At 51.5% G+C, this 57,671-nt stretch carries 41 protein-coding genes (2 of these 41 only partly in view); 24 read left to right on the top strand and 17 right to left on the bottom strand.

Annotated elements, in window-relative coordinates; genetic code table 11:
- The 4 genes in view from lacZ to P2W70_RS19940 are tightly spaced (at most 24 nt apart) and all read left to right on the top strand, a layout consistent with a single transcriptional unit that may run on beyond the window.
- Positions 1-2,299: the 3' portion of a beta-galactosidase, LacZ type gene (lacZ, locus tag P2W70_RS19955; protein WP_276483279.1), read on the top strand. 857 nt of this gene lie to the left of the window's left edge; only the last 2,299 of its 3,156 coding nucleotides appear in the window; the start codon falls outside the window, past its left edge; the stop codon is at positions 2,297-2,299.
- Positions 2,296-3,633, top strand: coding sequence for a DUF3472 domain-containing protein (locus P2W70_RS19950; RefSeq protein WP_276483278.1), 1,338 nt, complete (start codon positions 2,296-2,298; stop codon positions 3,631-3,633). The genes lacZ and P2W70_RS19950 overlap by 4 nt, the downstream gene beginning before the upstream one ends.
- A 17-nt stretch (positions 3,634-3,650) precedes the next feature.
- Entirely contained in the window at positions 3,651-4,289 is a 639-nt protein-coding gene (locus P2W70_RS19945; RefSeq protein WP_276483277.1) for a carbohydrate-binding family 9-like protein, read from the top strand.
- A gap of 24 nt (positions 4,290-4,313) precedes the next feature.
- Positions 4,314-5,363 (top strand): LacI family DNA-binding transcriptional regulator, encoded by a 1,050-nt coding sequence (locus P2W70_RS19940; RefSeq protein WP_276483276.1) that lies wholly within the window; start codon positions 4,314-4,316, stop codon positions 5,361-5,363.
- Between the two features lie 201 nt (positions 5,364-5,564).
- Here P2W70_RS19940 and P2W70_RS19935 read toward each other — a convergent pair whose 3' ends face one another.
- Positions 5,565-6,422, bottom strand: a complete 858-nt coding sequence (locus P2W70_RS19935) for an NAD(P)-dependent oxidoreductase (protein ID WP_276483275.1) — start codon at positions 6,420-6,422, stop codon at positions 5,565-5,567.
- A 300-nt stretch (positions 6,423-6,722) separates the two neighbouring features.
- Between P2W70_RS19935 and P2W70_RS19930 the strand changes: the two genes are divergently transcribed.
- The 10 genes from P2W70_RS19930 (at position 6,723) to P2W70_RS19885 (ending at position 21,052) form a co-directional block, all read left to right on the top strand.
- Positions 6,723-7,079: an SUKH-3 domain-containing protein gene (locus tag P2W70_RS19930; RefSeq protein WP_276483274.1), complete on the top strand. Its 357-nt coding sequence runs from the start codon at positions 6,723-6,725 to the stop codon at positions 7,077-7,079.
- A 176-nt stretch (positions 7,080-7,255) separates the two neighbouring features.
- The gene (locus P2W70_RS19925; RefSeq protein ID WP_276483273.1) at positions 7,256-7,606 is read left to right on the top strand and encodes an ArsR/SmtB family transcription factor; all 351 of its coding nucleotides are present in this window, start codon (positions 7,256-7,258) and stop codon (positions 7,604-7,606) included.
- Entirely contained in the window at positions 7,581-8,087 is a 507-nt protein-coding gene (locus P2W70_RS19920; protein ID WP_276483272.1) for an SRPBCC family protein, read from the top strand. The genes P2W70_RS19925 and P2W70_RS19920 overlap by 26 nt, the downstream gene beginning before the upstream one ends.
- Positions 8,088-8,109: 22 nt before the next feature.
- Complete coding sequence (locus P2W70_RS19915; RefSeq protein ID WP_276483271.1) at positions 8,110-8,358, top strand: hypothetical protein; 249 nt, start codon at positions 8,110-8,112, stop codon at positions 8,356-8,358.
- A gap of 515 nt (positions 8,359-8,873) precedes the next feature.
- Complete coding sequence (locus P2W70_RS19910; RefSeq protein WP_276483270.1) at positions 8,874-9,626, top strand: hypothetical protein; 753 nt, start codon at positions 8,874-8,876, stop codon at positions 9,624-9,626.
- A gap of 637 nt (positions 9,627-10,263) precedes the next feature.
- Complete coding sequence (locus tag P2W70_RS19905) at positions 10,264-13,578, top strand: SusC/RagA family TonB-linked outer membrane protein (protein ID WP_276483269.1); 3,315 nt, start codon at positions 10,264-10,266, stop codon at positions 13,576-13,578.
- 28 nt (positions 13,579-13,606) lie between these two features.
- A complete protein-coding gene (locus tag P2W70_RS19900; protein WP_276483268.1) occupies positions 13,607-15,541 on the top strand; it encodes a RagB/SusD family nutrient uptake outer membrane protein in 1,935 nt (644 codons plus the stop codon).
- Positions 15,542-15,572: 31 nt separating this feature from the next.
- The gene (locus tag P2W70_RS19895; protein ID WP_276483267.1) at positions 15,573-18,425 is read left to right on the top strand and encodes a SusC/RagA family TonB-linked outer membrane protein; all 2,853 of its coding nucleotides are present in this window, start codon (positions 15,573-15,575) and stop codon (positions 18,423-18,425) included.
- A 24-nt stretch (positions 18,426-18,449) separates the two neighbouring features.
- Positions 18,450-20,132, top strand: a complete 1,683-nt coding sequence (locus tag P2W70_RS19890) for a RagB/SusD family nutrient uptake outer membrane protein (RefSeq protein WP_276483266.1) — start codon at positions 18,450-18,452, stop codon at positions 20,130-20,132.
- A gap of 44 nt (positions 20,133-20,176) precedes the next feature.
- Entirely contained in the window at positions 20,177-21,052 is an 876-nt protein-coding gene (locus P2W70_RS19885; protein ID WP_276483265.1) for a hypothetical protein, read from the top strand.
- A gap of 181 nt (positions 21,053-21,233) precedes the next feature.
- On the opposite strand, the gene P2W70_RS19880 is transcribed toward P2W70_RS19885, so the two are convergent.
- Positions 21,234-22,559 (bottom strand): sulfatase-like hydrolase/transferase, encoded by a 1,326-nt coding sequence (locus P2W70_RS19880; protein ID WP_276483264.1) that lies wholly within the window; start codon positions 22,557-22,559, stop codon positions 21,234-21,236.
- Between the two features lie 584 nt (positions 22,560-23,143).
- On the opposite strand from P2W70_RS19880, the gene P2W70_RS19875 reads away from it, so the two are divergent.
- The 7 genes from P2W70_RS19875 (at position 23,144) to P2W70_RS19845 (ending at position 32,339) form a co-directional block, all read left to right on the top strand.
- A complete protein-coding gene (locus tag P2W70_RS19875; RefSeq protein ID WP_276483263.1) occupies positions 23,144-24,118 on the top strand; it encodes a ribonucleotide-diphosphate reductase subunit beta in 975 nt (324 codons plus the stop codon).
- Positions 24,119-24,174: 56 nt separating this feature from the next.
- A complete protein-coding gene (locus P2W70_RS19870) occupies positions 24,175-25,890 on the top strand; it encodes a ribonucleoside-diphosphate reductase subunit alpha (protein WP_276483262.1) in 1,716 nt (571 codons plus the stop codon).
- Between the two features lie 250 nt (positions 25,891-26,140).
- Complete coding sequence (locus tag P2W70_RS19865) at positions 26,141-26,476, top strand: YegP family protein (RefSeq protein WP_276483261.1); 336 nt, start codon at positions 26,141-26,143, stop codon at positions 26,474-26,476.
- A 175-nt stretch (positions 26,477-26,651) separates the two neighbouring features.
- Positions 26,652-28,349, top strand: coding sequence for an aspartate-alanine antiporter (gene aspT / locus P2W70_RS19860; protein ID WP_276483260.1), 1,698 nt, complete (start codon positions 26,652-26,654; stop codon positions 28,347-28,349).
- Positions 28,350-28,363: 14 nt separating this feature from the next.
- On the top strand, positions 28,364-30,010 hold the full coding sequence (aspD, locus tag P2W70_RS19855; protein WP_276483259.1) for an aspartate 4-decarboxylase: 1,647 nt from the start codon (positions 28,364-28,366) through the stop codon (positions 30,008-30,010).
- A gap of 52 nt (positions 30,011-30,062) precedes the next feature.
- A complete protein-coding gene (locus P2W70_RS19850; protein WP_276483258.1) occupies positions 30,063-31,115 on the top strand; it encodes a type II asparaginase in 1,053 nt (350 codons plus the stop codon).
- 57 nt (positions 31,116-31,172) lie between these two features.
- Complete coding sequence (locus P2W70_RS19845) at positions 31,173-32,339, top strand: porin (RefSeq protein ID WP_276483257.1); 1,167 nt, start codon at positions 31,173-31,175, stop codon at positions 32,337-32,339.
- On the opposite strand, the gene P2W70_RS19840 is transcribed toward P2W70_RS19845, so the two are convergent.
- The 10 genes from P2W70_RS19840 to P2W70_RS19795 all read right to left on the bottom strand — a co-directional run bounded on the left by P2W70_RS19840 (position 32,336) and on the right by P2W70_RS19795 (position 44,914).
- Positions 32,336-32,917 carry an HdeD family acid-resistance protein gene (locus P2W70_RS19840; protein ID WP_276483256.1) on the bottom strand — a complete coding sequence of 194 codons (582 nt, stop codon included), beginning with the start codon at positions 32,915-32,917 and terminating at the stop codon, positions 32,336-32,338. The two genes, P2W70_RS19845 and P2W70_RS19840, sit on opposite strands and share 4 nt — an antisense overlap.
- 285 nt (positions 32,918-33,202) lie before the next feature.
- Positions 33,203-36,376, bottom strand: coding sequence for an efflux RND transporter permease subunit (locus P2W70_RS19835; RefSeq protein WP_276483255.1), 3,174 nt, complete (start codon positions 36,374-36,376; stop codon positions 33,203-33,205).
- 32 nt (positions 36,377-36,408) lie between these two features.
- Positions 36,409-37,485, bottom strand: a complete 1,077-nt coding sequence (locus tag P2W70_RS19830) for an efflux RND transporter periplasmic adaptor subunit (RefSeq protein ID WP_276483254.1) — start codon at positions 37,483-37,485, stop codon at positions 36,409-36,411.
- A gap of 13 nt (positions 37,486-37,498) precedes the next feature.
- Positions 37,499-38,911 (bottom strand): TolC family protein, encoded by a 1,413-nt coding sequence (locus P2W70_RS19825; RefSeq protein WP_276483253.1) that lies wholly within the window; start codon positions 38,909-38,911, stop codon positions 37,499-37,501.
- Positions 38,912-38,946: 35 nt separating this feature from the next.
- Positions 38,947-39,561, bottom strand: a complete 615-nt coding sequence (locus P2W70_RS19820; RefSeq protein ID WP_276483252.1) for a TetR/AcrR family transcriptional regulator — start codon at positions 39,559-39,561, stop codon at positions 38,947-38,949.
- 65 nt (positions 39,562-39,626) lie between these two features.
- The gene (locus tag P2W70_RS19815) at positions 39,627-40,226 is read right to left on the bottom strand and encodes a TetR/AcrR family transcriptional regulator (protein WP_276483251.1); all 600 of its coding nucleotides are present in this window, start codon (positions 40,224-40,226) and stop codon (positions 39,627-39,629) included.
- A gap of 279 nt (positions 40,227-40,505) precedes the next feature.
- Positions 40,506-40,766, bottom strand: coding sequence for a porin family protein (locus tag P2W70_RS19810; protein ID WP_276483250.1), 261 nt, complete (start codon positions 40,764-40,766; stop codon positions 40,506-40,508).
- A gap of 28 nt (positions 40,767-40,794) precedes the next feature.
- The gene (locus tag P2W70_RS19805) at positions 40,795-42,135 is read right to left on the bottom strand and encodes an anaerobic C4-dicarboxylate transporter family protein (RefSeq protein WP_276483249.1); all 1,341 of its coding nucleotides are present in this window, start codon (positions 42,133-42,135) and stop codon (positions 40,795-40,797) included.
- A complete protein-coding gene (gene aspA, locus P2W70_RS19800) occupies positions 42,132-43,541 on the bottom strand; it encodes an aspartate ammonia-lyase (RefSeq protein WP_276483248.1) in 1,410 nt (469 codons plus the stop codon). The genes P2W70_RS19805 and aspA overlap by 4 nt, the downstream gene beginning before the upstream one ends.
- 326 nt (positions 43,542-43,867) lie before the next feature.
- Positions 43,868-44,914 carry a bifunctional transcriptional activator/DNA repair enzyme AdaA gene (locus P2W70_RS19795; protein WP_276483247.1) on the bottom strand — a complete coding sequence of 349 codons (1,047 nt, stop codon included), beginning with the start codon at positions 44,912-44,914 and terminating at the stop codon, positions 43,868-43,870.
- Between the two features lie 139 nt (positions 44,915-45,053).
- On the opposite strand from P2W70_RS19795, the gene P2W70_RS19790 reads away from it, so the two are divergent.
- From P2W70_RS19790 to P2W70_RS19780, 3 genes are read left to right on the top strand one after another with little or no spacing between them, the layout of a single operon-like run.
- Complete coding sequence (locus tag P2W70_RS19790) at positions 45,054-45,656, top strand: biliverdin-producing heme oxygenase (RefSeq protein ID WP_276483246.1); 603 nt, start codon at positions 45,054-45,056, stop codon at positions 45,654-45,656.
- A complete protein-coding gene (locus P2W70_RS19785; RefSeq protein WP_276483245.1) occupies positions 45,653-47,179 on the top strand; it encodes a GAF domain-containing protein in 1,527 nt (508 codons plus the stop codon). Before P2W70_RS19790 ends, P2W70_RS19785 begins: the two co-directional genes overlap by 4 nt.
- 8 nt (positions 47,180-47,187) lie before the next feature.
- On the top strand, positions 47,188-51,756 hold the full coding sequence (locus P2W70_RS19780) for a chemotaxis protein CheB (RefSeq protein ID WP_276483244.1): 4,569 nt from the start codon (positions 47,188-47,190) through the stop codon (positions 51,754-51,756).
- A gap of 72 nt (positions 51,757-51,828) precedes the next feature.
- On the opposite strand, the gene P2W70_RS19775 is transcribed toward P2W70_RS19780, so the two are convergent.
- From P2W70_RS19775 to P2W70_RS19755, 5 genes are all read right to left on the bottom strand, one after another.
- A complete protein-coding gene (locus P2W70_RS19775; protein WP_276483243.1) occupies positions 51,829-52,188 on the bottom strand; it encodes a cupin domain-containing protein in 360 nt (119 codons plus the stop codon).
- A gap of 82 nt (positions 52,189-52,270) precedes the next feature.
- Positions 52,271-53,098: a maleylpyruvate isomerase family mycothiol-dependent enzyme gene (locus P2W70_RS19770; protein WP_276483242.1), complete on the bottom strand. Its 828-nt coding sequence runs from the start codon at positions 53,096-53,098 to the stop codon at positions 52,271-52,273.
- 96 nt (positions 53,099-53,194) lie between these two features.
- On the bottom strand, positions 53,195-54,943 hold the full coding sequence (locus P2W70_RS19765; RefSeq protein ID WP_276483241.1) for a M14 family metallopeptidase: 1,749 nt from the start codon (positions 54,941-54,943) through the stop codon (positions 53,195-53,197).
- Positions 54,944-54,966: 23 nt separating this feature from the next.
- Complete coding sequence (locus P2W70_RS19760) at positions 54,967-56,604, bottom strand: M14 family metallopeptidase (RefSeq protein WP_276483240.1); 1,638 nt, start codon at positions 56,602-56,604, stop codon at positions 54,967-54,969.
- Positions 56,605-56,740: 136 nt separating this feature from the next.
- On the bottom strand, positions 56,741-57,671 hold the 3' portion of the coding sequence (locus P2W70_RS19755; RefSeq protein WP_276483239.1) for a Gfo/Idh/MocA family protein. It continues 407 nt past the right edge of the window; the window shows 931 of its 1,338 coding nt (coding positions 408-1,338); its start codon lies beyond the right edge, outside the window; its stop codon occupies positions 56,741-56,743.

Here is a 57,671-nt window from a genome sequence, read left to right as displayed (position 1 = left end):
TTCGGTGAGTATGGAACTCGTGGATGCCGCCGGCCAGGTGGTGTTGCAGGATGCGACGACTGGTATTCACGCTGCGTTGGGTAACTATCATGCCACGGTACAGTTCAACAGGCAACTGCCAAACGTACAAACCTGGTCGGCGGAGCTGCCCTACTTGTATACGTTGTTCCTGACCCTGAAGAATAAGCAGGGTGAAGTGCTGGAAGTGATCCCGCAACAGGTGGGCTTCCGCAATGTGCGGATCGAGAACGGCAACTTCCTGGTAAATGGGAAGCGGGTATTGCTGAAAGGTGTGAACCGTCATGAGCACAACGCTACGCAAGGACACACGTTGACCCATGAGGATATGGAGAAGGACATGGAGATGATGAAGAAACTCAATGTCAATGCTGTGCGTCATTCGCATTATCCCCCCGATCCTTACTGGATGGGATTGTGTGATCGCTATGGTTTGTATGTGGTGGATGAAGCCAATATCGAATCGCATGGCCGCTACTACGACCTGGAGACGACATTTGCCAACGATCCCTTGTGGCTGAAGCCGCATATGGACCGTATCCTCCGCATGTACGAACGTGATAAGAACCATGCTTCGGTGGTGACCTGGTCGCTGGGCAATGAGGCGGGCAATGGCAGTAATATGTATGCAGCGTATGACTGGCTGAAGCAACACGATAGCCGCCCCGTGCAATACGAACGTGCCGAAAACGACTACAATACGGATATGATCGTGCCGCAGTATCCTTCGCCCAACTGGCTGCAGCGGTATTCCCAGCGCAAACCCGACCGGCTGATGATCATGAGCGAGTACGCGCATATCATGGGCAATAGCCTGGGTAATTTCAAAGAATACTGGGACCGCATCGAGGCACTGCCTTCGCTGCAAGGTGGCTTTATCTGGGAGTGGATCGACCAGGGCATCGATACGGTCAGGAATGGTAAACGCTTCCTTGCGTATGGGGGGGATTTTCCGCTGAGCGGTCCGGTGAATGAAAACTTCAGTGACAATAACTTTTGTGTAAAAGGGGTGGTGACCGCCCACCGCGGATTGACGCCCATGGCGATCGAGGTCAAGCAGGTGTACCAGCACATTAAAACGAAGCTGGCATCGCCCCAATCGGTGAAGGTGCGCAATGGTTATTTTTTCCGTACACTCGATAACCTGCAACTGAACTGGGAGCTGTTGCAGGACGGCAAGGTAATCGAAAAAGGCAGCATTGCGCAATTGCCCGTGGCGCCTCAACAGGAGTCGACGGTGGCTATACCCTATAAACATACACCTGGTGCCGGGCACGAATACTTCCTCAATATCTCGTATACATTCAAGAAAGCCGAGCCTTTCCTCGAAGCGGGGTATGTGATAGCAGCCGAGCAATTTGCAATGAGGCCCCAGGTTGTCTATTCGGCTGCTGTTGCCAAAGGTGGCAACGTACAAGTGAAAGAAGCCGGATCACAACTGACCCTGACCGGCAAAGACTTTGTAATAGACTTTGACCTATCGAAAGGTAGTTTGTTGAGCTATACCCTCAAAGGACAACCCTTGCTGCAACAGGGACCGCAACCCGCTTTCTGGCGGGCACCTACCGACAATGACATCGGTGCCGGCTACAACCGTTCTTTGCGTAAGTGGCGCAATGCTTATGAAAAGGGCACTGCGCTGACCGTGGCCAAACAGGCGGTCGCCGGTGGCTACGAGGTCGTGTTTACCAAGCAGCTCCTGAGCGGCGATGCGGTAGCTGAGCAAACCTTTACGGTGTACGGTGACGGCGCTGTGAAGGTCGATAACCGGTTCAAGGCGGTCGGCGGCAATCATAAATTATTGTACCGGGTAGGTAATGACCTGCAGCTGGCCGGTGGGCTGACCAATATCCGTTTCTATGGTCGTGGTCCCTGGGAGAATTATTGGGATCGTAAGGCGGCATCGCCAGTGGGCTTCTATGCACAAACTGTCGAGGAGCAGTATTTCCCCTATGCGCGCCCTCAGGAAAGTGGCAACAAGAGCGATGTGCGTTGGGTGGCGCTGACCAACAAGCAGGGTAGGGGCTTTCGTTTTGAGATGGTGGATAGCCTGCTCAATTTCGCGGCGCTGCCTTATAGCCTGGACGACCTCGATCCGGAAACCGACAAGAAACAATATCATTCGGGCGAACTGGTTCCCCGCAAAGAAATCTACCTGCATATCGACCTGCAGCAACTGGGCTTGCAAGGCATCGATAGCTGGGGTTCACAACCGTTGGAAGAATACCGTATCCCTTATAAAAACCACCAATACAGTTATTGGATCAAACCCCTCAAATGATGCGAATGAATTGGCTGGTGAAACCCGTTTTGCTGTTGCCCGTGTTGTTTACGTTGCAGGAGCTGCAGGCTTGTCCGTTGCCGGCAACTTTGCCGCCACCACCCGGTAACACCGATGTGGCTGCTATTGAGGTGCCACTGGGTGGCAATACCTGGGCTTACAGCAACAATGAAAAGAAACCAAGGGTGACCGCCAATGGTATCGAGCAGTGGACGGATGCCGGTGCGTATTATGTTACTTATGTACGGGTGAATAGACCGGGCTCGATGCTGGTGAAGCTGAAAGCAACGGGTCAACAGGCATGTAAGCTGTCCATGACGATTGCCGGGAAAGAGAAAACGATCTGGGTAGGTGCTGTGAACAACGAGTATGTTACTGCCGGTGAATGGCAGTTGAAAGATACCGGCTATATCGCCATCAAACTGGTGGGTATTTCTAAAGAAGGTGCTTCGTTTGCATCCGTCAGTGATTATGCGATCAGTGGAACGGCGATCAATACTGCCACCACCTATGTGAAGAACAATGAAGGCAATTTCTTCTACTGGGGACTCCGGGGGCCCTCGGTTCACCTGAATTATCCTGTTGCCGACAGCGTACGGGCGGAATACTTCTACAATGAGGTCACAGTACCGGAAGGGCAAGACGTGATTGGTTCGTATTATATGGCCAACGGATTTGGAGAAGGCTATTTCGGTATCCAGGTGAATTCGGCCACGGAAAGAAGGATTCTGTTTAGTGTTTGGAGCCCTTTTACGACCGATGACCCCAAGAGTATTCCGGAAGATCAGCGTATCCTTATGTTGAAGAAAGGGGCTGACGTGCATACCGGTGAGTTTGGCAATGAAGGATCGGGTGGGCAGAGTTACCTGCGTTTTCCCTGGAAGGCAGGCGTTACCTACCGCTTCCTGCTGAAGGGTGTGCCAGACAACAACAACCATACAACGTATACGGCCTGGTTTTACGATCCTGCGCAAACGAAGTGGCTGCTGATTGCCTCTTTCAAAAGGCCGAAAACGAATAAGTACCTGACGCGTTTTCATTCTTTCCTGGAGAATTTCAGTCCGGACCAGGGTGCGATATCCCGCAAGGCATATTTCGGCAACCAGTGGGTCCGTACGGCGCAGGGAAACTGGATCAAACTGACGCAAGCAGGCTTTACCTACGACAACACCGCTGCAAAGGGATACCGCAAGGATTATGCGGGTGGTGTGGAAGGCGATCGATTCTATTTGCAGAATTGTGGATTCTTCAATACATATACCAATTACCGTAGCCAGTTTGTTAGAACGGGTGCTGCCCAGCAACCGGTCGTCGACCTGGAACAATTGCCTTAAGACTGTATATTACAGGTATGAAAGAACTGATTATCAAAGAAATTTCGATAGCGGATGTCAAGGATTTCCGGGCTATCGACGTTGCGCTGGATGCGTTGCCCAAAACCTCCATCAGCGAATCGCCCTGGGCAGCCAGCTATCCCTATCATCCGATGGTGCAGTTTGCCCTGGGATATGGGCCGGCGCACCTCTTTCTCAAATACTATGTCACGGAAAAGACTATTCGTGCGGTGACCAACCAGGTGAATGGCATGGTGTGGCAGGACAGCTGTGTGGAGTTCTTCATTACCCTGGATGAGGTTGCCTACTACAATATCGAGATCAATTGTATCGGCACGGCTTTGGTGGGTTTTGGTCCTTCTAAAAATGAACGGAATCGCCTGCCGGCGCCGGTGGTGGAGGAGATCGGGACGAGTAGCCATATCCGGCGCCTGTCGAATGATAAGTTGTTTCACTGGGAGCTGACGGCTTGCATACCGCTGACGGTATTCCTGCATCACCAGCCCGTTTCGCTGAAAGGTAAACGGCTGCGGGGCAATTTTTACAAATGCGGTGATCTGTTGCCCGAACCGCATTACCTGTCGTGGCAGCCGCTCGACAGTGCAACGCCTAATTTTCATTTGCCGGCGGCTTTTGGCAGCCTGCATTTTGTATAATCATCCACCAAAAACTACCGTACCATGTCGGATCACAAACTGCCTACTGTAAAATTGATTGCCAAGCAACTGAATGTGTCGGTGTCGACGGTGTCACGAGCGCTGAGCGATCACCCACGCATCGGACTGCGTACCAAAACGCGGGTGCAGGAACTGGCCAAGGAGCTCAACTATGAACCGAATGCCAAGGCGATCTTCTTCAAGCAGCGGAAGACATTCATCGTCGGTGTGATACTGCCGTATATCCGGGAGGAGTTTTTCAGTCAGGCCATCAGTGGTATCGAGGCGGCTGCGATGGAACATAACTATACGATCCTGTTTGGTCAGAGCTATGACAATCCCGATCGTGAGCGGCAGGTGGTAGAAGCTATGAAAAAGCAACGGGTGGATGGTTTGATCATCTCTTTATCGAAGGATACGAACAAATACGATCACCTGCTGGCCCTGGAAAAGTTCGATATTCCTGTGGTGTATTTTGACCGGGTACCGGTGACGGACCAGGTACATAAAGTGTATTGTGACCTGTACAAGGGCACTACGGAGATGGTGAATTGGTTGTTCAACCGTGGGTATCGCCGGGTAGCCTTCATCAATGGTCCGGATAAGTTGCCGGCCAGTAAGGAACGGATGAAGGGATACCTGGAAGGGGTGTCGCGGCAGAAGCTGAAGATCGATATGCAGATGGTGGAGACGACAGACCTGTCGCGCGAGAGTACACACGAGGCGATGCGGAAACTGCTGGCGCTGAAACACCGGCCCCACGCGATCGTGAGCTTCAATGATTATGTACACATGGATGCGGTGCAGTATGCCGAGCAGCAGAACATCCGCATCAACAAGGATATCGCCTTTGTGAGTTATGCCAACCTGCCGATCACGGGTTATACGGCTTTTCCGCCGATGGCGTCGATCGAGCAGTATCCATTTGGTCAGGGCAATAAAGCGATGGAGTTGATGATCCGTATCCTGAACCAGAAGGGTGATGTGGTGAATGGTCCGTTGGGCTATCAGCATGAAAAGGTGGAGCCGACGTTGGTGATGCATCAGCCGGTAGCTAGTAACTTGAAAATGTGAGACAATGAAATAGCAATACAGCTTTGTATAACGTAAAAACGGCAACGACTACAGGTGTGGTCGCTGCCGTTTTTTACATAGGTCTTTAGTAGTGGGCGTTAAATACTTGTCGCCAGGAATCCTGTGCTATTGTGGTGTGGCTCTTCGTAAAGGGTTCGTGTACTCCATTGCCTTGTTGCCTTTGTGCCTATATGCCTTGTATTAAGGCTTGGGAATGTTTTCGCTGCTGATGACGGTCCAGTCTTTGCCGCCCACGCCTTTGGCGATCCATTGGTCCATGGTTTCGGCGATGGCCGGGATAGCGGTGAGGGTGGTGCCTGTGCTGGCTGCCTGATCGAGGAAGAGCTGGGTATCCTTGCGGGCCATGTTAAGCTCCCAGGAGGGTTGGTCGTAGGTGCCGGCGGTCATGCGCTTCATACGGCCGTGTAACATACCGGCCGGGTTCCACATTTCAAATAGTTTGGTGACATCGCTTTGTGGCAGGTCGAGCGACTTGGCCAGCGCGAGCGTATCCGAGAGGCCGACGGTGAAGGCTACCAGGAAGCAGTTGCCCATGAGTTTGATGGCGGCGGCTTGTCCCTCGTTGGGACCGAAATTGAGCAGCTTGCCGGTCATGCTTTCCAATACCGGTGTGTATTTCTCTACGACTGCCTGATCGCCGGAGACGAGCATGAAGCCCGAGCTGTCGAGTGCATTGGAGGGGCCCATGAATACCGGTGCATGAAGGTAGGTATATCCCTTGGCTTTCCAGGCGGCTGTGCGTTCGATGGCACCCTGTTTGGATGTCGTGGTATGATCGATGATGGTGGCACCGGGTTGAAAGCCTGCTGCTGCTTGCGCCAGGACTTCGTCTACGGATGCGTCATCCTTGACGGTGATGTGGATGATGTCTGCTCCTTTCACGGCGTCTGCTACGTTGGCAAATGCTTTGGCCCCGTCTGCTTCGAGGGCAGTTGCCCGTGATGTGGTTCGGTTCCATACCTGAACGGCTTCTCCTTTCTTCAAGAGCGCTTTTGCAAAATTGGACCCCAGGAGGCCCATGCCTAAAAATGCCCGCATATAGAATTATTTTGATAAAGGTAGGGAAAAAGGCGATGAGGCATCGAGGCACCCAGGCATAGAGGCAACGAAGGAAAGAGTATGCGGTATAGGAACGGGAACAGAAGGGTAATCACCCGCGAAATGACCGGATCAAGCGGAGGGCGTTGGCGATTTGTTCATAAAGTGGTTATGCGCTATTTTGGCGCATACATCTTAATTTGAATCATGGGGTTTACTGATAAAAAGATTGAAGCCATCATGGATGAGTGCGGTTGGTACGAAGGCAGAAGTATCAATATAGAATATTAGTTTGATGACTTGGAGCGGGCGGGGTTGGCTATTCCGGAGGGGCCGCTATTAGCATTGCTCAAGGAGTTTTGGAATATACGGGTGGAGTTTTCCATGCCGGATGGAAAGTTTGGTGAGATATTGTTGAATATTGAAAACGGCAGCGGTATGACTAAACCCAAGGAGCTCCTTTCACTAGAGCGTGTTCTGCAAACTACTTTATATCCCGTTGGAACTTTGCATTTTGATAATGGCTTACTGCTAGCCACCCCTGACCTCCTGTTCTATATGTCCTGCGAAGCAGGGATTTACCTCTTGGGTAAAACATTTGAAGAATTCCTCGACAATACGATCAATCAGAAGCCCATCCTGCGTTACCACTTTTGATGCTTAAGGGTGGGCTGTGTACGCGTACGGGCTGTTGTATGTGCTGTACTTCAGCAGGAGCCTTTCTTTATCAGTTATAATATCTCTTCGGCAGTGTAGGCTTCCGTAATGCGGTAAGATTTATTTGTGCAAGTAAATGCTTGCGCATATATTTGCAAGCAAATACTTGCCTATTTATGGAGACACGCAGAGATGTATTCCAGGCGATCGCCGATCCTACACGGCGGCAGATCATTGGTATGGTGGCTGCAAAGCCATTGAATCTGAATGCCATTGCCGAGCAATTCGATATGACCCGCCAGGCGGTGTCGTTGCATGTAAAGATCCTGGAGGAGTGTGGTTTGCTGATGGTCATGCAGCAGGGGCGGGAGCGGCTTTGTGAAGCGAAACTGGATAAGCTACAGGAGGTGCAAAGCTGGGTAGACCAATACCGTCAGTTCTGGGAACAGCAATTCGATTCGCTGGATAAATATTTACAAAAAACACAAAAAAAGAAAGCAGATGTCAACAGCAAACGCAACAAGTAATGCTGCTTCCCTGACGGTGAAGCGTGCGGTGAAAGCGCCGCGTGACCTGGTATTCGGAGCCTTTGCCGACGCGGCGGCCTTATCGGCATGGTGGGGGCCAATGGGCTTTACCATGACGGTCACCGAGTTTACTTTCAAACCGGGTGGTCATTGTCTGTTTAAAATGGAAAATGGTGATACGGTTATGTGGGCTAAGCTGGTGTATGGTGCCATCGAGCGGCCGGATCGTTTGGAGATCACGTTGTCTTTCTCCAATGAGTCGGGTGGTTTGACGCGTGCCCCTTTCTTTGCGCACTGGCCTGCCGAGATCATTAATGTCTTCACGTTTACCGAGCAGGATGGCATCACGACGATCACCAATCAATGTTGCCCGGTAGATGCTACGGATGCCGAGGTGGCGAGCTTTGAAGAAAACAAGCACAGTGTACGTGGCGGTCTGGAAGCATCGATGGACAAGTTAGCGGTACTGCTGGAAGGGTAGTAGCTGGTCTTTCTTTACGCGTGTGGTCTTTCGTATCTTTGATCGGAATGATCCTAAAACAGTCGTTATGCCGGATGCCGATAAAAAACTACAGTTGATCGCTGAGATCCTTCACATTGAAGACGAGGGGTTATTGGATGCATTGGAAAGGCTCGTGAACGAGCATAAGGTTCTTGCTCTGCGTCAGCAAGGGGGAAGAGGCGCAACTGCTACCTGGTCGACGAACGATGTGGACGAGATGAACCGGATGATCGAAGACGGGTTTATGTAAGATGCATCACATGGGTTGGTAGATATTATTGAAAAACGCGGCCGATTTGCCGCGTTTTTTTTGCAATGGGGGGTAGGGTGACTGTATCTTCACTCATCTATTTACTGCTTTCGCTTTATGCCGGGAATTCTCCAAAATATCTTCTCTCAAACGATCAAACCCGCCATGGGATTGCGTTTGCCAATTGTGGATAACGTGAATCCGCGCCCCGCCTGCATTTCACCTTCCGGGACATGGGGTTGACATGGAGTTGACCCGGCGTTGACTACCCGCTGATATGTATCATCAATTAAGCCACTAGGGGAGCGCTATATTATAGATATACAGTTACTACCTACTTTTTATTACTTCGTCTGTTATGATCTTTTACGGGTATGTTAGGGGCGTGGATAGACTTGCCGAGGTGACCGGTGCTGTGTTGCATGTCAGTCTATTTTGGTTCAAAAACGATCAAAATGGTTCAAGAATTTGGAACCCGCCCTGCCGGAATCGTACCATTGCAGAAACTTTATCCTATGGCAAAATTAGATGGTCTTTTGAAATTGCGTGGCTCGGTGGGGGGGCTTACGTTCGTGCGCGGAGAGCATGGTGAAACCTATGTGAAAGAAAAAAGCGGTCCGCGGCCATGCCGGCTGAAAGACGGGGAGGACTTTGCCAACTCACGGCGGGCGGCGGCAGAATTCAAGACGTCGGGGAAGGCGACCCGTACTTTCCGGTACGCCATGGATCGTCTGCTGGCAGGTGTGGAGGGACGCAGCCTGACCGGGCGTATCAATGCCTGGCTGTTGCGGGCGATCCAGTCGGACGCGGTGAATGAATGGGGCTACCGCCGTGTGGAAGCCGGGGATCTTACTGTACTGGAAGGATTCGAATTCAACGAGTCCTTACCGCTGGAAGAGCTGCTGCCGCTGAACCTGCGTGATCGTGTACCGGCAGGCCGTGACGAGGCCCGGATCTCTGTGCCGGGATTCCGGTTGCGGCGTGCCGATAAAAATGTGCCCAAGCTGGCTACCCATTTCCGGATGGTGTCGGCGATGATCTTTGTCGACTTTGATAAACACACGTATTCACGGGCCGTACGAGTTGGGCCAATGACAGCTATTGGCCGGAAAAGCGGAGCCGATTTCGACTTCGATCATGGTATTGTGCCGAAGCCGGGTGAACTGAGCTTTTGGCTGTTGGGGGTTGAGTTTGTAAGGCAGGAGGGCGATAAGCCTGTGGTCGTGCGTGGTGGGGCTGTGCGTTGTATGCGGGTTTGGGGAGCTTAATTAGTCATTTTTCCAGATTTGTTCTGTATGGACGCAATGCCCCGGTGATTGCCATACTGCCGTACTTTTCGCATCGACCTCAATCATGTCGTGGCACCGTCTCTTTTACTCCTTATATATATTATCTATACCGCTCCCCGGTTGCCGGGTTGAACATGCTATCTGACGACGGGTGGTAGGGTAGAGCATGATGTAATGTATGATGTACCACGCTACCCAAACACCCAGTATTACCAGGTCTCCTGTAGTGCCTCTTTTGATGCAAGTGGGGTATTCTGTTAAATGAGGGGGGACGATCTGGTAGGCCTATTGTAGCCGCAAAAACAGGCAACTATACGCCAGAAAATGGCGAAGTAGTAGGCCTGCGTAGGGGTGAATTAAACTAATTGATTGATTATCATTACCTCAATTTTCCGATGTAGAGGAATTGACGTAGCTACTATTTTGGTCTTTCCTACACGAAATGCAAAATTGCATCCGTTATTTCAATCAAACCCCAAACGAAATGCTTGCACACTGCCAACTCTTTTCCCGGAGTTCCTCCGGTCAACTTCATAGGATTACTCTTCCTACTTCCGGTTTACGATTAACAAAAGGCTCTTAAGAATTTCATTTATCACCAAACAACTTTATGAGGATGATGACCAAAAGTCAACTTTTGTGCCGACTCCTGTTGTTCCTGCTGACGATTGCCGTCCAACAACAAAGTTTTGCACAAACCCGCAAGATCAGTGGCACCGTGAAAGACGAAAAAGGTGCACCCGTGTTCGGCGCCTCCGTCTCTGCGGAGAAATCGGGTGGTCCTTCAGTCGGTACTTCGACTGACAAGGATGGCCACTTTACCCTTACGATCGATGCTTCTTACAAGAAACTGGCGATTACCAACCTGGGTTTTGCCGGTCAGGAAGTGACGATCGGTAACAAGACCGTCTTCGCTGTAAGCCTCGAGACCGCCGAAGCCGCCAGTCTGACCGATGTGGTCGTGGTAGCTTATGGTCAACAGAAAAAGGCGTCGGTCACTGCCGCTATCAGTACCGTGAACGCTAAAGAAATCGTTCAATCGCCGGTATCCAACCTGAGTAATGCACTTGCAGGCCGGTTGCCCGGTTTGATCTCGATGCAATCATCGGGCAAGCCTGGTAATGACGCCTCCACCCTGTACATCCGTGGTGTAGGTACCTACAATGGCAGTACTTCGCCGTTGATCATGGTGGATGGAATCGTGCGTGACACGTACAATGACATCGACCCCAATGAGGTGGAAACGATCAGTATCCTGAAAGATGCTTCTGCTACCGCCGTATTCGGTGTACGTGGTGCGAATGGTGTGATCCTGATCACGACCAAGCGTGGTAAGGAAGGTAAGCCCAAGGTAAGTGCGACGGTACAGTCGGCCCTGAACCAGTTTACCCGCATGCCGGATTACGTCAACTCTGTACAATACGCCACCCTGCGTAACGAACAGGCTTTCGAGACCGTTTGGCAAAACCTGGCCAATGATCCCGAAGTAGCCAATAAGGCCGACGGCTGGGCCAAGTTTGTGGAGAAAAGAAAGACGGCCTATAAACCGCTGTTCAGCGATGAGGACCTGAAGTACTATGCCAACGCGCACACGCCCAAACTGCCCGACGGATCGCCCAATCCTTATTATGATCCTTATTTTCACCCCGACCAGGACTGGCAGTCGCAGATCTATAAGAACACTGCGCCTCAAACCCAGGCCAACGTCAATATCACCGGTGGTACCAAGGGGGTGAAATACTTCCTGTCTGCCGGTTATCTCACGCAACGTGGTTTGTTCAATACGGATTATATGCCTTTCTCTAAAGAAATGGATTACCGGAAAGACCGTTATAACCTGCGCGGCAACTTTGATTTTGATGTGAACGAAAACTTCAAGATCGCGGTGAATGTCGGTACGCAATTCGTCAATATATCGGGGATGAGCAATGATGGTTACAATTACGAAAAGAACCTGATGTGGACCAACCCGATGGGTTCTCCTGGTTATATCAACAATCGTTTTGCTTTCATCTGGCAACGCAACGCCGAGCAGTTCAATCCCCTGTACAGCCTGGCTCAGCGGAACGAGTATAACCTCAACAACAACAGCACGCTCAACTCGGCTTTGAAACTGACCCATAAGCTTGATTTCATTACGAAGGGGCTTTCTGTGAATGTGCAGGCTTCTTACGACAGCTATTTCTCCAGTACTTCGAGTGGTAGTTCAACCCCGGTGATGTGGGCAGTGCGTGAGAATCCCAATGGGGACAAGCTCGATCCCATCTGGGTGCAGCTGAACAACGAGGCGCCTTCTACACGCGCGGCCAATTATTTCAGTGGTAAGTGGCGTACCTGGTACAGCGAATTTGCGATCAACTATAGCCGCACCTTTGGCGACCATGCTATTACCGGTTTGGCGATGGCCAACCTGAGCAAGAACTTTAATCCAGATCTCGAATACAGAGTGCCGCATGCTTACCAAAGTCTGGTAGGCCGTTTTACCTATGCTTATAAAGGCAAGTATCTCGCGGAAGCTGATATGGGTTATAATGGATCGGAGAATTTCCCCGATGATATGCGTTTTGGTTATATGCCCGCCTTTTCGCTGGGCTGGATCGTAACCAAGGAAGACTTCTTCCCGGACAACGACTACCTGACCTTCCTGAAAATACGGGGATCATTCGGCCGGGTTGGTAACGACCGGATCGGTGGCGCCCGCTTTTTGTACCTACCCGACGTATGGTCGTACAGTGGCGGTAGCAGTGCCGGTACGATGGATGGCTACTTCTTTGGTCAGACAGGTGTGAACCGTCAATACGTACAGTCTGCCCGCGAAGCCCGTTTGGGTAACCCCAATGTGACCTGGGAAACGGCTGAAAAGGCCAATATCGGTTTTGAGTCAAACTGGCTTAAGGACAAGTTGACCATCGGCTTTGATTACTACACAGAAAAGCGGTGGAATATCCTTTCTTACCGTGGAACTGTGCCCGGTATCGTGGCCGCTACTTTGCCTCCTTATAACCTCGGCCGGGTGAATAACCACGGTATGGAGGTCGACCTTTCTTATCGCGATAAGATCAACAAAAACTTAGGCTACTGGGTGAAGGGCAATTTTGCTACCAATAGCAATAAGATCATTTTCAGAGACGAAGCGATCGTGCCAGGTCTCGAATACCAGGCTGAAACCGGAAAGCCCATCAACCAGCAGTTGTATCTGCAGGCCAATGGTCTCTATACTTCCTGGGCCGACCTGTATGAAGTAGATGCTTCCAACAATCCCATCCTCAACAGGCCTGTACTCGCGAAAGACGCTAATGGCAAGCCTTATAAGAATGGTGCTGGTAATGATGTGTACGAGAAAGACCTGACATTCGGTAATGTACCGTTGCAGCCCGGTGATGTACGTCTGAAAGACGTCAACTTCGATGGTGTTGTAGACGACAAGGACCGTGTAAGATCCAACTATACGGATATCCCCCGCTTTACTTTCGGCTTCTCTTTTGGCCTCAGTTATAAAGGATTCGATTTTTCGGCCTTGTTTCAGGGAGCTGCCCAGGTTGCCGCCAATCCTATGCGCGCGACGAACCTGCACTTCAATGGTACTACAGAAGCTTTGTTTGAAGTAGACTGGACGCGCTTTACGCCTGAGCGTTACGCTGCCGGTGAGGAGATCAATTTTCCCATCGCTGCCTACAACCGCCAGGCTTACCGGAATACCTATTTCAACATGAATACTTCTTATATCCGTCTGAAGAATGTGGAAGTAGGGTATACGTTCCAACGTGGCATTCTGCAAAAAGCAGGATTGGGTTCTGTTCGTATTTACGCGAATGGCTTTAACCTGTACACCTGGAGCGAAAATGATATCTGGGGTGATCCGGAGAATATGGGCTTTATGGGTTATCCGCTTACGCGCACTTACAATGCCGGTATCAATGTAAGTTTCTAATTGTCGAATCTGATTAAACGAAAACAGCATGAAAAGGATCAATATACCATTAGTACTCCTCGCCACTTCGGTAACGATGGGTATAATGACAACGGGTTGCAACCGGGATTTCCTGGAAAAACCCAAGGGGAATGATGTGACCGTGGATACGGTGTTTCATACACAACGGCAGGCTCAATATGCTGTGGCGGATATGTACGCCTGGTGTGTACCTACCGGCTTTGTACAAAACAACTCGGCCGACAGCCGGGAAGATGTACTGACCGACCAGGTGCATTTGCTGTTGCCCGGTGCGAACTGGGTGGCTGGCAACCTGAACTATCAATTTTATGTGGCCGGTGGTATGGGCCCCAACTACAGTATTGACCGGGGGCCGGTAACGCAGCGTGGCTCTACCGGTACAACTGCGTTCAGCAGCTGGTACCGTTCGGTGCGCAGGGCTAACCTGGTATTGAAGAATATCGATAAGGTGTCGGATGCTCCCGACGAGTGGAAGTCGGATGTGAAGGGACAGGCTATTTTCTGCCGTGCCATGGCGCATTACAGCGCTTTCCGCCTGTATGGTGGTATTCCTATTGTATCGGATGTGTTGTTGGGTGATGGTAATGTAGCCATTCCCCGTGCTTCTATCCAATCACTGGTGGATACCCTGGTGACCTGGTGCGATCAGGCGGCGGCATTGTTGCCTCCTACACGCCCCACCACCGATTATGGCCGTATTACCAGCCTGGCGGCGCTGGCCTTGAAAGCGCGCGTGCTGTTGTATGCTGCCAGTCCCTTGTACAATACGCCCGAAAACATGAAGTCGGCTATCTCCGGTGCGCGTTTTGGCGACGCCCGTGATTCTGTGTTAGCTTATCCTGCTTACAACAAAGAACGTTGGAAAAGAGCTGCCGATGCTGCCAAAGCGGTGATCGACAATGCCAATGCTTCCGGTGTGTATCTCTACAATACGGGTAAGCCCACGACTACGGTTCGTACGGATAATTATGCAGGCCTTGGTGACTACGAAGCTGTTTCCAACAACGTGATGGGTACCACCGGTACTTATGGCAACCCGGAGATGATCCTGGTCAACACACGCCACATGAACGACCCCAACCGTTATGGCTGGGCCGACTGGGGACGTTACAACTCTTCGAAAGTTCGGATGAGCGAGTGGGGTGCTAAGAACAATGTGCCTGTCGAGTTCCTGCAGCAATATGAGAAAAGAGATGGTACCAAGTGGACGGCGACGCCCACCGGTACTGATTTCAAGGCTTATTTTGAAGGGCTGAACCTCGATCCCCGTGCTTATCAATCCATCGCCTATGCCGGTCAATGGTGGAATAATGGCCGTCAGTTCCTGGCTTACTACAAAGCATCAGGTGCGACTGATGGCGCTTATGCAAAGGGGTTGCTGGTGGATGATACCAATGCTGGTGATGGTATGGGTAGTGCGGTCGAGTGTACCAAATTCGTAGCCCGCGTGGACAACAACAATGATGGCCATTTCGTGTGGCCCGTTTTCCGCCTGGCCGAGTTTTACCTGGCTTATGCTGAAGCGATGAACGAGTATGCAGGGCCTTCTGCTGAAGCCTTCAATGCCATGAATCTCATTCGTCAAAGAGCGGGTATGCCCAATAAGGATGCTTCCATGCTGCCTGATCAGCCTGCTTTCCGTGTGGCTATTCAAAACGAGCGTTCGGTAGAGCTGGCTTTTGAAGACCACCGCTACAATGACCTGCACCGCTGGTTGACTGCGCATGTGGTGTTGAATACCAACCTGCGTGGATTTGCGGTGACGGCCTCCAGCAACGGCGTTACGCCACGTCCTTCCAATCCGTTCCTCAAGTGGGAGTTGGTGTCTTATGGTGCACGTACTTTCCCTACCAAGTATTACTATGTTCCTTTCCCTTACTCGGAGATCAGTATGCGGTACCTGGGTGGAAAAGATTGGGACGGTCAAAACCCCGGTTACTAACCAAAGCTTCGTGAACGTTTAACTGCAAACAATGAAAAATAAACATGTCAATATAAAAGTACTGATCGCGCTGGTGTTGTCGACGGGTTATTCCGCGGCCAAGGCGCAGTCGGGTACTGCTGTGCTGCCCGATACGATCGTTGTGCCTGCCAAGGCTTCTTTGGTGGATCAGGGGATCCGGAGTGAACAAACCTGGAGAACGACTGGCGCTACTTTTACAATTACCGGTGAAGATCTCGCGCGTACGAATGCCGGCAACCTGCTGAACAGTTTGCAAGGTCGTATACCTGGCCTTACGGTTACTACGGGTTCGGGCGAGCCGGGTTATGATAACCCGACGCTGTACCTGCGTGGTCAAAGCAGCTGGAATGTGGCGGGTAATGCTATCGCCGTTTTCCTGGACGGATTCCAGGTTGACCTGAACGCGTTGTCGGCGCTGTCGCCTTTCGAGATCGAAACGGTGACGTTGCTGAAAGATGCGGCGGCTACTGCTATTTATGGATTTAACAGTGCTACCGGCGTATTGAGCGTGCGTACCAAGGAAGGCACGCAAACCGGTAAGACGAAGATCGAGGTGAATGGCCGCTATGGTAACCTGCGCCCCATCTCGATGCCGCAGGTGATGGATGCCTATGGTTATGTAACTGCGTACAACCAGGCTTTGAAAAACGATGGCTTGCCCATCAAGTATTATAATCCGGAGTTGTACAAGGCTACCGATGATCCTTTCCACCCGAATGTAAACTGGTATGATAAGATCCTGAACAATAGTTCCTCTAACCAGGACTACAGCGTGTCTTTCCGGGGTGGTAATGACCGCGCGCGTTTTTTCGTGCTGGGTGGTTTTACCGACTTTACCGGTGCATATAAAGATGCCACGGCTATCAGTCAGGACAATGGTACGAATGCCAAATATCGCCGGTTGAACCTGAGGGCCAATGTGAACCTGCAGCTGAACAAGAACCTGTCGGTGAAAGCAACCGTATCCGGTATTACAGAAGACCGCAATACGCCTTCCGGATTTACAGCGGCTTCGCTATTCTCGAACCTGATGAAGATACCTGCTGCTGCTTTCCCCGTGAAGAATCTGAACGGCAGCTGGGGCAATAATGCGGTGTACAATTTCAACCCTGTACAGCTGCTGCGCCAGAATGGTATCTACAGCTCGCATACACGGAGTTTGCAAACCAACCTGAGCTTTGTACAAAGGCTCGATGCGCTGGTAGAGGGCTTGTCGGTACACGGCGGCTTCTCGTTTGCGAATCAATATGTAGGTGTTTATAACAAGAGCTTTTCCGTTCCTTCTTATGAGATAACGAAAGATGCTTACGATAACCCCGTGCTTGATGCCAACGGCAATGCTGTTTACAGGGTGCTAGGCGCTGTAGGGCAAAATATCGACGATGCCGGTAATCAGCATTGGAACAGGAACACCCTGCAGTTGGGGGTGAATTATGACCGCCATTTCGGACGGCATAGTTTTACCGGACTGTTGCAGGCCAACCGTACCAGTTATGACCACCAGGATCAGATCTATGAGGTGGCGGAGCAGGGACTGCGCGGTGCGGTTACCTATGATTTCGACCAGAAGTATGTAGCCGACCTGTCGTTCTCTTATGCCGGATCGGGCGACTTCAAGGCAGGCGATCGTTATGGTTTGTTCCCGGCCATTGGCCTCGGCTGGATCGCCAGCAAGGAGTCTTTCCTGCAAAACAACAAGGTGGTTAGCTTTCTGAAGGTGCGTGCTTCTTACGGCGTTACAGCCAATACCAATGAGAATTTCCGTTTCCTGTTTGAAAGATGGGGTATTAGAAGCAGCGACATTCTCCTGGGTACGAACAATGCAACTTTCCAGGGCCGTACCGAAGGTCCTTATCCCAATGCCGACTTCTCCTGGGAGCAAAAGCAAACCCTCAATGTGGGTGTTGATCTGACGTTGCTGGATAAACTGAATGCCAGCATCGACCTGTTCCGCGAAAAACGTAAGGGTATCCTGGAAGCGCCGGTGAATGTACCTGCCTATACGGGTTTTGCTCTGCGCTCCACTAATAGTGGCGAAACGATCAATCGCGGTATCGAGCTGAGTTTGCAGTACCGTGATAAGACGGCTTCTCAATTCGAGTATTATGGAGGCGTAGGTTTTTCATTTGCCCGTAATGAAATTACCGCCCGTGCACAGGATGCTCAGCCTTACAGCTACCTCTATGAAAAAGGGTATCGCATCAACCAGTTCCGTGGCCTGCAAAGCACCGGCTTTTACCAGACTGCTGATTTTGATGCCAATGGCAACCTGTTGCCCGGTGTTCCCAAATCGACCTATGGCCAGGTGCGCCCCGGCGACCTGAAGTTTGCAGACGTGAATGGCGACGGTATCATCAATAACTATGACAAGAGTCCGTTGAAGTTCACCAAGCTGCCTGAGATTACCCTCGGCGTGAATATTGGCTTCAAGTATAAAGGTTTCGATCTCGATGCTTTTGTACAAGGGGTGACGAACAGAACGGTCAGCCTGCTGGATGATGCCTTCGATTACACGCATCCTTTGGCCAACAACAACAACATCACGGCTTTCTCCAGCAATCCCTGGACACCAGAAACGGCCAACAGTGCTACCACGCCCCGTTTGTCGACCCTGGTGAACAACAACAACAACCAACAGGCCGATTTCTGGCTGCGTGATGGTGGATTTGTGAAGCTGCGTAGCGTAGAAGTAGGCTACAGTGTTCCTGCAAAAGGGATGCTGAAGAAATTCGATATTCTGCGGGTGTACCTCAGTGGTAACAACCTGCTGAGCTCGAAGATCGAGGGACTGGAGCCTGAGCGTTTGTCGATGGGTTATCCCCTGATGAAAACCGTTACTGTAGGCCTTAAAGCGAAATTTTAGTATTCACAGTTGAAAACTACGAGGATGAAAAACAAGTTTTATATCATGCTATATGTGCTTCTTGCGGTTGCGGGGATTACCTCGTGCAAGAAGGACTTCCTGGATTTGAAGAAAATTCCGGCTGATATGCCGATCGAGATGATGTACAAGCGGTACGATTATATCCAAGGCATCGTTTGGAATGCTTATACCTATCTGCCGGATGGTTTTGCCGCGATGGATATGGAGGCTGCCACGGATGATGCCTATCATACCAACGTCAACAATCGTTCGCACACCTATAACTATGGTGTATGGAACCGTTTCGACAATCCGGATGCGCGCTGGAATGAATCTTTCAACGGGATCTTCCAGACCAACCTGTTTGTGAAGAACCGGGATTCGGCGGACCTGACATACCTTGCCAACGGCATCGTAAACAACGACTCCGTGACGTACAAGCGTGCGGTGAACAACCTGAAGTTTATGGAAGGTGAGGTTTATTTCATCAAGGCGTTCCTGTACTTAGACCTGGTGAAGCGTTACGGTGGCGTGCCGATCATCGACAAGGCGCTGGATTATAACAAACCGGAGAGCTGGCAAGGCTTGCCCCGTAATTCGGTAGACGAGGTATTCAAGTACATTGTGTCTTTGTGCGACAAAGCGGCGGTGATCATTCCGGATAGTGTACGCACCAGTTCGGCGACGAGCTGGTACGAATCGGGCCGTGTGACCTTTGCGGCCATCAAGGCGCTGAAAGCCCGTGCGCTGTTGTATGCTGCCAGTCCCTTGTTCAAGGAAGCGGGTTCAACTTATACGTGGGCAGATGCTGCTGCGGCGGCGCGTGAGGTGATCGCTATGAATGTATTTAACCTCGATGCTACCTATGGCAACCTGTTTGGCGCTACGAACTTCAGTTCTACGGAGTCGATCTTCTTCCGGCGCCATGGCAACCAGAATGGTCTGGAGCGTGCCAATTTCCCCATCGTGTTTGAGAACAGCAATGGCAACAGTATTACCCCGAGTCAAAACTTTGTGGATGAGTTTGAGGTGAAGAGTGGCAGTACCTCCGTTCCGTTCGACTGGAGCAATCCGGCACATGCGAATGCGCCTTATGCCAACCGGGATCCCCGGTTAGCGGCTTCGGTGATCTTCAACGGTGCTACGTACAAATCGACCACGATCCAGACTTACTATGGTGGTAACAGCGCTCAACCCAAGTTGAATGCTACCAAGACTGGTTATTACCTGTCGAAATATGTCAACTCCAGCGTGGACCTGCTCAACAATACGACTACCGCGCATCAGTTCATGTACATCCGCTATGCGGAGGTTCTGCTGAACTATGCGGAGGCGATGTTCAATGCGTATGGTGCTACGGGCCTTCCGCCGAACTATGATTTGACGGCCTTGCAGGCGATCAACCGGGTACGTGCCCGTGCTACCATGCCTGCGCTGACGACCCTGACCGCTGATGCGATCGTGCATGAGCGTCGTGTGGAGCTGGGCTTTGAAGGTCATCGCTGGTGGGATCTGCGCCGGTGGAAGAAGGGTAGTGTATTGGGTTCTCCTGTAAGAAGTATTTCAATTGCGCTCAGTGGTGGTGCCTTTGTGTACACGCCAACGAAGCTGGAAGACCGTGTATGGGACGACTCGAAGATGAACTGGTATCCTATTCCTGAGAGTGAGATCATCAAAACCGGCTGGACACAAAATACCGGTTGGTAAGAGCCCCTGATACAGGTTTTATTAACGCTACAAAATCTATAGGTATGCAATCTGTTAATCGATTCAATATAATCAAAGCGCTGCTGCCACTGGCGGTAGGCGCCAGCGTACTGGCGAGCTGCGAAAAGAGCAGCAATGACAGCTACGAAGTGTATGCGCCGGTCGATAGCCTGGTGGCCACCTTTACGGTGACCCCGGTGCCGGGTAATGACGCCAAATTTGTGATCACCAATACAACTAAGGGCGATGTGGTGGGCACACGCTGGGATGTGGGTAAGACGGGCAGTGCCCTGACGATGGGAAAAACAACGGATACGGTATTTTATCCGCTGGCCGGCACTTATACTATTAAAATGCAATCACTCGATAAGCGGGGCAAGCTGTACAGTGCGCCCAATGTCAGTGTGACCACTACCAAAAATGACCCTGCCTACGACAACCTGATCAAGGGTGGTAGGTTCAATGCCGGTGATGAGCAATATTGGGGTAAGTATGATGCCAATGCGGCCAAGATCATCTGGACGCTGGGCAACAATGCCTATACCGCTACCACGGCTACCAGACCGGTGACGGCTGGTGTGAATGGCGGTATTTACCAGGCTGTGCAGGTAGTGGCGAACAAGACTTATCGCTATACCATGAATGGCGCTTATGGGGTTACGCAGGATGCGTGGTTCCAGATCCTGTTTGGCCAATCGGTTCCGGCAGATGGCAAGGATTATTCCGATAACCAGAAGATCAGTTTCATCAACTGGGGTACCTGGACGGCCTTCAACGGCACCAAGACGGCTGACATGACATTTGGCGCCAGCGGCACCATCTATGTGGTGATCAAGGCAGGTTGTAATGCTTCAGCCGGTCATTTCAGTTCACAGGGCCTGGCGGTGTCTAATGTAGATTTCCGTCGCATCCAGGAATAATTTCCGGCTTCAAGTACTAGCAATCGTTTATAGGTCGCCGCCTCCAGTTTTGGGGGCGGCTTTGTTTTTTGGGGAAATTGTATATTTTGAAACCGGCTATACGGGAGTGGCCGTACGGCCCGGCTTTCGCTGCGGTGTGAATAAGCCGATGGAGCGTGGGCAAAGCGGCGGCCGTGCTTGATTATTGTAGCGGGATGGGTTGTAATACGCTCTTTTCCCATTGGGCGTACATCTTTTTCAACGCGTTGAAAACATCAGGATGTGTGGACTTCCGGTCATTTATCTCGCGCTGGTCGGTACTGAGGTCGAACAGGAATTCGCCCTTTTCGTCCTGCAGGTATTTCCAGTTTCCGTGCTGGATCGCTTTCTGTTGACTGCGTTGAAAGGTGCGCCAATAGAATGTACGGTCGATGTTAGTTTTTCTGCCCGTCAATATGGGCATCAGGTTGATACCGTCCAGGGGGAATGCGGATGCGGGCCTGGCACCTGCTGCCGATAAGATGGTGGCTGTCCAGTCCATGGTGATCGCGGCCTGTTGTGTAATGGTGCCAGGACTAATTCTGCCGGGCCATCGCACAAGGGCGGGCACGCGTATGCCTCCTTCCCACAAAGAGCCTTTGGCTTTAGAGAGCCCTGCCTGATCGGAGTACCTTTCTCCGCCATTGTCGTTGGTGAAAATGATGATCGTTTGCCCGGACAATTGTTCTTCTTCCAGTGTTTTCATGATCGCACCAATACCGTCATCGAGGCTTTTCATCATAGCAGCGTAGATGGCGGCGGATCCTCCTGTTCTAAAATTGACCGTGTCGGCATAAGGTGGATCCTGCGGGCCTTGCCAGGGCCAATGCGGGGCATTGTAGGCGAGGGTTATGAAAAAGGGTTTCTTACGTTGCTGCCTGATGAAGGTTATGGCTTTTTGGGTGAACAGGTCTGTCAGGTATCCCTCTATGTATACAGGAGTGTCCATTTCATAGAGATCGTTTGTTTTCCTGTCGCCTTTGTGTGACCTATAATCTGCTGCGCCACCACGGATGCCGAAGAAATAATCAAATCCCGCTTTCACGGGGCTGTGCTCCGGGCGAATACCCAGGTGCCATTTTCCAATGAGGGCTGTTTCATATCCTGCCGCTTTCATCAAAGTGGCAATGGAGGTATAGCTGTTGGTCAATCCGATCGTGGTGTCCTTGCCTTCTCCGGTAAGCGGCTCATAGAGACCTACCGGCGTTCTTGCAGGATAGCGGCCCGTCATAAAAGCTACGCGGGTGGGGGTGCACAGCGGAGCAGCAGCGTAAGCATTGACAAACTTTATACCCTGAGAAGCGAGTGTATCGAGGTTGGGGGTTGCGTATTCTTTACGTCCGTAACCGCTCAGGTCTCCGTATCCCATATCGTCGGTCATAATGTAAATGATATTGGGGCGTTGTGCTGGTGTGTGCAAAGTAATCAACAGGAGCACTGTAATCAGCGAAATCCGCGGCCGTAAGTGGCTATGTGTAAACCTGCTCATAGATAGATGTTTTTAGCTTCCCCTATTATTAAAGAACCGGTATCACAAGGATCCATAAAGACATAGAAGGTAATCTATTTGACGGTGCGGGCCGCGTTTTTTATGGTTGGGCGTTTGTAGACGGAGCAGAGGTGCTGGCAGGGTGATCTATGAACCGGCAAAAACCATTATGCCGATCCGGGAAGGCCTGGCTACGGCGGTTCGGCCGGATTTTAGGAAAAATGGTTGCTTAAGTAACTGAAAGCTATCGCCGTTAACCGGGGTAGCTTTTAACGCGGAGTAGGCGTAGGAGCGTCGGATATCCGTGGAAATGGGTACGGGCTGTGCTGGGATTGTGTTTCACGGGAAGGGAATCTGGCGCAGGGAGGGTAGGGCGCCTGGTCAACATCAGACTATGTCATTCGTGTGGAAATTTTACGATGTATTATACACAGGCTGTTGATTTCTTCTTTGCCCCCCGATCAAAAATATCCTGACCTTTATCGACCCGCTCAACCAAAGTATCGCTACAGTAATTGGTTGATTGTGCGGGGCCAATGGCAGGTTGGTCCATGACATTGTTTCATGTATAAAGAATTTTAACTATGGGATTATTTGACAAGAGGGTACAGTATAAGCCATTTGAATACCCTGAGGTGCTCCAGTACACCAATGCTATTAATAAGTCTTTCTGGGTTCATTCGGAAGTTGACTTTACAGCGGATGTGCAGGATTTTCATGCCCATTTGACACCTGCAGAACAAAACGCGGTTAAGAACAGTTTGTTGTCCATCGCCCAAATTGAAGTGGCCGTAAAATCTTTCTGGGGCAATCTTTACCAGCATTTTCCCAAACCGGAGCTGAACGGACTGGGTTCTACGTTTGCAGAATGTGAATTTCGTCACTCCGAGGCGTATTCCCGTTTGCTGGAAGTGTTGGGTTATAATAATGAGTTTGAACAATTGTTGAAGGTGCCCGTTATTCAGGAACGTGTGAACTACCTGTCGGCGGCACTGGCCAATACTAAATCGACCGATAAGAAAGAATACACTGTTTCGCTGATCCTGTTTAGCCTGCTCATTGAGAATGTGAGCCTGTTCAGCCAGTTTGCTATCATCCTGGCCTTTACCCGGTTCAAGGGCCTGATGAAGAATGTGAGCAATATCATTGCCTGGACTTCGGTTGACGAGCAGATCCACGCCAATGCCGGCATCTTCCTTATTAATAAGATCAAAGAAGAGTATCCCGAGATCTTTACGCCTGATACGATCCAACAGGTGCAGGATATCGTTCGTCAGTCTATCGACACAGAGAGCCGTATGCTGGACTGGATTTTCAATATCGGAGAGATCGAGATCGTGAAGAAATATGACCTTACCAACTTCATGAAGAGAAGGGCGGACGACAGCCTGCAGCAGATTGGTCTGCAGCCTATTTTCAACGTCAGCAGCAAGGAAGCGAGTGCGATGCTTTGGTTTGAAGAAGAAGTATTCTCGAATAGCCTGGATGATTTCTTTGCCAAACGTCCGGTGGAGTACACCAAGTTTGATAAGAGCATTTCGGCGAATGACCTGTTTTAGTGATCAGATACCATTATTAGTTAAAGAGCTACGCAAACCCATTAAGTCTATTGAGTATGACAACATTATTTGAAACTGCCTTGCCTGCTTCCGAGCAACTGCCGGACATTGCCGGAAAATACGAGCAGGAAAAATTATGGTGGAAGAATGAAGAGAGTGAGCAGGTCCTCAACAGGGGGTATTTACTGAAAGGTGAAACCGTTGAGGGCGCCATCGAACGTATTTGTGCTGCTGCTGCTGCCCGCCTGTACAAACCTGAGCTGAAAGACGCTTTCAAGGAAATGGTGGAGCGCGGATGGATGAGCCTAAGCTCACCGATCTGGGCCAACATGGGTACGGAGCGTGGATTGCCGATCTCCTGTTTCAATGTGCACGTACCCGATGATATCGAAGGCATCACGCACAAGCTGGGTGAGGTGATCATGCAAACCAAACTGGGTGGTGGTACCTCTGCTTATTTCGGTTCATTACGTGAGCGTGGCAGTGCTGTTACCGACAACGGTAAGAGTAGCGGTGCGGTGAGCTTCATGCGCCTGTTCGACACAGCGATGGATACCATTTCACAGGGTGGTGTACGTCGTGGGGCTTTTGCTGCCTATATGGACATCGACCATGGCGATATCGAAGAGTTCCTGTCTATTAAAGATATTGGTCACCCGATCCAGAACCTGTTCAACGGTGTATGTGTTCCCGATTACTGGATGCAGGACATGGTGGATGGTGATATGAAGAAAAGGCAGATCTGGGCTAAGGTGCTGGAAAGCCGCCAGCAAAAGGGACTTCCTTATATCTTCTTCACCGATAACGTGAACAGGAATAAACCCCAGGTATACAAAGATCAGAACCTGACCATCAACGCCAGCAACCTTTGTTCTGAGATCATGCTGCCTTCTACCATCGATGAGTCGTTCATCTGCTGCCTGTCGTCGATGAACCTGGAGCTGTACGACGAATGGAAAGATACCAACGCCGTTAAGCTGGCGGTGTTCTTCCTGGATGCTGTATTGCAGGAGTTCATTGCTAAAACCGAAGGCAATCACTTCCTGGAAGCGGCTAATAAGTTTGCACGTCGTCACCGCGCCCTGGGCCTTGGTGTATTGGGATGGCACTCTTACCTGCAAAAGAATATGATCCCCTTCGAAGGTCTGCGCGCAAAGCAATTGACCGTGGCGATCTTCAAAGATATCCAGGACAAGGCCATTAAGGCCAGCAAGGACCTGGCATGGATCTATGGTGAGCCCGAGTTGCTGAAAGGATATGGCAGAAGGAATACGACGCTGATGGCGATTGCGCCTACCACGTCTTCCAGTGCCATCCTGGGTCAAAGCTCTCCCGGCATCGAGCCATTCAGCAGCAACTATTATAAAGCTGGTTTGTCGAAAGGCAACTTCATGCGGAAGAACAAGTACCTGAAAGAATTGCTGATCAAGAAAGGCATCGACAATGAGGATACCTGGAGAGGCATCATGCTGAACCATGGCAGTGTTCAACACCTGAAGGAACTGAACGAGGTCGAAAAAGATGTGTTCAAAACGTTCAAGGAGATCAGCCAACTGGAGATCATACAACAAGCGGCTATCCGCCAGGAGTATGTGGATCAGTCTCAGAGCCTGAACCTGAACATTCCTTCGGATCTTCCCGTGAAAGAAGTGAACAGGCTGCTGATCGAAGCGTGGAAGCTGGGTGTAAAAACCCTGTACTACCAACGCAGCCAGAGTGTGTCGAAAGAGCTGGTGACCAGCCTGGTGACCTGCAAGAGCTGTGAAGCTTAAGTTACAGATGATTTATGATAACTACGGCGCGCCAGGAAAGGCGCGCCGTTTTCTTGTGCGCCTGTTTCGATTTGTTGGCATGTTGATTTTGTTGTTGTTGCACAAAACCCTTACTTTAGAACATCGATTTTCTCCGACCTGTTATTTCCTCTTTCCATCTACCCCCGCCTTGAACTCACGGTCTGCCTGTGCATCCCCAGCATGACCAGTGCAGCCTGCCGATCTATTATTCATCCATAAAAACTTGATCATGGGCAAGTTTGTCGTGTCTACCCGTTCCAATGGAGAATACCAGTTTGTGCTGAAAGCCGGTAATGGTGAAGTGATCCTCACCAGCGAAGGCTATAGCAGCAAGGCCAATTGTCACCACGGCATCGAGTCGGTGCGTAAGAATGCACCTGACGTGGACCAGTATGACCGTAAACACTCAGCCAATGGCAAACAGTATTTCAACCTGAAAGCCGCCAATGGCCAGGTGATCGGCACGAGCCAATTGTATGAAAGTGCTTCCGGTGTATCGTCGGGTATCGCTTCGGTACAGCACAATGCACCCGATGCGACCGTCGAAGAGCCTGCGGCTGTATAGACCGCTTACCGGCTTGCCGGTACCTGTTTCTTTTTCTGCTATCGACTTTTATCTGCTCCACCCAATCTGTCGCTCGTGTCGACGGATCAGGTATTCCTGTCTGTTACCGAAGCCCTGGTCGCGTCGTTTACCCGTTGCGCCCGCTATTCCAATAGATTAACCTAAATATTCCATTATGTGGTTTGTTGATGTACTGCGTCAATATCCAGAACTTGCTGTATTCCTTACGCTAGCCCTTGGTTTTTTTATCGGCCCCTTGAAGTTGGGTAAATTCTCGCTGGGTACCGTAACCGCTGTATTGCTCGTGGGTGTACTGATCGGGCAACTCGATATCGAGATCTCTCCTCAGGTAAAGTCTGTTTTCTTTCTCATGTTTCTGTTTGCCGTCGGCTATAGTGTAGGTCCGCAGTTCTTTCGCGGCCTTAAGAAAGATGGTATTCCCCAAATGGCTTTTGCTGCGCTGGTGTGTGTGCTGTGTCTTGTTTTTCCCTGGCTTTGCGCCATCGTCATGGGGTACAATGCCGGACAGGCCGCAGGGCTGCTGGCGGGTGCCCAAACCATCTCGGCCGTGATCGGTGTAGCCAGCGATACGATCCAACAACTCAATATCGAGAAGTCTGCCCAGCAGTCGATGATCAATGCCATCCCCGTATGTTATGCCGTTACTTATTTGTTTGGCACTGCCGGTTCTGCCTGGTTTCTGGCCAGCGTAGGGCCCAAGCTATTGGGAGGTCTGGAAAAAGTGCGGCAGCAGAGTAAGGAGCTGGAAGCGAAAATGGGCGGCGGTGGTGAGTTTGATGAACCCGGCATGATCGCTGCTGACCCGGTGATCTCATTTCGTGCCTTTCGGGTAACCAGTCCCTGGTTTGCCGGTGGTAAGACGGTGAAGGAGGTTGAGCAGTACTTGTTGCAGCAGCAACACCGCCTGTTTGTAGAGCGCATCCGCCATGGCCGTGACATCGTTGAGGCAGCGCCCACCGCCGTTATACAACCCGGGGATGAAATGGTATTGAGTGGCCGGCGTGAACATATTGTGGGTGAGTTTGGGCTGGTGGGGCCGGAGGTGGTGGATGGTGAACTATTGCATTTTCCGGCGGAGGCGTTGGCTGTATTGATCAGCAAAAAAGAGATCAGTGGTATGTTGGTAAAGACCTTGCGCAGCCAATCGTATATGCACGGTGTTTTTATACGGGAGATCCGGAAAGCGGATGTTCCGGTGCCGGTGTTGCCGGATACGATCATCGACCGGGGCGATGTACTGGTATTGGTAGGCACTAAAAGAGATGTGGAGACGGCGGTAACGCAGATAGGCTATGCCGACCGTGCAACGAATAAAACCGACATGTTGTTTGTGGGCCTGGGCATCGTGATTGGAGGTCTGGTGGGCGCTGTAACGTTTCATGTGGGTGGTGTACCACTTAGCTTGAGCACGAGTGGTGGCGCCTTGATCGCAGGCCTTTTCTTTGGGTGGTTGCGCTCGCAGCATCCTACGTTTGGCCGTATTCCCGAACCGGCTTTGTGGGTGATGAATAATGTTGGCCTCAACATGTTCATCGCGGTGGTAGGGATATCGGCTGGTCCCAGCTTCGTAGAAGGTTTCAAGCAGGTAGGGCTGGGGCTTTTTGTGGCTGGTGCTGTGGCTGCCGTGGGGCCTTTACTGGTAGGGCTACTGCTGGGCAGGTATGTATTCAAGTTCCATCCGGCGCTTACGCTGGGTTGCACGGCAGGCGCGCGTACGACGACGGCAGCGCTGGGCGCGATCCAGGATGCCATCGGTAGTAAAACACCGGCACTGGGCTATACCGTAACCTATGCGGTAGGTAACACCCTCCTGATCATTTGGGGTGTGGTGATCGTGTTGTTGATGAAATAATTAAATCCTCATACATGGCTAAACTCACTAAGATCAGCACTTCACGTGCTCAGGAGAAGGAGTTGCTGCAATTGAGTCCGTTCGAACTCAAGAATACCCTGATCGGGTTGGCACAGGCTGGTACGGAAACGAATGCCCGGGCGATGCTGAATGCCGGAAGGGGGAACCCCAACTGGATTGCCACTACGCCCCGGGAAGCTTTTTTTACGCTGGGATTGTTTGGGTTGGAAGAATGTAAGCGAACGGACCATGTGCCCGGCGGACTGGCTGGTATTCCGGACAAGAAAGGCATTGCGCAGCGGTTTGAGAAGTTCCTGTCTTCCAACAAAAAGGCGCCTGGCATCGAGCTGCTGGCCGGCCTGTATAAATATGGCATCCGGCAACATGGGTTTGATGCCGATAGCTGGGTGCATGAACTGGCTGAGGGTATTATCGGCGATCAGTACCCGGTGCCCGATCGTATGCTGCGTTACCCGGAGAAGATCGTTCATGACTACCTGGTGCAGGAAATGTGTGATGGCAAAGTACCCCGGCGGCCCTTCAAACTTTTCGCCGTTGAGGGTGGCACGGCGGCGATGTGTTACATCTTCGATAGCCTGATGCAGAATTACCTGGTGCAGAAGATGGATTCTATTGCGCTGATGGTTCCTACGTTCACACCTTATATCGAGATTCCCGAGCTGGAACGCTACGAGTTCAATGTCGTCAAGATCAATGCTTCGGCGATGACGCGTGAAGGGCGCCATACCTGGCAATATCCGGACAGTGAGCTGGATAAACTGAAAGATCCTGCCATCAAGGTATTGTTTGCGGTGAACCCGAGTAATCCGCCATCCAGGGCGATGCATCCGAATAGTCTTAAGCGTATCGTACAGATCGTCAAAGAGCACAATCCCAACCTGGTGATCGTGACGGATGATGTGTACGGCACATTTGTGCCCGGCTTTCGATCGTTGATGTCGGTGATCCCTTACAACACCATTGGGGTGTATTCCTTCTCCAAATACTTTGGGGCTACGGGCTGGCGCCTGGGGGTGATTGCGATCAACGAAGACAATCTCTTCGATACGTTTATCGACAACCTGCCGTGGAAACAAAAGCAGGCTTTGCGCGATCGGTATGGCACGATTACGCTCGATCCGGATGAGTTATTGTTCATCGACCGGATGGTGGCCGATAGCCGGCAGGTGGCGCTCAACCATACGGCGGGTCTGTCGTTGCCGCAGCAAATCCAGATGCTGTTGTTTGCCGCTTTTGCTTTGCTGGATAAACGCAATAAATACAAGAAGCTGACCCAGCAGCTGGTGCAAAAGCGGCTTTCACTGTTGTGGAAGGAGTTGCAGATACCGCCCGTGTCGGATGCGCTCAATGCTGGTTACTATACCGAGATAGATATCCTGGTGTGGGGACGTAAGGTATATGGTGACGAGTTCAATGAATGGCTCAAGCGAAATTTCGAGCCGGTAGATATTCTCTTCCGACTGGCCGAAAAATCGGGGGTGGTATTGCTGAATGGTGGTGGCTTTGAAGGGCCGGAATGGTCTGTGCGGGTGTCGCTGGCCAACCTGCCTACGGAGATGTACAAGACCATCGGGCAATGTATCACGACCGTGATGAAAGAGTATGCCGCCAGCTGGAAGGCAGGGGAGGGGAAACAATAGCTGACCTGGTTTTATATCCTACATTCTTATCCAACAAGTTTAATAAGCGGTTATGAAAAAACTATTGCTGATCGTAGCGGGTGTACTGTTCATGACAGTATGCCTGGCGCAAAACAATTTACCCAAGATCATTATCCTCGCGACCGGAGGCACCATTGCAGGAACCGGTGCATCGGCGGACCGCGCTGCTTATACAGCCGGTGAATTGCCGGTAGGCGACCTGATCGCTGCTGTGCCCGGTATCGATAAGGTGGCGCGTATCTCGGGCGAACAGATCGCCAACGTCGGCAGCCAGAATATGTCGGTAGAAATCTGGATCAAGCTCAACAAACGGATCAATGAGATATTCAAAAACAAGCTGGCCGACGGCATCGTGATCACGCATGGTACCGATACGCAGGAGGAAACGGCTTATTTTCTCAACCTGACGGTGCGCTATGACAATCCGGTCGTGCTGACCGGTTCGATGCGTCCTTCGACGGCCATCAGTGCCGATGGCCCCAAGAACCTGTATGATGCCGTAACGGTGGCGGCAAGTCCTTATTCGAAGGGGCGGGGCGTGTTGCTCACTTTTAATGAGTCGATCTTCGATGGACGTGATGCCGTGAAGACGAGTACGACCAAGGTGAATGGTTTTGCCGCGCCCAATGGGGCGCCGCTGGGGCAGGTGTATGACGGGCGGGTGATCTACTATCTGAAGGCGGCGCGTAAGGCCAATAAAGAAACACCCTTTGATATTACCGGATTGGCTACCCTTCCGAAGGTGGCCGTGGTGGAGTTGTTTGCCGATGCACCGGGTATTGGGGTAGATGCTTATGCGAATGGAGGTTTTGATGGTATAGTAACGGCGGGATTGGGTAATGGCAACCTGAACGATGCCAATACGGAGGCGGTGATACGGGCCATCAAAAAAGGCATTGCGGTATGCCGCGCCTCGCGGGTACCTACGGGGAGGGTGACGCAGTTTGATGAAACGGACGACGACAAGCTGGGCACCATTGTGAGTGATGACCTCAATCCGCAGAAAGCACGTATCCTGCTGATGTTGGGGCTTACCAAAACAAAAGACCGAAAGAAGCTGCAGGAGTTTTTCTTTCAATATTAATTGCTGACGGGAGTATGAGTACCGTCCTCCCTTTCTACTTCACCATAAACTACGCCTATGAGGTATTTTATTATGGCCGTGTTGTTGTTGCTGTGCCTGTCACCAGTGGCGCAACAGCAAAAGCAGGTCGATACGTTTACGGATAAACATCCGTTGATTCCCGAAGCCAAACAAAAGTTGTTGAGCAATATCAGTGTGATTGCCAATATGCAGAGTTCCTTGCGCAATGAGTTTGTCGATGGCGAGTACACTAAGGGGCGATTTCTGATGAATCAATTTCGTCTCGAGATCAAGGGGAAGATCCATGACCGGGTATACTTCCGTTTTCGTGACCGGTATACCAAGCAAACCGAACCTCAGTCGGAGGATAATATGAGTGCGTCTACGGACCTTGCCTATATCCAGGTCACTGCTACGGATAAGCTCAGCTTTACCATTGGCAAGTTATGTGCCGATTGGGGCGGCATCGAGTTTGATATGAACCCGATTGATATTTATCAGTACAGTGATATCGTGGATTATTCCGATAACTTCCTATTGGGTATGGGGCTACAGTACCAGGTCAATGAAAGGCATTCGTTGAGTTTTCAGGCCTTGAATTCACGCACCCGGAGTTTCAGTGAGATCTATGGCAATGTGCCTGGTATTACGGAGGCTGCCTTTCCTATTGCAGCCGTGGCTAACTGGCGCGGTAGCCTGTTCAATGGCAAGGTGAATACCATATGGTCTTACAGCATCTTTAAGGAGGCGAGGTCTACCTACATGAACTATATAGCATTGGGTAACCAGCTGGTGCTGGACCGTTTTCAACTGGCCTATGATTTCAAATACAGCAATGAACAGCTCGACCGGAAGGGAATTGCTTCCAGTATCAGCGATCCGGCGGGCAATTTACCGGCCGATGAGGGTGTGGTCTATTCGAGCCACTGGTTGAAGGCGGATTACCGGATCGGCAAGGTTAACCTGTCGGCAACGGGGTTTGTGGATTTTGCTTATTGGAAAGGCAATCCTGATCCGAATAAAGACGACAAACTACGTACGGCCTGGGGGTTTATTCCAACGGTAGAATATTTCCCCTTCAAGGACCTCAACCTGAAGTTTTTCGTAAACTATGTGGGCAGGGTTTATCGCTATACGGACTATGCGAAGCAGGCTTATGGTTCCGAGAACGGCACCACGGGCGTGATCTCGCTGGGATTTATCGCGCCACTGCACGTACTCTAGCGGGAGGGATGCGTAGCAGATGGATAGTGTGTGCGGGTGGCTTCCCGGTGACGTTTGCGCAGGCGCAGCGCCAATGACAACAGGATGAAGCCCATCACCAGCGCATAGAAACTAAATATAAAGGTGATCGTAATTGCCCCGGCTATGGGATTGGATAGGAGCAGGACGCCGAAGAGAATGCCCAGTATACCCGCAAAGATGTACCATGCTTCGCCTTTGATGACCTTGCGCAGGCGGATGGCGACAATGATCTCGAGCAGCCCGATAGCGATGGCCCAGAAAGCCACCAGGTAAATAAGGGCAGCGCCGGTCACAAAGGGATTGCGGAAGGTAATGATGCCAATGATGATGCTTAGGATACCACCTGTCAGCATCCAACCCCAGGCGTCGTTGCTTTTGCGCGCGCTGATGGCGGCTGCCACGGAAAAGATACCATCGATAAACATGTAGGCGCCCAGGAAGATGATGAGGGTGGTGAAGGTGACGCCGGGCATCAACAACGCTATGATGCCCAATATGACGGCAAACAGTCCCCTTAACAAAAAGATCCACCAGTACTGCGTGAAAAGTGGCGACATAATCATTGATTTATGTGAAAGAAAAAAATGCCAGTTGATGGAGGAGGAGAAGGCCGGCGTGTCGATGGCCGGCATGCAGTAAGGCGAGGGGTATAAAGTTAGCGATTAATGCAATACGGCTGTCAACAAAAAAGCCTCAACAAACCAGCCGGTTTTATCCGTGGTTGTTGAGGCTGGTGCATGTTGTAAAAGCTGCTCTCAGTGCCACTCTACAAATACGCCTTTCTAAAGATCAGATCCATCATCATCAAACGCGGGCCTGCGCCTGCAGACCCGCGCTGACAGTTATATATGTGAAGGGTTGAATTCCCCTTCGTGTACGTCTTTGTGTTCGTAGTTCTCTACCATGAGTTCGGCGATGTCCTGTTTTTTCTTGCCGCGGTTGAGGCGGTTGACGATCTTGTCGAAGATGGCATACATCACCGGTACCACTACCAGGGTGAGAAACAGCGAACTGATCAGGCCACCGATGATTACCCAGGCCAGGCCGTTCTTCCATTCTGCACCGGCACCTTTGGCAATCGCAATCGGCAACATCCCGATCACCATTGCGATGGTGGTCATGAGGATGGGACGTAAACGCGCATGGTTGGCATCGATCAGCGCCTGGTAGGTGCTGGCGCCTTCTGCTTTACGCTGGTTGGTAAAGTCTACGAGGATGATCGCGTTCTTGGCTACCAGACCGATCAACATGATCATACCCAGGATGGTGAACAGGTTGAGCGAATTGTTGGTGAGTGCCAGGGCCAGGAATGCGCCGATGATCGCCAGCGGTATCGAGAATAGTACCACGAACGGATATACAAAGCTGTTGTACAGCGCCACCATGATGAGGTAAACGAGTACGATGGCCGCCAACAGGGCGATACCCATCGAACCGAAACCTTCGCTCTGGTTTTCCATGTCACCGCTCCATACATACCCAACGCCTACGGGACGGGGTAATTGATCAAACAGCTTTTGCCATTCGGCCGCTACCGTGCCGGAAGGACGACCTACGCTTTGCGCCTGGATGGTTACCGAGGTGCTCTTGTCGCGGCGTTCCAGCTGGCTGGGCCCCGAACCTTCTTTCACGGTTGCAAACTGCGAGAGACGCACCTGCTGACCCTGGTCGTTGATGAAGATCAGGTTGGCTACGTCCTGTATGCTCTGCCGGTTGAAGTTCTCGTACCGGATATTGATATCATATTCGTATTCTCCCTGGCGAAATTTGCCATCGGTGTTACCGCTGAAGGCGGTTTGCATGGTGCTACCCACGGTGCCGAGTGACAGGCCCAGAGCGGCCATCTTATCGCGGTCTACCTGTACGCTGATCTCGGGGTTACCGGCTTCTACGGATAAACGCATTTCTGTAGCGCCGGGTACTTTTTTCAGTTCGGCCATGGCGGCATTGGCAAAGGTCATAACGCTGTCCAGCTCAGGACCTGTTACCACCAGCGCCAAGGGGGCCTGTTCGGCAGTACCCAGGATGCTCACCGGTACCGTTTTTACTTTGGCACCAACCAGTATCTTTTCCAGTTCACGCTTGGTCTTTACCGCGTAGATATTGGCTTCGTCGGCGCGTTCCTGTTTGGGAACGAGCTGTACGTCGATCTCCGATTTGTAGGCAGTAGATTGAGATGCGCCCATACCATCACTGCTTTGACCGATGGTGGTGATGGTCTTGGTGACCTCTTTCTTCGTTTGCAGAAACTCTTCTGCCTTGCGCGTCATGGCATTGGTTTGCTCGATAGAGGCGTCTTTGGGCATTTCGATCTGTACGAGGAATTCGCCGCGATCGGTTTTGGCAAAGAATTCGGCCCCGATAAAGCCGGCGCCTACCAGGTAGAAAGAGCCGAAGAACAACAACAGCATGACGCCGAGTGTGGTCTTCTTATGAGCCAGGCACCATTTCAGGATATTGGTGATCCAGTTGGTGAATTTGTTGAGTCCTTTTTCGAAGCCTACGATGATCTTGCCGAAGAAGGTTTTGCCGGTGATATGCTCCAGCTTACCGAACCGGGATGAGAGCCAGGGTACAATCGTGAAGGAGGACAACAACGACAGCAGGGTAGCGATGGATACCGTTACGCAAAACTGCTTCAGGATATCCGCTGCCAGACCCGTACTCAAGGCAATAGGAATGAATACGACCACGATTACCAGGGTGATCGAGGTTACGGTGAAGCCGATCTCTTTGGTTGCATCGTAGGCAGCGCGTACGCGGTTCTTACCCATTTCCATGTGGCGGTAGATGTTTTCCAATACCACAATCGCGTCATCCACCAGGATACCTACCACCAGCGACAGGGCCAGCAGCGACATCAGGTTGAGCGAATACCCCAGCAGCGACATACCGATGAAGGTGGCGATCAGCGAAGCTGGGATGGCCACCATCACGATCAGGGCGTTGCGGATGCTGTGCAGGAAGAACAACATCACGAATGCTACGAGTACCACGGCGAGAATGAGGTCATGGATCACCGCGTCGGCCGATTGCAGAGTGTATACCGAGCTGTCGTTGGCGATGTCGATCTTCAAACCGGTGGTGGAATAGTCCTTCTGTAGTTTTTGGATGGCCGCTGTAATTTGTTTGCTCACGGCTACCGCATTGGCGTCGGATTGTTTGATGACCTGCAGGGCGATCGATGCCTGCTGGTTGACCCGGGCCAGTTTCTCTACATCCTTCTGTACATCCTGTACATCGGCAATGTCTTTCAGGCGCACCTGGGCGCCATTCTTGTTGAGCACAACAAGGTTGCGCAACTCGTCGACGGTCTTGTATTTACCGGCGAGGCGGATCAGGATATCCTGCTCGCGGGTTTGTACGCTACCGGTCGGGAAGTCGAGGTTGGAGGTCAGGATCGCCTGTTGCACCTGTCCCAGCGAAAGGCCAAAGCCTTGCAGGCGGGTAGCATTGATGTTGACCTGGATCTCGCGTTCCTGACCACCGATGAGGTTTACCTGTGCCACGCCTTGTACCCGTGACAATACGGGAGCTATGCGTTTGTCCATCAGGTCGAAGAAGGCTGCTTCGCCGAGTTTGCCCGTGGCCGACAGGGTCATGATGGGCAGGTCATCGAGCGAGAACTTGTTGAGCGATGGGGGATCCACATCGTCGGGCAGGTCTTTCAGGATGGCGTTCACTTTACGCTGGGCGTCGTTGAGTGAATAATCTACATCGGTACCGCTGTTGAGGGTAATGGTGATGATAGAGATGCTCTCGAATGATTTTGTTTCCAGTTTTTTGATGTTCTCCATGGAGGATACCGCGTCTTCGATCTTTTTTGAAACGGTATTCTCTACTTCGCTGGGCGAAGCACCCGGATACACGGTGGTGATCGATACTACCGAAGGGGAGAACTTGGGCAGCAGCTCATAGTTGAGCGAGGTATAACTTAACAAACCGCCCAGGATCAATACTGTAAACAGTACGATGACCAGGGTAGGCCGTTTGATCGATATTTCTGCAAGTTTCATGAATCTTTTTTAAAATGAGGATAGTGCCTGTCTTATTTCACGATGGTGATCGGTGAGCCTTCCGACAGGTTGATCTGTCCGCTGGTAATCACGGTTTCACCTTCCTGCAATCCTTGTAATACTTCTACCTGGTCGCCCATGACGCGGCCGGCAATGACCTTGCGCAAGGTGGCCGAACTATCGTTCTTTACTACAAATACCTGGTTGCTGCTGACGCTGCCGATAAAGGCAGAGCGGGGAACCAGCATAGCAGGCGCCTGCGACGGGAAGTTGAAAATAGCCGTGGCATACATCCCTGCTTTCACCTGGTTGCCGGGATTGGCTGCGAGCAGTATCTCGATGGGGAAACTGAGGGCTGCATCCGATTTGGCGGCAATGAAGGTCACCGTACCGGTATAATCCTTGTCGGGAAATACATTGACATTGATCTTCACTTTGTCACCGACTTTCAGGTTGGCGACCTGGGCTTCATTGGCATTGACCTGCAGCTTGAGGCGGGAGATATCCACGATCTCAAACAGTTTGGTGCCTGGGGCTACCACTGCACCAGGTTCGATGTACCGTTTGTTCACGACACCATTGATGGACGCGCGGATATACGCATCACCTACTTTGATCTTTGCCTGCGACACGCGGGCTTCGGCATTGGAGAGGGCCAGGTTGGCCTGGTCCAGTTGTTGTTGCGTAACGCCGCCGGTTTTAAAGGCATTCTCATATCTTTCTTTATCCTTAAGGGCGTTGCGGTAATTGGCCTGGGCGCTCTCGAGGTCAACATTCAATTGGTCGGTCTTGATGACGGCCAGGGTTTGTCCTTTGCTGACCACATTGCCTTCATCGACGAGCACTTGTGTTACACGGCCCGAGTTTTCGGCCATGAAGTCCATTTGCTGACCGGGAATGAAATTGCCGTTTACACCAAAGTCTAGTTCAAGCGCCTGCTTTTCCACTTTGGTCACGCGCACCGCCACGTCGCCATTACTTTCTGCCACGATCGCGGTTTTGGCGGCATTCTCTTTTTTATTGTTGGTAAGCACCTTCGCTATCGCTACTACCGCAGCGATGATCACTACGAGTGTGATGATGGTACGTACGATTGATCTCTTTTTCATCCTGGTTGTATTCTTAGTTTAATAAAGTTTTTAAGTTGCCTTGTGCCTTGATCAGCTGGATCTCTGCGACGCGGTAGGCGAGCAGGGCACCCGAATGATTGTTCTGTGCTTCGGTCATCGAGTTCTCAGCATCGAGCAGATCGGTCAGGGAAGCCAGTCCGTTGTTGTAGTTGTTCTGGGTATTGAAGTACACTTTCCGGGCAAGTTCAACATTCTCGGCCTGGGTGTTGAGTACGATGATGCTGTTGTTGATCTGCGTTTTCGCATTCTCGTAAGCGAGGTTGAGGCCCAGGGAGGTCTGCGAAATGTTTTCCTGCAACTTGCGGATGTCTACATCGGCCTGGCGGATGCGTGAGCGGGTCGCAAAGCCATTGAAGATGGGTATCCGGAGGCTGAGGCCGGCAGAGGCATAATCAAACCAGTTGACGCCTGCGCTACCTGGCTGAAACCAGGGAAGCTTGTTGCCCAGGCCCTGGTATGCATAGTTACCGTTGAGGGAGAGGGTAGGGAAGTATTCTGCCTTGTACGCTTCCTTCTGGAAATTGAGCAGCACTTCCTGCTGTTTCAGCAATTTGATCTCGGTGCGGTTGGTGGCATCGAGTACATCTCCGGCTGGTACGGCCTGGGTTTGTATACTGGTATAGTCAAATTCCGGCATGGTGATGGGTGTCTGTATAGACAGACCCATGGCATATTTCAGCTGGTTTTCCATCAGCGTAATGGCGTTCAGCAATTGCTGGCGCTGTGCTCTCATGTTGGAGATGTTCACCGCCACGCGGTCCAGGTCGATTTGTTTGGCCAGTCCGTTCTCAAACTGTCCTTTCAGTACGTTCTGGATCTTTACCGCATTGTAAATGGTGGTGTCGATCACACCTACTTTCTGGCGTTGTACCATGACATCGTAATAGGTAGTGGCTACCTGCTCGATCAGTTGCTCGTCGGTGAGCTGTGCGTTGATGCGGTAATACTCCTGGGTCGATTTAGCGGCTTTGAGGCCGGTAAACACGCCTTTGTCGAACAGGTTTTGTGACAGGGAGATGCCTGCGCCAGAACTCCATTTTTGTCCGAAAGCCACCATCAGTGTTTTACCGGGTTGGCCGGCCAGTTCGCCGGGTAGTGCACTGAGCTGCAGGATCGGGTTGTAGTTAAGGCTCGCATTACCGGTGATCTGGGGCATGGCCCTTGACTTTACTTCGTCGATCTGGTACTGGGCATTTTCTACGTCGAGGCGGGCTATACGGGCCGCCTGGCTGGCTTTGAGCGCATAATTGAGTGCGTCCTTCAGTGTTAAAGGTCCCGACTGCACGGTGGTGACCATGCTGTCCGGTACCGCGGTCTGTGCCACCGCCTGGGTGCTGCCCACTCCTGCGAGGAGCAAGAGGCCCAGTAAGCGCGGTTTCATCATTCCCTTGTTTTTCACATCCATAATCGGTCTGTTTATAATTGCTGTTTGGTGTTTACTTAGTGGTTGGTGCCGGTAAATTCCTTCATGTATTTTTCGATCATCCGTATACCCTTGTTGCTGGCGAGGCCATGCAGGTAGTGCAGGATGAGCTGTTCGTTGACGGTGGCCTGCGGCCATTGCTGTTCCTGGTTGATCTCGCGGCGCGTGTTGATGCCGGTGATCGAGACCTGAAATCCCGCGATCAATTCTGGTATCACTTGTGCGCGATACAGCTGTTCGGTTTGTCCCCGGCGGATATTGTTTAGCAGCAGCTGGTAGAGAAAGCCTCTTTTGAAATGGGTATAGCGTTCATAAGCGGCATGGTGGTACTTCTGCAGGTCGTGCAGGAGTGTTTCATTCATGGTGCCGATCGTTTGCCTGACCGATTGCCAAATAAGGAATATCTCGTGTATGGCATTGGTAGCCGGTTTCAGTGTCGCTGTAATGTCTTTTTCCAGCTGGGTAAGGGGCTGGCCGTATACGGTTTCCACCAACTCGTTTTTGTCGGTGAACCAGGTGTACAAAGTCTTTTTCGATATGCCCATGCTGCCGGCGATCTCGTCCATCGTGATGCTGCGTACGCTGAATTTGTTAAACAGGGCGGCGGCTTTCTGTGCGATCTCTTCTTTCATCTTGACACAACTATTTAATCTTCATGTTTAACAAATTTGTCAAATTCGGGATAAAAAAAAGCCCCTTATTTAAAGAGCATTTTTAAAATGATCTCTTTGCGGGCGATCATCATTTGCCGGTATTGTTTGTCGGAGTAGTTGAACAGCTTTTTGAACAGGGGTTGTATCACGACCGGGTGCGACAGCAACGACATCAGGTTCATGAGGAACTGTACGGGGTCGATCTTCTCGATGGTTCCTTTCTTGATTTCAGTGTCGATATCACGCAGGAAGTTCTTCAGCCTTTCTGTTTTCTTGAGGTCGGTGATGATCTGGTTCTGCCTTTCCACGTCTTCATTGATCCGCGTTACCATGTAAATATCGAGGTACGGATAAGTGAAGGACTGCTCCATGAAGATGTCGATGAAATGCTCGATCTTCTTCTTGAAGTCGGTTTCGGCGCTCATAGCCATTTCCAGGCGGAGGTCCATCGTAGTGCGGGCTTCCTGGAGGATCTGGTCGAAGAGCAAGTCGCGCGAGCGGAAATAGTAATTCACCAGTGTACGGTTGACACCGGCGGCATCGGCAATTTCCTGGGTAGTCGCTTTAAACCTTCCTTCAGTGAAGAAAAGCTTGCGGGCGGCATCCTTGATCTGTTGTTCGGTATGACTGTCTTTTACTGCCATTAACAATAAAGTTTGACAAATTTGTCAAACAAAGGTACTCTCCCGGCCCAGATTTCCAAATTTCGGGTAGGTTAAAAACTTCTTAATGGTCGTTACGGTGGGTGTAATTGGTTGTTTTGGAGTGTTTTGGGCGGTGCAAAAATTTTATGCACAAGAAGGTATTGGAAACGACTGGCGGGAAGAAAGTTTCCTGTGGGGGCTGCTACTCGTCAATAGAAGGGAGCAGGTTGACCCGGTGTTCACGGGTATAGTCGTGGTGTATGACATGGGGCTGGTAGTTCACAGTTGACCATAGGCCAGCGTTAATGACATTGCATTGTTGAACCAATAGCCGTCGCCTGCCCGCAGGAAGTAGAAGACAGGGTCGCTGACAAAATCATTACGCCGGAGGAGCCCATCACCGACCAGTCGCCCATGGGCACCCAGCCGGAAGGTGGTGAACAAGCCCAACCAGGAATGTGCATTGTGGTTATACTGTTTAGTGACCTGGGCCTGTACTGGCCGGCAACATACCTGCGGACAGGAGCAGACATTGTACAACTCGATGGTATCGGTTCATGTGGTCTGGTTATAGCAGTATACTACTCAGTAAAAAGGCAACGGCCACCGTAACGGTCACGGCCACGAGGCCGGGTATGATGAAACTGTGGTTGATCACGAATTTGCCAATGCGGGTAGTTCCCGTACGGTCGAAGTCCATGGCTGCTACAAGGGTTGGATAACCAGGTAACAGGAAGTCGCCGTTGACCGCGGGGAACATCGCCAGCAGGTGTGGGTTGCTGATGCCCAGGGCGACCCCCATGGGCATCATGGTGCGGGTAGTGGCTGCCTGGCTGAAGGTGAGGGCGCCCATGAGAAAGAGCGCGAATGCGAAGGTCCAGGGCGCATCCTGGGTGATCTCGCCAAAAGCTTTTTTGATCAATGGCTCATTGGCATCCATAAAGGTGGCGCTCATCCATACCACGCCAAGCACAGACACCACAGCAGTTGCCATAGAAGTAAACAGGCTGGTTTTGGTGACGGCTGCCGGCGGTGTTTTCGTCAGCAGCATGATGAGGGCAGCGGCCGACAGGGTAATGATGATAATGAGGGTCGTGAGGTTGAGTGTACCGTCGGTGTTCACACTAAAATTAGTGTGCCCTGTTCCTACATTGGGTACCAACGCGGGGAAGGCACCGAGTAAGATGATGAGCAGGATGGCGGCACCAAAGATGCCTACGGCCAGTTTGGCGCCCGGCTTAATGGTAGTCTTCTGTTCGCTGCTTTGCTCCAGGCTGGCCGCAAAGGCCGGGTCTTTTATCTTCTCGAGAAATTCGGGATCATCCATCAACTCTTTGCCTTTTTTGCGTACCACGAGTATGCCGGCCAGAATACCGATCAGGCAGGAGGGGATACACACCTTCATGATATCGACCGAGGCCGATGAGGTGGCCAATACACTGGCCATGGTGGCCGTGGCGGCACTCATGGGGCTACCGGTGAGGGAAAGGTGGGAGGCGATTACCGAGATGGTCAATGGCCTTTCCGGGCGTATGCGTTTCTTGGCCGATACTTCGGCGATGATCGGCAGCAAGGAGTAAACGATGTGGGAGGTTCCCGCAAACAGGCACAGGAAATAGGTCGTGAAGGGGGCGATGAAAACGATGCGGGAGGGATTGCTGCGGATGATGCGCTCTGCGATGCTGACGAGATAGTCCAGACCACCGGCTGCCTGCAAGGTGGCGGCTGTGGTGACGATCGCGAGGATGATCAGCAATACTGCCACCGGTGGTTCGGCCGGTGGCAGGTGAAATACCAATACGAAGATCAACAATCCAATCATGCCCATCACGCCCAATCCGATGCCTTTCATCCTGGAGCCAATGAGGATCATGGCGAGCAGGATGATCAGTTGGATGATGGTGATCATTGGGTAATGAATTTGGGATTGATGAGGTTCTCCACCGAATAGATCTCGTCCCATTTTTCCTGGGTGATCAGTTTCTTTTCCCTGACTGCGATATCGTGTACAGATTTTCCGGTCTTCAGGGCTTCTTTCGCAATGGCGGCCGATTCTTCGTAGCCGATGATGGGGTTGAGCTGGGTCACAATGCCGATGCTTTGCATCACCTGTTGCTTGGTCCACTCGGCATTGGCGGTAATGCCCACCACACATTTTTCGCGTAAGGTGTTGCAGGCCTTGGTAATATACTCGAGCGAAGTGAAGAGTGCAAAGCTGATGACGGGCTCCATCACGTTGAGCTGTAGTTGGCCGGCTTCGGCTGCCATGGTGACGGTGAGGTCGGCGCCGATGACGTAGAAGCAGGTTTGGTTCACCACTTCGGGGATCACGGGATTCACTTTGCCGGGCATGATGGAGGACCCAGGCTGCATGGCCGGCAGGTTGATCTCTCCGAGCCCGCAACGAGGGCCACTGCTCAGTAGCCGCAGGTCATTGCACACTTTGCTGAGTTTGATGGCACATCTCTTTAATACGCCACTGAGTTGTATAAACGCGCCGGTATCATAGGTGGCTTCGATGAGGTCTTCGGCGAGGGTGACGGGAATGCCGCTGACGGCGCCGAGGTGCTTTACACACAATTCTGCATAGCCTTCGGGGGCATTGACGCCCGTGCCGATGGCGGTGGCGCCCATATTGACTTCTGTGATGAGTTGTTCGGCCTCACGTAGTTTTTGTACATCTTCTCCGATGGTGGTGGCAAAGGCATTGAATTCCTGGCCCAGTGTCATGGGCACCGCATCCTGTAGCTGGGTACGTCCCATCTTTAAAACATCGGCAAACTCTTTTCCCTTGTCATGAAAGGCTTTTTGTAATTGCTCGAGTGCGTCGGCGAAGGCATCCATTTTCAGGTACAGGGCCAGCCGAAACGCAGACGGGTAGGCGTCGTTGGTGCTTTGCGACAGGTTTACGTGGTTGTTGGGATGCAGGTGATCGTATTCGCCTTTGGCGTGGCCCAGGTATTCGAGCCCCACATTGGCGATCACTTCATTGGCATTCATATTGGTGGAAGTGCCCGCACCTCCCTGTATTAGGTCGCTGATAAACTGGTCGACGTATTCACCGGCAATGAGCCGGTCGCAGGCATAGACGATGGCGTCGGCTATTTTGGGATCGAGTACGCCCAGCTCTTTGTTGGTCAGCGCTGCTGCTTTTTTGATGTAGCCAAATCCTTTGATAAAAAGTGGTTCGCTGCTGATGGGGATACCAGTAATGTCGAAGTTCTCTTTGGCCCGCAGGGTTTGTACGCCATAATAACAATCATTGGACAACTGTTTTTCGCCGAGAAAGTCATGCTCTGTACGGTAAGTTGACATAGCCTGTTTATTTGAATGGTTTGTGAATACAATGGTAAGGTGCGGTCCTGCGTGTATATAGCAGGTTGCTACCGGTGTTGCGGTCGGGGTGTCTATGAACGGGGAAGACCACAGCAGGTTACCGGCCGTAGTATGCATGGCCGGTGGTCGATGAACCAAATATAATCAAACCGGATTGGTTTCCAAGAAAAGTGGGGGAGGCTTGGATGATTTTGGGCAGATCTGTTGTGCGGCATCTGTACGGAACAGTCGCTGTTTTTTTTGATGCCGCGCTTACTGAAGTCGCAAGCAGTTTGTCTGCTGCTTCCGGAACACTTACTGTTGCATCAGGCGTTTTTCCGTTCGTGGTCGAGCAACCATTGTTTGCGCCAGATGCCTCCGCCATAACCTGTCAGTTGTCCGTCGGAGCCGATAACGCGATGGGAGGGGATGAGAATGGAGATGCGGTTGAGTCCATTGGCATTGGCTACAGCGCGTATGGCCGAGGGTTGGTGCAGGTGTACTGCCTGTTCTTTGTAGGAGCGCGTAGTGCCAAAGGGGATGGTGGTCAGTTCCTTCCAGACGGCCTGTTGAAAATCGGTGCCGGGTGCATCGAGGGGCACGGTGAAGGTCTTTCGTTTGCCTTCGAAATACTCCTGTATTTCGCGGTTCAATTGGTCGAAGTGGACATGGGAGCCTGGCAGCAGCGGCGCTTTCAATAGTTTGTTGAGTTGCTTCAGTTCCGTTTCCAGCATTTTGCGGTCGGTAAATTCCAGCAGGCAGATGCCCCGATCGGTGGTGCCGGCCAGCATGGGGCCCAGCGGTGTGGTAATGCGGGTGATGGTAATCACCTGGCCCGATTTGCTGGAGGCTGGTACAAAGCCGGTATTTTTTTTAAAGGAATAATTGAAGCCACTGAGGGAGTCGTATCCGTTTTCAAACGCGGCACTCGTTACTTTTTCGCCATAGCGGATCATGCTAAAGGCATGGTTAATGCGTTGCAACCGTTGAAAAGCCTGAAAAGTGAGCTGGTGATGTTTCTTGAACCAGCGGCGCACCTGGGAGGGTTCTATACCCATTTCCCGCAGCCGGTAATCGGTGATCTTCTGTTCAGGTGCTTCCTGTATCAGGGCCAGCAATTGTTTGATGTAATCAGGCGCTTCGTGTTGTTGTTCGAGTGGTGAACAAACCTTGCAGGCGCGGTAACCATGCTGCAGGGCTTCTTTGCTGGTCGCATAAAACTCGACATTCTCGAATTTGGGTTTGCGTGCCGTACAAGTAGGCCGGCAAAATATGCCCGTGGTCTTCACGGCTGCGAAAAAGACGCCCTCAAACTGGCTGTCTTTTTTAACCAGCGCGGCGTACATCAGATCCGGTGTCAATGTGTTCATCATAGCTCGAATAATAGGCCACAAAAATACTGGCGTCCGTGTTGCGTGGCAACCGAAAATTGAACACCCATTTTTTCTGTCCGGCAGCTATGCCGAAAAATGGCATTGTTTGTGAAATACTACCTCCCTAAAATCGACTTCTTTGACGACGACCCACCCATCCGTATTGATTACGGACCTGCTAAAAACAACCACTTTAGCTGCCCACCAGCAGCTGGAAAAATGGATGGTATATGCCATCAAATCGATGCATACGCAGGAACAATATCTGTCATTGCTTTCCCTTTTTTATGGTTTCTATCAGCCGGTACAGCAACAGGTGTTGCCACTGGTGCGCGAGATCGTGACCGATTGGGAAGAACGCCGTCAATCGGAGCTATTGTGGCAGGATATGCAGGTGCTCAACCCTTTGCTGAAGGAGGTGCCGCTGTGTAGGCACACGCCAGTCTATTCCAGCGTGGGCGAGGCTTTGGGCGCTTTGTATGTTTTTGAAGGGTCGACCCTGGGTGGTTCCATCATCGCGAAAATGGTGCGTGACCGGCTGCCTGGTCTGCCCACCGGCGCGCTGCAATTCTTCACGGGCTATGCGGACGCGACGATGAACAAGTGGGCGCAATTCCGGCAATACCTGTTGTCGTTTGCCGATTCCGAAGCAAAGCAACAGGCGGTTATATTGGGTGCAAACCAAACATTTGAAAGCTTTTATGAATGGCTGCAGGGCCATTCCATAACCCATACGAAATGAGTAAAAAGAATTATGATTCTGCTTTTTGCGGCAGCCTGCCGCTGCACAAGATCAACCTTATCCAGGCGCATGGTGTGTTGCTGATCGTCGGGTTTACCGACTTTTTGATTCAACAGGTGAGTGAGAATGTGGAAAAGCTTCTACAAAAATCGCCCGCTGAATTGGTGGATACACCGTTGACCGATTATTTCTCGCCGGTTCAACTGGCAGATGTGAAAAAAAAGTTTGAGGATGCTTCGACTGCTAAGCTACCCTATACGCTGACCCTGGAGTGGGGTGGGGTGGCCCGGGATTTTTTGGCCATCATTCACCGGAAGGAAGATGCCCTGCTGATCGAGCTTGAATTGTCTGCCGCCTCCGATCGGTCGGCCGCTTTCACCGACATTTACCTCGATCTGCGGCATGCGATGGCAGCCATGGATCAGGCTGGTGATATTGCCGGGGTAGCTGCCATTGCTGCAGAAGAGATCAAGCGGGTTTCGGGTTTCGATAAAGTATTGATCTACCGTTTTGACGCCGATTGGAATGGTACGGTGATCGCTGAAGTGCTGGAAGAGGGGATGGATGCTTATTTGGGGCTCACTTTTCCGGCATCCGATATCCCGCAGCAAGTACGCAACCTGTACCTGCGCAATCCGTATCGCATGATCCCCGACCGGGAAGGGGAACCTGTTGGTTTGTACCCGGTGATCAATCCCGTGTCGCAAAACTTTGTTGACCTGTCGGATTGTGACCTGCGTATGGTGGCCGGGGTGCATGTGGAGTATATGCGTAATATGAAGATCATGGCGTCGATGTCGATCCGCATTATAAAGGATGATCTCCTGTGGGGATTGTTCAGCTGTCATCACCGTACACCCCGGCAGTTGTCGTTCGAGACCTGCGCCGTGTTGGAGTTTCTGTCGAATATTCTTTCTGCGCGCATTACCAGTCTCCACAACAAGGAACGATTTGCTGCACTCACGCGTTTGCAGGAGGTGCATGCCAAACTGGTTGAGCAAGTGTACCAGGCAGATGACCTGGTGGAGGCATTGACCACGTATCCTGTAACGGTGCTCAATGTGCTGGGTGCCGAAGGTGCCGTGATCCTGTCGGAAAAGCGTATCGATACCATTGGGAAAACGCCATCAAAAAATGATATCAAGGAGTTGGTATTATGGCTTTATAGCAACAATTTTGCGCAGCTGTATCAACATGATTCGCTGGCTTCGGTGTATGATGAGGCGGCTGGCTATGCCAGTGTGGCCAGTGGTGTCCTTTCGTTGCCGCTCAATCCGGAAAAGCGTGAATATATTATTGCGTTCAGGCCCGAGGTATTGCAATCCATCGATTGGGGTGGAGATCCATCGACGGCTCTCACGTTCGATAAGGACAATATCCACTATCATCCGCGCAGTTCTTTTGCCAGCTGGCAGCAAACGGTGAAGCGTACGGCTGTGGCATGGAAGTCGTATGAGCTCGAGGTGGCGGAATCGTTCAGGAATTTTTTATTGGAATATAAGCTCAGGAAGCATTCTTTTTAAACTGGTCAATGAAAAAACAGCCAACCATACAACGCCCTGATAATGGGACGGAAATATTGGATAAACCGGATTATGTGATTGCAGTCGGTGCCTCTGCCGGCGGGCTGGAAGCGATCCATGAATTCTTTGATAATATGCCCGAAGGGGGCAGTTATGCGTTTGTTCTCATCCAGCACCTGTCACCCGATTATAAGAGCCTGCTCGTGGAGCTGGTGTCGAAGCATACCAGCATGAATGTGCTGGAGGCTGAGCACAATGTGGTATTGCAAAGTGGTAACGTTTATGTGATCCCCAACAACAAGGTAATGACCATCAGCCAGGGTAAGGTGCAACTGGTGCAGAAAGCCCTGGATAAGCTACCCAACACGGCGGTGGACTCCTTCCTGTATTCGCTGGCGCGGGATAAAGGCAATCATGCGATTGCCGTGATCCTGTCAGGTACGGGTTCGGATGGTACCAAGGGTATTGAGGCGATCAAACAGGCCGGCGGTTTTGTACTGGTGCAGGCACCGGATACCGCCCGGTTTGACGGAATGCCCAATAGCGCCATCCATGGTGGTAATGTCGATCATGTGTTGTCTCCGGCTGCCATGCCGCAGGAGATCGTGAAGTATACGACCAGGCATTTTACGCCCGTGGAGGATGAGGAAGAGCCGGACATTGTTCCCACTGCCAGTCAGGAACAGCAGTTGGCGGCGATTACGTTGCTGGTGAAGCAGCATACGGGCAACGACTTTCAGGCTTACAAGCCCGCTACTATATTACGGCGTGTAGAGAAACGGATCAGTCACCTGTCGTTGAAGTCGATCGACGAATACATTCACTACCTGCATCAGCATCAGGAAGAATCGAATACGTTGTTCAAGAGTTTTCTGATTGGGGTTACCCGTTTCTTCCGCGATAAAAATGCTTATGAGGTCATTAAGAACCAGGTGTTGCCTGCTTTGGGTAAGACGAAGCAGCCTGGTGAGCTGCTCAAGGTATGGGTCAATGCCTGTAGTACTGGTGAGGAAGCTTACTCACTGGCGATCCTGTTTGATCGGTACGTGCGCCAGCAGGACCTCCAATTAGACATCAAGATCTTTGCGACCGACCTCGACGAGGCGGCGATCGAATATGCGGCCAAAGGAACGTATCCTTTGTCGATTGAAAAGGATATCGATCAGGATATCCTCGATGAATATTTCGTGCGGGAGGGGAAGAAGTATGTGGTGTTACCGCGTGTACGTAAGATGGTGGTGTTTGCCCGGCACAATGTGCTGAAAGATCCGCCGTTCATTCACAACGATTTGGTGAGTTGTCGCAACCTGCTGATCTATATGGATAGCAGCCTGCAGCAAAAGGTATTGGATACGCTTGATTTCGCCCTGCGGGTAGGTGGTTATTTGTTCCTGGGTTCCAGTGAACATCTTTCCGTACTCAAGGAAAACTATGTAGAGGCAGAAGGCAAGTGGAAGATTTTCCGGAAGATCAACCTGAAACGAAGGAGTTATATTGAACCCTCTTACCAGCCTGCCAAAAGTTACCGTCCTTCCCAGGGTAGGGTGGAATACCCTATCTATCGTAGTCAAAAGAAGCAGGATGAATATGTATTGTTGGAAGCTTTTAAGGATTTGATGGCTGAAGAGCAACGGTATGCTGCTTTGTATATCGATAACCGTTACGAAGTGAAAGATGCGATAGGCGATTTCACCCGATACCTGTCGTTGCCCGAGCACCGGCTTAACTTCAACCTGCTGAAGATGCTGTTGCCCGAATTGTCGGTGGCGGTCAATACGGCCATTCGGAAGGCCTGGAAGGAGAAGAAAAAAGTACATCTTCGTGCGATCCGGGTTAAGCGGGAGGGCGATCATTGTTTGGTGAACGGTATTGTCAATCCTTACCTTCCGGAGAAAAGTCTGAGTACATTGGTGGTATTGTGGGAAACGGCCGATACCGTCGGCGAAGATGCGGAAGTGATCAGGGGGCAATTGCCGGCCGATAGCCAGTCATTGATCATGGAGCTGGAGGATGAGTTACAGGAAAGCCGGCTCAATCTGCAGATTGCGGTAGAGGGCCTGGAGACTGCCAATGAGGAATTGCAAAGCTCCAATGAGGAACTGCTGAGTGCCAACGAAGAACTGCAAAGTTCGAACGAAGAGTTGCAATCACTCAACGAAGAATTACATACGCTCAACACCGAGCACCAGCTGAAGATCAAAGAGCTGATCGAGCTAAATGATGACCTTAATAACTATTTTGGCAGTACCGATATCGGACAGGTATTTGTCGATGCCGACATGCGCATCCGCAAGTTCAATCCCGCAGCTGTCAAACTCATCAATCTGATCGATTCTGATGTAGGGCGCCCCATCGATCATATTTCCAATAATATCGAGCATAGTACGCTGACGGCCGACATTAAACAGGTACTGAAGTCAAAGAAGCTGGTAGAAAGGGAAGTCAAGCTATACAACCACACGAGTGCCCTGATGCGGGTGTTTCCCTATATCCGCTCTGATAAGAAAACGGATGGCGCGGTGATCTCGTTCATCGATATTTCCATGATCAAGAACCTGGATAATATCATTACGGGTATTTTCAATTCCACGCTTAATGCGATCATTGCTTTCAAAGCACAACGGAGTGCGTCGAGTGGCATCGCAGATTTTCATGTCATTACGGCTAACCAGGCCGCAGATAAGCTACTTGGGCTTAGCGGCGAGTCGGCTGTAGGGCTCTCGTTGAAATATGATTTCCAACACCTATGCAGCAATGGTTTTTTCCCGAAACTGGTGAAGGTGGTGGAAGAAAACAAAGTGTACCACGACGAGTGTGTGATCACTACCGGTGATTCGCCGGTGATCTATGAAATGATCGCCGTGAAGATGATGGATGGCCTCATCATTACCTATTCCGATATTACAGAAAAGAAAGATGCCGAGCAGCGCCTACGGAAGAGCTATAGTGAGCTGGTGATCGCCAAGGATACCCTGAAGCAACTGAACCGCGAGCTGGAGGAAAAGGTGATGGATCGTACCCGCGAGCTATCGGGCAGTGAGGAGCGTTTCCGCCTGATCTCGCAGGCGACCAATGACGCGATCTGGGACTGGAACCTGACCAACAATTCTGTGTGGTACAGCGATACGTTTTATGAGTTGTTCGACTACAAGAAAGCAGAAGTGCCACCCCAACGTAATTTCTGGATCCAAAAGCTGCATCCCGATGACCGTGCGCGGGTCAATGAACTCATCAACCGGATCATCAATAAAAAAGAAAGCAAGTGGTCGACAGAGTACCGCTTCCTGAAAGGAAACGGTACCTATGCCTATATTCTCGACCGCGGCAACCTGTTGCAGGACGAATACCATACTCCTTACCGGATGCTGGGCAGCATGATGGATATCACCAGTCTGCGGGAAGCTGAGAAGAATGCGCTGGTAAACCTGGAAGAGAAGGAGTTCCTGGCAGATTCGATCCCGATGATCGTGTGGACGGCGAACCCGGACGGGGTGATGGAGTTTGCCAACCTGCAGTTTCCGGAGTATACCGGTATTTCTGCCGAAGATGTGTTGGATAAGGGATTGGAAGTATGTATCCATCCGGACTATATAGATGCTTACCAACAAGCCTGGCACAACGCACTGGAGGATAAGAAAGAGTTTTCTATCGAATTGCTGATGCGCCGGTATGACGGTCAATATCGCTGGCAGCAATTGCGGGCCAGGCCAATGATGAACGAAGGGAAGGACCTGAGCTTGTGGGTGGGCAACATCATGGAGGTGCACGAACGGAAGGTGGCCACCGAGGTGCTGGAGTTGCGGGTGAAGGAAAGGACCGAGGAGTTGCAACGCGCCAACCATGAATTGGAGAAGAGCAATACCGAGTTGCAACAGTATGCTTTTGTGGCTAGCCATGACCTGAAGGAGCCCACGCGGAAGATATTCATCTTTAGCAATATGATCAAGGACAATTACCTGCACGATACGGAATCGAAAGCTACTGACCTGGTAAACCGGATCATCAAATCATCACAGCGGATGATGCGCCTGATCGAAGACCTGCTCAACTATTCGAAGTTGTCGCAAAACGGTAAGTTTGAGCCCATCGATCTCAATCATACCATCCGCGAGATCCTGTCGGACCTCGAGGTGGTGATCGCCGATAAGCAAGCTGTGGTGCGTGTGGGACATTTGTACCAGGTGGATGGCATGCCCGGGCAAATCAGGCAGGTGTTTCAAAACCTGATCAGCAATGCCTTGAAGTTCTCGCGGGAGGGCGTACCACCGGAAGTGCAAATTCATGCACAGCGTATTGCCGAACGTTCCTTTGAGGCGCCGGAAGATGATAATGGGTCCTGGTGCCGCATCGAAGTGCGCGATAATGGAATAGGGTTCAATGAACGATTCCTGGATAAGATCTTTACGCTTTTTCAGCGTTTGCATACGCAGGAGCAATATGAGGGTACTGGTATTGGCTTGTCCATCACCCGTAAGATCGTCGAGAAACACAAAGGGATTATTACGGCACGCAGCAAAGAGGGGCTGGGTACCACTTTTGTGATCGTATTGCCGCTGCGGCAGGAGGGATTTTTATAAGCATTACTTGCATCATACTATGACGAAGGCCCGGTCATCATGCCCGGGCCTTCATCATTTTCCCTATAGGTTTTATATATTCTTCAACTCCTTTTGGGTAAAGGCATTGTCGACATTGCCGGTATTGAGGGTGCCTGCGGGCTCAAACAACAATACTTCTACTTCTTCAGGTGCATTGGGGCGGTGTTCTACGCCCCGGGGTACGATAATAAACTCTCCTTCGTTCAGCACTACATTTTTATCGCGGAATTCCATGATGAAGCTGCCCTTCACGACCAGGAAGAGTTCGTCTTCGTGCTCGTGGTGATGCCAGGTGAAGGGCCCCTGAAACTTGACGAGTTTTACATGCTGTCCATTGAGTTCACCGGCGATCTTGGGATTCCAGTGTTCTGTGAAGCTGGCAAACTTGTCGGCGAGGTTGATTTTTTCCATAGCAATTATTTAGGTGTAGAACAAGTGGTGGTGGTCATTAGTTGCGTCATCGGGTTGTCGAAAACGGTTATTGGGTGGTTGATCAGGCCATCACGGAAACCATGTCGAGGGCCACTTCTCCCAACGCCCGGTTGCCCATGATGGTGGTATAGGGTATTACCTGTGGCCTGCGCCAGCTTTTGGAGAAGAGTTTCCAGGCAATGCTGCCATCGATGGTGGTATGGGCGGCAGGTGTGGTGGCGGGTTGATCGGTCAATACCCATCCCGCTTCCCGGGTGATGAACCAGTCACCGCCGCCGGTTCCTGAAATACTGACTTTTACGGTAGTACCGGCGGGGGCGGCCGTACCCCGGTATACTACTGGCAGGGCACGCATAAAGGTATCGAGCAGGGGATGATACAATTCAGCAGTCATGATACCGGGTTTGTTGACGGCATCCCGGATCTGTTGCTGGTGGTGCCATTTTTCGGTGTATTCACGGGCGATGTGAAACCAGTTAGCAGAGACTTCTTCACCGGCCCAGCCAACCGAAAAGATCGCTTGTTCCAATGGGGCGAGGGTAGCGAGGTAAGCGCTGGCCTGGGGGCAATACACGGCCAGCAATTCGGTGAGGATGGCCGGGCTCAGGCGTTTGCTCGCGTGTACGTAATCGGCATTGAGCCGGTTGAGGTAATCGATCAGGTCTTGCGCGGAACCGATGGCGCCTGGCGGGTCACCAACATAACCATCCCTGGCAATCGACAGTGTCCGCAGGTGGGTGTCGAGGATATGGGCAGCCACATCCTTGACGGTCCATAGGCGGGCTACCGTGGGCAGGTTCCATTCTTCCGGTGTAAGGGAGCGCAGCAACTCGATCAGTTTTTGATCCAGTACCGGCAATAAGTGCACTGTTTGGATAGGGAGGCTCATCACCAAATATAAACAAAGCTGCGGGCAAGGTGCGGGATAAATGTCCCTGTTTCCTGCCCGCAGCGTATGGCTTTCGATAGCTTATTCTGCAGCTTACTATTTACCCCTGATCACCAATCCGCCCTTACGGCTATCTACGGTGATAGTGTATTTGCTATTGCCTTGCACGATCCAACGTACGGTCACGCTGCCCTGCCCGGGAATATTGGGTACCACAATGGTGGCGGGTTCTGTTTGCTGCTCGGTCGTGATGCCAAGATCGCGGTTGTCGACCATCATGCTGGCTACCACTTTAGCGCCTGTCAGGGTGATGTAATCGGGCCGTTCGATCTTGAACTTCAGGTCCTGGCTGGCATGCGTCGGTATGATACGTTCGTTGTATACCACGGCCGTGATCTCTTTCAAGCCGTCGCCGAGGTCTTTCTCGGCAATGGAATCGATGGAGAGCTTAGGAGTCTGGTAGCAATGGAAGATGCTGAACGACATGTTGCGGTGTGCGTCGGCTTCGAGCAGGAAACCGGGGTGCATACGGCCGAAGTTCTTTTTGAAACCACCGATCTCGATCTTGCCATATTGCGGGTGGTCGTATTCGTGCCATTCTACAAAGGCATCTTTGAAGAGGAGGTAGCGATCGAACTGGTAGGAGGGATCCACGCCGTTGTCGTCGTCATCGTTGCCTTTGTTGAACATCAGGTAAGAGGTCCACAGTTCGTTGGAGAAGGTATATACGCCCCGACCGCCATAGAACCAGTCGAGTTCGCCACCGTAGGCTGAATACAGGTCTTTGTATACAACGAGGTAGCGGTAGCCTGGCAACAGCTCTTCGCCTTTTTTACCCAGTATATCGTAGATGCGTACGTCGTTTGCATTGTAAGTGCCTACGTCTTCCTGTCCACCGGGTCCACGCAGGATCATACCGCCCGAGTTGTGGTACGATTGTGCGGCAGCAATGTTGGGATGCTTCATCACGAAGTCCATCACGGCGCGGTTCTCTGGCAGGGAGAAGGGATATTTGTAGGCACCATTCTGAATATAGTTTGGCTGCCATCCCCATCCCCAGTCGCGGTTGGGGTCATACTCGAAGGTGTAGCCATCTTCATTCACGAGACCATCGCCATCATTGTCGATGCCTTCCTGGCCCAGCAGTTCATATTCCCCTTTTTCTTCGGGACCTACCATCACCATTTTGCGGGGATCTTTGGTGTCCTGTTTCCAACGGCCATTGGGATTCTTGCGGCGCATCATCACGATGTGACCATCTTTGTCGAGGTCGTCATAGCCGTCTTCGTCTACCTGTCCGTCGCGGTCGTTGTCGACGGGAATGAGGCCGGAGCGGGGTGAGCTGGCGGTGTTGGCTTCATGGAAGAAGTTGTCACGCGCATCGGGATTGATGGTGGGCACGATGTAGAAGGTTTTATCGGCCAGCAGCTCCTGGATGTATTTGGTATCGGCAAAGGATTCTGTCAGGTACCAGGCTGTATACAAGGCGAATTCACTGCCCTGTACTTCATTGGAGTGGATATTGCCATCGATGTACATAGCGGGTTTGCGGCTAACATCACCTCCTTTTTTGAAATCGCTGATGGTGAGGCACCACAGGTCGCGGCCCTGAAAGGATTTGCCGATGGATTCCAGTTTACAGAGTTCGGGATGCGCGGCTGCGATCTTCTTGACGATATCGGTGATGCCTGCATGGTCGTTGTAGCGGTTCCAGCTCATGGGCACTTTGGGGCGTACGGGGCTGCCGGCGCCTTTGAATACCTGGTTGGGTTGCTGGGCCTGCAGAGAGAGGCTGCCGATAGCGAGGCCGCAGCTGAGGAGTACTCGGGATATATTGCGTTTCATGAATGTCTGTTTTGTGTAGCGTACTAAAGATTGATGTCGGTTTTAGCAGTGCCGGTGGTCGGGCTGCCGGCTTCGATGGTGACTTTGCCGCTGCCTTTGATCAGCCAGGTGAGGGGCTGTGCACTGAGGCCGTCGAGGGAATTCAGCAATTGGTTCTTGCGACCGCTGATGACCGTTTGAGTGCTCGCGGTATTCACCTTCACCTGTATGCGTTTGATCCAATAACTTCTTTCGCCCAGTTTGGTGTGAGAAGCGAAAACGCCTTTGTTGGCTACTTCGAGGCTGATGCGGGTGAGACCGTTGCCCAGCTTTTCCGTTTTCACGTTGACCAGGTCCAGCTCGGGTTGGTAGGCTGCTACCTGTACGATGAAGCTCGTGTGTTTTTTCACGATATCGGGTACCAGTTTATACGGAGGATTGATCAATACGAAGGGATCGATGCCGCCTACTTCTGCTGTTTGACCGGCGAAGTCTGGGTGCTGTATCGCTTTCCAGGGCGTAAAGGTATTGGTGATGCCTTGTTGTGCTGCCCAGCGCAGGTAGTTAGCGGTGGGATCGTCGACAGACAATGCCTTTTCTTTTTTAGCCGTGTCGGGTTTGGCTTTGGGTACAAACCAACCGGGTGTGCTGAAACTGTAGCGGGCATAGTGGTAGTAACCCCAGGAGCCGAAATCTCCGCCGGCCGGTGTCGATTTGGGTGCTTCTTTCATGCCTGTTACCTTGTTGTATAGTTCTGATACCAGGGCATTGGCTTTGGCATCGGGCTCCAGGTAGCCGGCTACGATGCGCTGGTTGGCTGCTGCGGGGTTATAGGCTATCGGTGAGGACAGGTTGTTGTCGGTGCTGAAGCTGAATACAGCGTATACATTGAACAGGTCAAACAACTGATCGACCAGTGCCCTGTTTTCTTTTTCGGATACGGCAAATTCACCGGAGCCGGGGGTGAAGGAGGGATGTTTGTAGGTGAAGTTCCTGTTGAACGAGATACCGCCCGGGCCATCTTCATTGTACAGTTTGTCTTTGTCGTTGTCGATGCCTTCAGCATACAGCAGGTATTCGCCTTTTTCGCCTTTGGCGGCGTCGGCTTTGATGAGTACGCGTGAATCGTCGGGGTGCAGTTTATAAATACCCAGGGGAGATTTAACGCGTAGCCAGGTGATCTTGCCGTTGCCATCGAGGTCGTCATAGCCGTCTTCGTCGGTTTTGCCATCGCGGTCATCGTCGGTGGTGGTGGCGTTGCCAGAGCGTTCGTATTTCAGGGCCGCGAAATACTGTTCGCTGGCGTCGGGACTCATATTGGGAAATACGTAGAAAGTTGTTTTGTTGAGCAGGGCTTTGATGCTGTCGGAGCTGCTGCCTTTGAGCAGGTCTTCAGCAAAACCGATGGCAAGTTCGGCCCCCAGCAAATGTTGGCCTTCAACGCCACCTACGATGGCAATGGCTGGTTTGCTGGTGTTATTGCCGCTGCCGATGGTGAGCATCCAGATGTCTTTGTTGCCGTTGGTGCGGGCGATCGATTTGATGCTGGCCAGCTGCGGATACTGTTTGGTGAGTGCCTGTAGCCGGCTGGTTTGTTGCTGGTAGGGGGAGTAATCCTGTTGTGCCTGTGCCGTCAATGCGGTCAGGGCGGCCAGCAGGATCGCTGTCGTGTATTTTCTCATGTACGCCTTGATTTTTAGGGACTAAATATAATTAAAACCGCCAAAGCCGAACAGACAATAGGATGGGTGGCGAGTCCTGGCATAAAAAGGGCGCTCCGTAAGAAGCGCCCTGATGAATTTGGTATTGACTGCTATTTTATACCCGCACCGATTTCGGTTGCAGGGAGGTCAGTTCGCCGATATTGATGGGCTTACCGGTATCGATGCTGTTGCGGGCAGCGATGCCAATGAGGATAGACATGGCGCCATCGCGGCTGCCGGCAGCCTGCTTATACGGATCATCACCCGGCGTGAACACCTGCTTGCGTAAACGGGTGTCGCCACCGCCATGGCCTGCTTCACGGTTGGGAATGCGGATGATCTCCCGTTTGCCGAAGTTTTCCGTGATCTGTATCTCGTCGAAGCCTTCTTCTTCCCAGGGCTGGCTTTCCTTGATCCACGCGTCGATGCGGCCCTTGGTACCGTTGAAGGCGATGCGGTAGCCTTCATAGGGCGAGTAGGCAGTCAATGAATAGCTGACCTGCGTTTTGTTGGCGTAGCGGATCTGCACGGCCATCTTGTCGAAGATGTCGATGTCTTCTTTCCACACGCAGCCATCGCGCAGGTAGCCGTCGTGGTGTTCATTGGCGGCATACAGTTCCATCAGGCTCTGGCTTTTGGTCATATCCCAGTAGAACTTACATTCTTTTTTATGGGGGCAGGGGCGGCAGTTCGTATGTCTGAAGCTGTTGTTCTTGCCATAGTGTTCGAGGGATCCGTAGGCAAAGACCTGTTCGGGTTCGGAATTGATCCACCAGTTGAGCAGGTCGAAATGGTGGGTGGCTTTGTGCACCAGCAGGGAGCCGCCATTCTTGCGCAGGCGGTGCCAGCGGCGGAAATAATCGGCACCATGGGAGGTATTGAGGTACCAATGGAAATCGACCGAAGTGATCTTGCCGATGGTGTCGTTGCGCAACAGTTCGTATATCTTTTGCCGATGAGGTGAGTAGCGGTAGTTGAAGGTGACGGTTACTTTCTTGCCGGTCTTTTTCTCGGCATCGAGGATGGCCTGGCATTTCTGTTCGTCG

Origin of the sequence: Paraflavitalea pollutisoli (assembly GCF_029360705.1) — a bacterium.
Classification (GTDB): Bacteria; Bacteroidota; Bacteroidia; order Chitinophagales; family Chitinophagaceae; genus Paraflavitalea; species Paraflavitalea pollutisoli.
The sequence above is the reverse complement of the archived record's forward strand: the minus strand, read 5'-3'. Positions and strand labels throughout refer to the sequence as shown.

What these genes read in the sequence shown, in the direction of transcription:
- P2W70_RS19820 (WP_276483252.1), bottom strand. Translation starts at nt 39,561, where the DNA reads ATGAAAGAAGAGATCGCACAGAAAGCCGCCGCCCTGTTTAACAAATTC.
- P2W70_RS19875 (WP_276483263.1), top strand. Translation starts at nt 23,144, where the DNA reads ATGGGATTATTTGACAAGAGGGTACAGTATAAGCCATTTGAATACCCT.
- P2W70_RS19850 (WP_276483258.1), top strand. Translation starts at nt 30,063, where the DNA reads ATGAAAAAACTATTGCTGATCGTAGCGGGTGTACTGTTCATGACAGTA.
- P2W70_RS19825 (WP_276483253.1), bottom strand. Translation starts at nt 38,911, where the DNA reads ATGGATGTGAAAAACAAGGGAATGATGAAACCGCGCTTACTGGGCCTC.
- P2W70_RS19880 (WP_276483264.1), bottom strand. Translation starts at nt 22,559, where the DNA reads ATGAGCAGGTTTACACATAGCCACTTACGGCCGCGGATTTCGCTGATT.
- P2W70_RS19785 (WP_276483245.1), top strand. Translation starts at nt 45,653, where the DNA reads ATGAGTAAAAAGAATTATGATTCTGCTTTTTGCGGCAGCCTGCCGCTG.
- P2W70_RS19795 (WP_276483247.1), bottom strand. Translation starts at nt 44,914, where the DNA reads ATGATGAACACATTGACACCGGATCTGATGTACGCCGCGCTGGTTAAA.
- P2W70_RS19900 (WP_276483268.1), top strand. Translation starts at nt 13,607, where the DNA reads ATGAAAAGGATCAATATACCATTAGTACTCCTCGCCACTTCGGTAACG.
- P2W70_RS19885 (WP_276483265.1), top strand. Translation starts at nt 20,177, where the DNA reads ATGCAATCTGTTAATCGATTCAATATAATCAAAGCGCTGCTGCCACTG.
- aspD (WP_276483259.1), top strand. Translation starts at nt 28,364, where the DNA reads ATGGCTAAACTCACTAAGATCAGCACTTCACGTGCTCAGGAGAAGGAG.
- P2W70_RS19815 (WP_276483251.1), bottom strand. Translation starts at nt 40,226, where the DNA reads ATGGCAGTAAAAGACAGTCATACCGAACAACAGATCAAGGATGCCGCC.
- P2W70_RS19780 (WP_276483244.1), top strand. Translation starts at nt 47,188, where the DNA reads ATGAAAAAACAGCCAACCATACAACGCCCTGATAATGGGACGGAAATA.
- P2W70_RS19935 (WP_276483275.1), bottom strand. Translation starts at nt 6,422, where the DNA reads ATGCGGGCATTTTTAGGCATGGGCCTCCTGGGGTCCAATTTTGCAAAA.
- P2W70_RS19775 (WP_276483243.1), bottom strand. Translation starts at nt 52,188, where the DNA reads ATGGAAAAAATCAACCTCGCCGACAAGTTTGCCAGCTTCACAGAACAC.
- P2W70_RS19905 (WP_276483269.1), top strand. Translation starts at nt 10,264, where the DNA reads ATGATGACCAAAAGTCAACTTTTGTGCCGACTCCTGTTGTTCCTGCTG.
- P2W70_RS19765 (WP_276483241.1), bottom strand. Translation starts at nt 54,943, where the DNA reads ATGAAACGCAATATATCCCGAGTACTCCTCAGCTGCGGCCTCGCTATC.
- P2W70_RS19925 (WP_276483273.1), top strand. Translation starts at nt 7,256, where the DNA reads ATGGAGACACGCAGAGATGTATTCCAGGCGATCGCCGATCCTACACGG.
- P2W70_RS19890 (WP_276483266.1), top strand. Translation starts at nt 18,450, where the DNA reads ATGAAAAACAAGTTTTATATCATGCTATATGTGCTTCTTGCGGTTGCG.
- P2W70_RS19945 (WP_276483277.1), top strand. Translation starts at nt 3,651, where the DNA reads ATGAAAGAACTGATTATCAAAGAAATTTCGATAGCGGATGTCAAGGAT.
- P2W70_RS19845 (WP_276483257.1), top strand. Translation starts at nt 31,173, where the DNA reads ATGAGGTATTTTATTATGGCCGTGTTGTTGTTGCTGTGCCTGTCACCA.
- P2W70_RS19910 (WP_276483270.1), top strand. Translation starts at nt 8,874, where the DNA reads ATGGCAAAATTAGATGGTCTTTTGAAATTGCGTGGCTCGGTGGGGGGG.
- P2W70_RS19760 (WP_276483240.1), bottom strand. Translation starts at nt 56,604, where the DNA reads ATGAGAAAATACACGACAGCGATCCTGCTGGCCGCCCTGACCGCATTG.
- P2W70_RS19940 (WP_276483276.1), top strand. Translation starts at nt 4,314, where the DNA reads ATGTCGGATCACAAACTGCCTACTGTAAAATTGATTGCCAAGCAACTG.
- P2W70_RS19895 (WP_276483267.1), top strand. Translation starts at nt 15,573, where the DNA reads ATGAAAAATAAACATGTCAATATAAAAGTACTGATCGCGCTGGTGTTG.
- P2W70_RS19835 (WP_276483255.1), bottom strand. Translation starts at nt 36,376, where the DNA reads ATGAAACTTGCAGAAATATCGATCAAACGGCCTACCCTGGTCATCGTA.
- P2W70_RS19770 (WP_276483242.1), bottom strand. Translation starts at nt 53,098, where the DNA reads ATGAGCCTCCCTATCCAAACAGTGCACTTATTGCCGGTACTGGATCAA.
- aspT (WP_276483260.1), top strand. Translation starts at nt 26,652, where the DNA reads ATGTGGTTTGTTGATGTACTGCGTCAATATCCAGAACTTGCTGTATTC.
- P2W70_RS19805 (WP_276483249.1), bottom strand. Translation starts at nt 42,135, where the DNA reads ATGATCACCATCATCCAACTGATCATCCTGCTCGCCATGATCCTCATT.
- P2W70_RS19950 (WP_276483278.1), top strand. Translation starts at nt 2,296, where the DNA reads ATGATGCGAATGAATTGGCTGGTGAAACCCGTTTTGCTGTTGCCCGTG.
- P2W70_RS19870 (WP_276483262.1), top strand. Translation starts at nt 24,175, where the DNA reads ATGACAACATTATTTGAAACTGCCTTGCCTGCTTCCGAGCAACTGCCG.
- P2W70_RS19865 (WP_276483261.1), top strand. Translation starts at nt 26,141, where the DNA reads ATGGGCAAGTTTGTCGTGTCTACCCGTTCCAATGGAGAATACCAGTTT.
- P2W70_RS19920 (WP_276483272.1), top strand. Translation starts at nt 7,581, where the DNA reads ATGTCAACAGCAAACGCAACAAGTAATGCTGCTTCCCTGACGGTGAAG.
- P2W70_RS19840 (WP_276483256.1), bottom strand. Translation starts at nt 32,917, where the DNA reads ATGTCGCCACTTTTCACGCAGTACTGGTGGATCTTTTTGTTAAGGGGA.
- P2W70_RS19830 (WP_276483254.1), bottom strand. Translation starts at nt 37,485, where the DNA reads ATGAAAAAGAGATCAATCGTACGTACCATCATCACACTCGTAGTGATC.
- aspA (WP_276483248.1), bottom strand. Translation starts at nt 43,541, where the DNA reads ATGTCAACTTACCGTACAGAGCATGACTTTCTCGGCGAAAAACAGTTG.